The sequence below is a fragment of the Nonomuraea sp. NPDC049725 genome (assembly GCF_040674795.1).
Classification (GTDB): domain Bacteria; phylum Actinomycetota; class Actinomycetes; order Streptosporangiales; family Streptosporangiaceae; genus Nonomuraea; species Nonomuraea ceibae.
Genome location: NZ_JBFANJ010000025.1, coordinates 52,844 through 105,687 on the forward strand (window position 1 = coordinate 52,844; position 52,844 = coordinate 105,687).

The following is a 52,844-nucleotide window of genomic DNA, read 5'->3' on the forward strand; positions in this document are numbered from 1 at the left end:
GCGCATCCGGTAGAGGCCCCACAGCGCCTCCAGCGCGCCGATCACCATCATCACCACGCCGATCTTCGACGGGTTGAACACCACGATCTCGACATCGAGCCCGAACTGCCACAGCAGCAGCCCGCCGACGAAGACGGCGAGGCCGGTGAACAGGTTCTTGCGGCCGGGAGCCATGACGGAGCCTCATTTCGATCATGCCTGCTGAGGTCTCCTACGCTATTGACTCCCTGGTGGGCGGGCTTCCTGCGCGCTGACGAGATCGGCCTACATCTTTCGATGCAGGAACGCCAGCGCCCGCTCGGTGAGCAGCTTGGCCGCGCCCGCGTCGTAGGAGGGCAGGCTGCTGTCGGCGAACAGGTGACGCCCGCCCGGATAGAGGAACAGCTCCGCGCCGAGCGCCCTGGCGGCGTCGAGGTCGCCCTCGCCCGCGAAGAACGGGTCGGCGTCCATCCCGTGAACCTGGACCGGCACCTCGGCGGGCCAGTCGTCGGCGGGCAGGCAGGCCTCCAGCAGCAGCGCACCCTTCGCCCCGGCCCTGGTGCGCGCCAGCGTCTGCGCCGGGACCACGCCCAGCGAGAACCCGGCGTAGACCAGCTCCGGGGTCAGCCCTTCGGCGACGGCCCGCCCGCGCTCGACGAGCGTGCCGAAGCCGATCTCCTGCGCGTGCGCGGCCCCCGCCTCCAGGTCGTCGAAGACGCGGCCCTCGTAGAGGTCGGGCACGTGCACGGTGTGCCCGGCCCCGCGCAGCTCGTCGGCGAAGGCCAGCACCCCCGGGGTCAGCCCGAGCGCGTGGTGGAACAGCAGCACGTCAGTCATGCGGCCCAGCATGTCCTACGGCTACGACAATCCGCTGACGACGACCTTGCCCGTGACGCGTCCCTGCTCCTGGTAGCGGACCGCCTCGGGGATCTCCTCGAACCGGAAGCGCCGGTCGATCACCACCCTGACCTCGCCGCCCTCGACGAGCGCGGCCAGCGTCCGCAGGTTCGCGCCCATCTCCTTGCAGCCCACCACGTCCACCAGCGCCACCCGCTGCGACACGAACGGCGCCACCGCCAGGAGCGCGAACATGCGCCCGGCCGGCTGCAGCCACCGCCCGCCCGGCCCGCCGACGAGCACGTGGACGCCCTTGCGGGTGAGCGCCCTGCGGCACTCGGCGCCCGTACGGCCGCCCGCGTTGTCCACCAGCACGTCGTAGCGTCCCTCGTGGCCGGTGAAGTCCTGCTTGGCCCGGTCGAGGACCTCATCGGCGCCGAGCGACCGGACCAGGTCCAGGTTCCGCTCGCCGCACACGCCGGTGACGTGCGCCCCGTACGCCTTGGCGAGCTGCACCGCGAACGTGCCGACGCCGCCCGACGCGCCGTTGACCAGCACCCGCTGCCCCGGCCGCACCCGGCCCACGTCGCGCACCGCCAGCAGCGCGGTCCCGGCGGCCAGCGGCAGCGCCGCCGCCTCCTCGTACGACAGGCCCGCGGGCATCGGCGCGAGATCCTTCTCCGGTACGCACACGTACTCGCCGAAGCCGCCCTGCTGGGGCATGGCGAACACGTCGTCGCCCGGCCGGAAGCCGGTGACGCCGGGGCCGATGGCCTCGACCTGCCCGGCGACGTCGGCGCCGAGCACGGTGATCTTCGGCCCGCGCAGCCCCAGCGGGCCGGGCATCAGCCGGGACACGCGCGGCTCCCCGCGCATGAGGTGCCAGTCGTAGGGCTGGACGGACGTGGCGCGCACGCGGACCAGCACCTCTCCGTGCCCCGGCACCGGGGTGGGCAGCTCGGTGAGCTGCAGGACGTCGGGCGATCCGTACGAACGTAAGACGTATGCCTTCATGTCCCACAGTGTGGGCGCGGCCCCTTGAGGGGGGTAACGGCCGAAAGGACCAGCGCCTCGTCAGCCCATCGGCCGGTTCCCCGCCCGGTTCGTCTCGTACGCCCACATGGCGATCTCGACGCGGTTGCGGACGCCGAGCTTGGTCATCAGGTTCGCGACGTGGCTCTTCACCGTGCTGAGCGTGATGCGCAGCTCGTCGGCGATCTCGCTGTTGGTGCGCCCGCGCGCCACGGCGGCGAGGATCTGCTCCTCGCGGTCGGTCAGCGGCTCGACGGGCGGTGCGGGCGGCGCGGCTCCGGCGAAGGCGGCCAGCAGCCGCACGGTGACGCTCGGCGCGATGAGCGCGTCGCCGCCCGCCGCGGCCCGGACCGCCTGCGTGAGCAGCTCGGTCCCGGCGTCCTTGAGCAGGAAGCCGCGCGCGCCGGCCCGCAGCGCGGCGTGCACGTACTCGTCCAGGTCGAACGTGGTGATGACGACGACGGCGAGCGGGTCGGGGACGTCCGGCCCGGCGAGCGCGCGGGTTGCCTGGATGCCGTCCAGGTAGGGCATCCGGATGTCGAACAGGCACACGTCGGGCCGCAGCCGCCGCGCCAGCTCGACGGCCCGCCGCCCGTCGCCCGCCTCGCCGACGACCTCGATGCCGGGCTGGGCGTCGAGGATCATCCGGAGCCCGGTGCGGGTGATCTCCTGGTCGTCGGCGACCAGCACACGGATGCTCACGTGGCCGCCTCCGCCCGGGGCAGCACCGCCGACACCGTCCAGCCGCCGTCGCCGGGCCCGGCCTCGAAGCTGCCGCCGAGCAGCTCGGCGCGTTCGGCCATGCCGAGCAGCCCGTACCCGGGGGTGGCGGCGGGCCCCGGCTCGCCGTCGTCGCTGACCCGCAGCCGGACGGACGTGTCGTCGGCGGTGACCCGGATCGCGATCCGGGTGGCGTCGCGGGCGTGGCGCCTGGCGTTGGTGACCGATTCCTGGGCGATGCGGTAGATCGCGGCGGTCGTGGCCGGCTCCAGGCCGTCGAGGTCGCCCGCCAGCTCCACGTCGACGCGCGGTCCGCCGCGGGCTTCGGCGAGCTGTTCGAGGTCCGCGAGATGCCCGGTGGGCGGGGGTTCGCCGGGTTCGTTCCGGCGCAGGACGCGGACCATCGCCCGCATCTCCTTGAGCGTGCGCGACGCCTCCGCCTCGATCACCCGCAGCGACTCGGCCGCCGCGTCGGGCGTGCCGGTCGCCAGCCCCGCCTGCGCCCTGATCGCCATGGCCGAGACGTGGTGGGCGACGGTGTCGTGCAGGTCGCGGGCCAGCCGCTCGCGTTCGAGCAGCTTCACCCGGTCGAGCTCGCGCGCCCGCGCCCCGGCCCGGTAGCGGAACGCCACGCCGAGCGCCACCACCGCCACCATCAGCGAGAACGCCCCCACCGCGTCGGCGAGCGGGGTCCGCGCCGGCACCGTCGAGTAGCCGATCGACGCCAGCATGACGACCAGCCCCGCGACCGCCTCCCGCCCCGACCCCCACCGCACCAGCGCGTAGGGCAGGAGCAGCAGATAGGCCATCGTGTACGTGGACGTGTCGCCGCCGGCCACCAGCGGCGCCAGCCCGGTGACGCCGAACGCGATCACCAGCATCAGCAGCGGCCGGGTCCGCCGCCACAGCAGCGTCGGCACCAGCCCGACGGCCACGACGATCGACGCGGCCCGCCACGGCAGGTCCGGCCGCAGCAAGCCTTCGAGCAGCGCGACCGGCGCGAGCACCCCCACGAGCACCCAATCCCGCCACACCCGCCGGGGCGGGTCGACCGGACGCGGCTCGTCCCACATGGAACGACGCACCCCGCCATCGTACGGACGGCAGCCGGTTTCCGGCACCTCGGGATTTGTCAGAGTTTGCCGAGGGCGCGGGCCAGGGCGGTGGCCGTCCTCGCGATGGTCCGGTTGTCGGTGGGCAGGCCCGGCGTACGGTTCGTGTAGATCGCCATGATGATGGGCGCGGCCCCCTTGCCGGGCCAGACGACGGCGATGTCGTTGCCGCCGCCGAACCCGCTGGAGTTGGTCCCGGTCTTGTCGCCGACCTTCCAGCTCCGGGGCAGCCCGGCGCGGATGCGCTCGGCGCCGGTCTTGTTGGCCAGCAGCCAGGCGATGAGCTGCTCGCGGTCCTTGGCGTGCAGCGCGTTGCCCGTCGCGAGCCGGCGCAGGTCCCCCGCCATCGCCGCGGGCGTCGTGGTGTCGCGCTTCTCCTTGGGCGTCCAGTCGTTCAGCCCGGGGTGCGTGCGGTCCATCCGTGAGACCGGGTCCCGCAGCGTGCGGAAGTAGCGGGTCAGCCCGGCGGGGCCGCCGATCTGCCTGAGCAGCAGGTTGGAGGCGGTGCCGTCGCTGCGCGTCACCGCCGCCGCGCAGAGCCGGGAGACGGTCAGGCCGTGCTTGAGGTGCTTCTCGGTGACCGGCGAGTTCGGCGTCATGTCGGCGGCCGTCCACTTGACGACCTTGCCCATCAGCCCCGGCTGGTGGGTGCGCGCCTTCTGCAGCACGGCCGCGCACAGCGGCGCCTTGAACGTCGACAGCATCGCGAACCGCTCGTCCGCCCGGTACGCCACGGTCCTGCCGGTGCCCGTGTCGACCGCGTACGCGCCGATGCGCCCCTGGAACGACGCCTCCAGCTTGCGCAACTCCTTCGCGACCTGACCGGTGTCCGCCGACGCCGTGCCCGTGACGCCGCCGCTGACCAGAAGAACCGCCAGCGCGGCCCGGAGATATCGCATGCCTTCATCCTCTCGCGCCCGGCGCGGAACCGGACGACGGGTCGAACGGGGGGTCGGGCGCGGGTTGCCCGGGGGCCAGGCGGGGTGGGACGCGGGGTCAGACGCGTTCTTCGTGCGGCTGGTCGGCCACCTGCTGCGCGCCGGAGTACGCCGCCTCCCGCACCTCGCTCAGCCATCCGGCCTGCCGCATCCCCGGCACGGGACGGCGTACGGGATCGAAGCGGGTCGGCCGCTCGGCGTCGGTCCGCGCCGGACCGGCCACCTCCACCTGCCCGAACACCTCCCACGGCCCCGCCGGGGCCGCGACCAGCAGATCCAGCAGCAGCGGCCCGTCAGCCACCGCCCGGGCGAGCGCGTCGAATCTGGCCGGCAGCCGCCGTCCCGCCCTCGGCAGCGCGCCGATCAGCACCCGCCGCCCGCCCACCTCGTACGAGAACAGCGAGCTGTAGAGGCCGGGCGCCCACGCCCGGGCCGGCCTGAGCAGGCGCCGCCCGAGCACGGTGTGACCGGTGCTGGCCAGCAGCAGATCGGACTGCTCCCAGCGCAACGCGATCCCCAGAATGTCGGGCAGCGGCGGCGGCACCCCCGTGGACCGGGAGAACCGGGCGATCCCCTCCAGATCCATCCGCCGGTCGAGGAACTCCGCCCCCCACACCCGGCCCGTCCCGTGCACGCGCAGCCGCGCGTCGAGGACGAGCCCGGCCGGATGCAGCGGACGTCCCCGTCGCAGGCGCGCCGCGGCGCCGAACCCTGACCGCACGAGCGATGTCACCATGCACCCCCTGCTACCCCGCACTCCCCTCCGGAACTCCCCGCCTCCCGCTGACCACGGCACTCGGCGTGAAAGTATCGGCAGCGTGTCGCAAGAAGCCCGCCGGCTGCTGATCGTCCACCACACCGCCTCGCCCACGCTGCACGAGCTCTTCGAGGCCGTGCGGCGCGGCGCCACCACCGACGAGATCGAGGGCGTCGAGGTCGTCACCCGCGCCGCCCTGCACGCCACCGCCGTCGACGTGCTCCAGGCCGACGGGATCCTGCTCGGCACCCCGGTCAACATCGGCTACATGAGCGGAGCGCTCAAGCACTTCTTCGACACCGTCTACTACCCGTGCCTGGAGGAGACCCGCCGCCTGCCGTACGGCCTGTACGTGCACGGCAACAACGACCCGGCGGGCGCGGTCCGCGCGGTGGAGTCGATCGCCGCCGGGCTCGGCTGGGAACGCGCCCACCACCCGGTCACCGTCGTCGGCGCCCCGGCCAAGGCCGACCTCGAAGCCTGCTGGACCCTGGGCGCCACCCTCGCCGCCACCATCAGCTAACGCCCAACCCGCCACCCATAGCTCTCCAGCCGCCGGCTCGCCCGCTCCCGGTCCTCGTCGGAGAACAGGCTCTCGTAGCCCGCCTGCAGGACGTGGGCCTCGACCGTGAGATCGAGCCGTCCGTGGGTCCAGAGCGTGGTGAACCCGTCGGACGGGGCGTCGGCCCGCAGGAGCTGCCTCGCGGTCTCGACCCCGCCGCGCTCGCTGAGCATCTGCAGGAAGCGCGTCGCGTTGTAGCCGAGCTCGCGCTTGGCGGTCTCGTAAATGCCCACCATCGCCCGGTGGAACCGTCGTTCGAGCTCGTCCACGCCGTCTCCTCGGGTCTGCCGTCAGGAGTCGCCCCACGGTGGGGTGGATGGGGCGTCCATGAAGGTCTTGAGCTGCTTGACCTTGTCGACGCAGGCGGGGCAGACGTGGCGCGCCACCGCCCGGGCCGCGGCCTCCGGCGAGGGCTCGCGCAGGGCGCCGGAGATCGTCATGCCCAGCGGAAGGTTGGTGTCGGGGTCCATCATGACCGTCATGACGGTCGCGGGCGTGTAGCCGAAGGTGCGCTTGCACATGTGGCATCTGCCGATGGTCGTGATCTGCTCGTCAGCCATGGAGCGTCGCCCTCCTCCACCGCACCGTACAACGCCCGGCCCCGCAGCGGTCAGTCACCGGCTCCGGAACATGCGCGGATCTGCTCGGGAGTCAGCTCGGCGCCGGGCACGGCGTGCAGCACCTCGTGCAGGTCGGCCGAGGCTGCCAGCTCCCGCAGCGCCTCCGGGAGGTCGTCGCCGCCCGACCGGTCCATGAGCCGCGTGATGTCGTCGGGGTGCGCTTCGAGATGATCGGCCAGCTCCGGCCAGCGGATGCGGAGCAGGGTCCACAGGGCCAGGGTGTCCGTCGGCACCACGCTGCCTTCCAGCACGCGTACGGCCCGCAGCACGGTGTAGGTGTTGACGAACCGCTTCATCGCCCTCGGATTGCTGTGGAACAACCGGGCGAACCTGGACAGAGCATGATGCGACAGATCCTGGACGTCGGCGTCGAGGATGCGCTCGACCGCCTGCGACGCCACCGCCTGCCGCACTTCCGGGTCGGCCTTCTCCAGCACCTTCAGCACCTGGGTCTCGTCGCCGCTCCGGTCGAGCTCCGCCCTGACCCGCTCGGCCCCCGCCGGCGACGGCGCGGCGGCGGTGCCGAGCAGCCGGCCGAAATACTGGTCGCGGCTGGTCGCGCCCAGCCTCGGCATCGGGACGCTGAGCTGGAACAGCTTGTCCAGGAACAGGTAGCCGAGCGGACGCCCTGGCGCCGACACGGCGGGCTTGAACGTCTCGTACGCGTTCTCGTAGGCGCAGCGCAGCCAGGCGCCGTCCATCGCGACGACGAAGCTGGGCGCGTGGTGCTTGGAGTGCTTCCAGCGTTCCGGCACGTCCCGCAGCAGCGTCTGCACGGAGTCGAGGAAGTTGACCACGTAGTCCGCGTTGCACCGGTCGAGGTCCTCGATGAGCACGACGATCGGCCGCCCGGCGTGCCGGACCAGCCAGGCGAGGTGCTCGGCGACGTCGTTCATGGGATCGTGGTGCGACTCCTCGAAGGAACGGGCGCGTCGCGCCGACGCCCACATCGCGTACCTGCTGACCAGCACTCCGGCCGTCCACAGCCCGCCCAGGGTGCCCAGCAGCGTGGTGGCGGTCTTGAGCGTGGGCTCGATCCCGCCCACGGCGCCCGACCCGAACAGCGACACGAGAAGCAGCGCCGCGCCGACCAGCAGCAGGCCGGACACCACCTGCGGGGCGCCGTCGCGCCGCACCCGCGCGACCAGCTCCCGTACGAGGAACGCCGGACGCCGCCGGCGCGGCCGGGCGGCGACGACCGCCTTCCGTATCGCGGTCAGCAGCGCCCACCACGGCGGCTCGATGCGCACGTGCCGCCAGGTATCGAAGAACACCACGAGCGAGTCGCTCCGCAGATCGGCGGCGAGCAGCTTGAGCAGCGTGCTCTTGCCCGTGCCCCAGGACCCGTCCACGTGCACGAGGAACGACGAGCCCGGGGTGTCGGTCCTGGCCTGGCGTAACTGCCGGGCGAGCACCCCGGCCAGGGCGGCCCGTTTGAGCAGGTCGTGGTCCGCCGGGGCGTCGTTCACCCATTCCGTACGCTCCCGCCCCCGGACGCCCTCGTCCTCGGGCTCCCCCCGCGAGTCGCCCGCCGGTGGGGCTTCCTGGGCGCTGATGAGCAGATCGAGTTCCGGCGGCAGCATGCTCCTGAGCGAGTCGACCGAGCGCATCAGGCCGATCTGGCGCTTGGCATCCGACGCGACCATGATGCCGAGCACCGCCTGGCGTTCGTGGCTCCAGACCGGCGCCCCGGAGTATCCCGCCGTGAACCCCGAACCGGTGGACGCCTGCACCTGCACGAACCCGCTCGGCAGCGGCCCCACGACCTGCCCGAACGTCCAGACGCCTGCCTCGTGATCGTTGGGGAACCCGTACACCGCCACCTGCTGGTCCGGCAGCACCCCGGACGCGAGCGGCACCGGCCTGGCCCCCTGCACCGCGGCGGCCGCGTCCAGCCGCAGGACCGCGAGATCCCCCTCCTGGGACGACGACCAGAACACGACCTCCGCGCCCACCGGCCCGCTCCCCAGGAACGGAAAGTCCACCTCCACCGCCGTCGGCGGCCCCTCGTCCCACCCCCCGAACAGATGCGCGCACGTCACCACGAGGTCGGGCGCGACCAGCACACCCGCGCCCCTGCTCCGGCCGTTGCCGACCCGTACGACGGCCCGCTCCATCCCGGCCTCTCCAGGTGCGCTCACGCTCAGAATCGTCCCAGAACGCGGACTCCGGGGAAGGGATACGACCGCATGTCTACGGTGTTCCGTACGAGACACCCGTTCGCCCGTTCCGCAAGGGGCGGACCCAGGAGGAGACGCAGATGACCACCCCCCACTCTCCAGCGGCCGGCGAACACCTCGACCCCTTCGGCACCCTGCGCCGCGCCCTGTGGATCGGCGGCGGCCAGTGGGCCGGAAAATCGACGGTGGCCCGCCTCCTGGCCGAGCGCCACGGCGTCACCGCCTACCACTACGACTACCACGACGCGCGCGCCCACAACGACCGCCGGATCGCCCGCCGAGTCGCCCACGGCGACCCCGACCCCGGCCGTGCCCCCGATCCGGACCGGACATGGGTCCACCCCACCCCCGAGGAGATGGCCGCCGAGACCCTGGCCGGCTTCCCCGTCCGCTTCACATGGGCCCTGGACGACCTGCGCGCCCTCGTCTCCGGCCACCCGATCATCGCCGAAGGCTGGGGCCTGCGCCCCGAACTCGTCGCCCCCATCGTCGACTCACCGCGCCGGATGATCGTCATGGTGCCCACCCCCGAGTTCCGCCGGCACCAGGCCCGGACACTCCCCCGGGCCGCCTCACTCGGCGGCCTCGTCACCGACCCGGCCCGCGCCCAGGCCAACCGCCTCGCCCGCGACCGCCTCGTCGCCGAGGACGCCGTACGCACCGCCCGCGACCTGGGCATCCGCGTACTGGAAATCGACGGCTCCCACGACGCCGCCACCACCGCCCGGACGGTGGCCGACCACTTCGCCCCCTACCTGCCGAAGCCGCTGAACCCGTGAACATGGCTGAGCTGAGACAGGCCCTGGACGACACCTTCGATCACGCGCTGCTCCGCCACGGCTTCATGCACCACAACCGCGACTACCAGCTCGTGATCCAGCCGCTGGTGACGCCCCGAGCCGAGACCGTCAACCTGCGCTACGTGTTCCGGCACTGCGTCCAGGCCACCTGCGTGACCGCCCTGCCGCCCCACACCTGGGCGGTCTCCCTCGACGACCGGCTCACCACGGACGAGCCCGGCGAGCTCGACGGACACTACTGGGGCGTGAACTGGCAGATGCTCTATCCCGGCGCCACCCTCATCACCGACTCACCGGCCGCGCGACACTGGACGGAAGCCGTCGGCATCGACTTCCACGAGGTACGGATCGAGACCAACGTGCACGACCTCACCCTGATCTTCTCCGACCTCCAGATCAGCCACATCGCCCACCATGACAACTGACGCCGTGCAGGTGCCCGCGCGTAACCCCGTGCCCAGCCGGATCGAGGAGCTGGACGCGCTATTTACGGCTGCGCAGCAACACGACGGTCAGCCAAATAGCGGTAGGCAGAAGAAGCAGCACCACTGCTATGACGCCCACCGCGAAATCAAGGGCACCGTCGCCCAACGGCGAGGAGATGAAGGCGTCATCGTCTTCCACCCGGCGACGGTATCGAAGGAGGGACCCGGTGTCACGGCCCACACCAGCACCCGGATCTACCGCCGCGCAGCCCTATAGCGCTTGAGCAGAGCCGTCACCTTGTCAGGGTCACGGGCGCCGTTCAGCTCGTCGAGCAGGTCATCAGGGCACAGCTCATAGAGATCGCCCCACCACCGGCGCACCTTGTTGTCCCAGATCTGGTAGCCGCCAGGCACCCCCCTGGCCACGTAGCGCCTCCTCACCACCCGGCATCATCCTCGAACTCCCACTCTCCGATCCGGCCGATCTTCAAGGCCAGTTCACTCCACGTAGGCGCCTCCAGCACGGCAATCCGATCGCTCAGCCACTCGGTCACCTTGTCGGGATGAAGTTCGCCAACGAAGAGCCAGTGCCGGCCAATCAGAAACGGATGATCCTTGAGCTGCTCAGCCAAGGCCGACGGAGTGCAGACGGTGAGCTGGAATCGTTCCTCACCTCGTTCTCCCTGAGGGCCGACATACATTTCCAGAAGCATGCAGCCGTGAGCCGGATCGCCACCCGCCCCGAGATCGACCCAACGAAACTCTCCCACTCGCGCTCTCACAGCCCCATGATCCCTCAAGACAAGCCGTCGTCCGGGCACCACGGGACTGAACGCGGACCATTCCAGACCCAAGTACGCGCCGCCTTTCATCTCGACGAAGGACATCGCGCACTACCCCACCCTCCTAACCGGATAAACAAGAATGAGATCCACCCCCGGCCGCGTATACAACCGCAACCGATAGCGGCCGGCCCCATTACGCGCGAGATTGGGAAATCGCACGTTGCTGGCCGACAATCTCTGCATCACCAGGCGACCCGATTCGCTGACGATATCCGCCTCGACCACCTTGTCCCAGCCCTTGCGTCGAAGAGGCGGCGGGGCCGAACGCAATGCCTTCGCCGTGACGCAGACCGCCCAATCCTGGCTGGGCGTGAAGAACAGAGCCAGCTGCCCGCTGACCTCCATGGCGCCGGGCGAGTCCGCGTTCCAAATCACCTCCGCGTCGCTCCCGGTGTCCGCTTCCGCGTCGTAAATGCCGTAGGGCTGGCCGTCCCAGTCGTAGTAGGACGCGGTCGCCTGGAATCGAGTCCGCAGCGCGGGCCAAGGGTCGCGGCACAGGGCGTCCTCCTTACGCGCCTCGCGCTTCAACTGGTCGCGTACGGCCCTGTCCTTCTCCGCCTCCTGCTGGTTTATCTGAGCGGTGGACAGCAACAACTCCGGATGCTTCCGCCCGATGACGTCCGGACAGAGCAGCGCGAGCAACGCAGGCCGTGCCTTGACCGGCTCCCCTGCCGCGAACCTGATGCACGCCCCTCGGCCCCTGCTGAGCAGTTCCTGGTCCGAGACATCCCGATCAGGCTTTCTCACGTTGCACAGGTAAGCCCGTTCACGCTCATGAACAGGGAGGTCCGCAACTCGCGGCGGCCCCAGCCGCGCCAAGCACTCCGTGAAGTCGATGCTCTGCCAGGAATAGGTGAGCCGTGGCTCGGTCTCGGACCCGACGACCATCAGCAAGGGAACCATGGCCGCAGCCCCGACCCCCGTCGGCACCCGGAAAGGCGCCTCCCGCCCCACCTCACGGTTCAATTCATGCGCGGTACGCGCCAGCCAGACGACGTAAAGCACATTCATGGCCTCGGCGATCGACTCGATCGTGCTCCCGCGCGTAAGGGAATCCACCAGTTCGACGAGAAACGCACTCCCGAACGTGCCCCAGCCGATGTACTGCGTCGCCCGAGACCAACGCCCGTCACGCCTCTGAGCGAGCAGAAGCATCACCATCACGACGAACCCGGCCACCCCCGCAACCAAGAGAGTCACGCCGTAGGCCGGGCTCACGAACCGCTGAAGGACCGAATCATCCGCCAGCCGGGCCACCAGCGGCAACACCGACTCCGCCAGCCCGAACACAAGCAGAGCCAGCCGAAACAGCCGCCCCGACCCGGCGAACACCACCGCCAACAGCACGAGCGCCGGCACCCAGAGCACCAGCCCGATGATCACCTCGACCGTGTCAGGCAGAAACGAGGGAATCACCAGCCAAGCGACGTTGGCGTACAGCAGCGTCCGCAGCCACACACCCGCCCGCCCCAACGGCGCACCCGCCGGCCCAGGCCCCCGCAGAACCTGCCAGAACATCCACGCGTTCACCAGCCCGACCAGCAGCAGCCCGCCGAGCACCGGCACCAGAGGAGACGCCCCGACGCTCGAACTGGGCGGAGACCACATGGTGACCAGCCAGGCCGGCGTCGCAGTGCCGACCACCAAGCTGACGACGATCGCACCGAGCGTGACGACCAGGGAGACAGAAGCTGCCCAGCGGTATAAGCGCATAATAAGCGATGATCGTAGTGCAACTCATCAACCCGAAAGCTCGACCCCGCAGGCCGAACAGCCCGCCCTTGACGACCCATTCAAAAGCACAATGCCCGCCTCTTTTCCAGAGGCGGGCATTGGTGAAGGTCAGGGCAGGAACACAGGGGCCATCCCTACGCGTCCTGGCACCACATCCAGCCGTGGTCCGAGATCCAGCAGCGGTAGTACCCCTCATGCTGCATGGCCTGAGCGGGGGCGCTCGCCATTCCGATCGTAAGGACGGTGGTGACAGTCATCAGTGCGACAGCAACGAACTTTCTCATGAAGCTCATGCAACACGAGCATTCTTGAAAGCCTCTTGTATCCAACTGCAATGGCGTACGTCACAGCGCGCTCGCACAGGTGACCGCGCCCCTACCCGCCATCAAACGGTCAGCACGATCGTCCAGCAGTGCTCCCGGCTACCACTCGCCGCGAGGGGTCACAGCCGGATCGCAGGCTTGGTCTGCAGCACGACCGGCTCCTTGCGATCCTCCCGGAACCACAGCTTCAGCCCTTCGTAGCCGGACCGCAGGCGCTCAACCGACAGCCGCCCGAGAGGCCGCAGCCGGTTGACGTACGTGATTCTGATATACGCCTCACCCGCCGTGGGATCGATGGAGAAGAGCACCGATATCGCGCCTCGGGTGAGTTGAAAGGAGTGGAGGCCGACTGGCCACTGGACGTCCTCGTACGCGCCCTGCGGCTCATCCTCGAAAAGCCAGATCAGTTCCGCCAGCTCACGGATCTCCATGTCGGAACCATGCTCATGAACAACCCATGGGCACTGCCCTCCGGGAGGCTACGTGGAGGGTGCCGATTCCGCCGTCACTGGCCGGCGCTTCAGGCGGGTCACCAGTGATCCCACCCATGCCAGCCGTACCAGTTCCCCATGAGATGCCGGTAGGAGTCGTCGGCCGTCTCTTCAGGCTCCCCCACGGGCAGGAGGACGAAGCTGGTGTTGCTGTCGATGGCCCACTCCTCACCGATGAGGCAGGCACTGCCGGGGACGTATTTCGAATCCTCCAGCCTGAGATAGGGAAAGGCATCGCATATCTGATACAGCCCCACCCACTGGCAAGTGGAATCGCGTGACGTTTCGGCCGTCGCCGTTCGGGCGTACGCTTCCAAGCTCGGCTTCGAGATCGTGAACCGGAGCCATAACGAGGCATCCGTCACCAAGGCAACCGCGACACCCGCGACGATGAACACGGGTACCAGCCAGCGCATTAATCGAGGCTGTGCCGTACCGTTGCTCATCGCCATGCTGAACCGGATCACCCAGATCACCCACAGCGGGAGCCCGAAGAAGAGACCCACCAGGAACATTTCGAGGACGTACCAGTGGGGGACGCTCGCCCAGTACAGAATGACGCCGGCCACGGCGGAGAACGCAGTGAGATACAGCCATCCAGGAGGCTTGTTGAACATGCGCCACCTTAACGCCCTCAACATCATCGGCCAGATGCGTCGGTGGATTCCGGCGTAGTGGCTCCCGGCCCGAGAAGGCTGACGCCGCACGGCGATCGGCATGATCACTCCAGCGCTGCGACCGAGGCCATCTCCAGCACTCTCCAGAGGAAGCACTCCCCGGTGGTCCCGAAAACGCAGACAAGACTTGACGAGCACAGAAACCAAAGGCAGAGCCGACGAGGAGGCTCCCGAATCCAGATCGATGCCACTCCCTCCACCAGCGTGCTCGGTGGCGGTAGCCCGCTGGGGAACTCGCCTGCAACACGTAGCGAGCACGCTCAGGGATGGCGTTCGGCTACGACAATCATGTCTGGGTCGTCCCGATTCCTCAGGATCCCATCGATCCACTCGTCCCCGGTGCGGATCTGGTGGAATCGGAACACGACGCAGGTGTCGTTCGCGCTGATGACGCATCGGACGGGCACCAGCTCCGGCAATGCTCGGATGAGAGCGAACACGCCCTCGGCTACGGCAAGGCCGAGTCGGAGCAGCAGGGCCTGATCTTCCAGGCTGATCTGGGGCTGTCCATCGAAGCTCTCCACCTGTATCGGCGTAGTCCTCCAGGTGGAAGGCGTTGACGTTCCACTCGTAGCCGGACAGATCCGCCCAGCCCATCTTGGCAATCGCCGCCGAAGCAGAAGCCGGCGCGCCCACCCATTGGTCAACGTGCTCGGTGAATATCCAGGCGGCACATAGCCCCAGGATCTGCCGCAGTGCAGATCAGCGTGACAGCCACCCTGTCCGCGTCTCCCGCGGCTCTCCCTCGTTGACCGCCCTTACGGGCAACACATCGGGTACGCCTGCCAGGCGCCGATGGCTGCAGTTCGTGACCGTTCCTATCGACGCCATGCTCCTGACCTGCGGCTCCAACTTATCAGGCAGCCTCAACCAGCGAGATCATTGCACATATATTGCACGGTCCCCCGGACGCCACCATGAGACGCTGAACCCTGTGGATCAACCCGCTGAGGCAGTCTTCCCTACGGACAAGCTAAGCGCGCTTCGCCTTGGCAGATCCCTCGTCGCCGAAGTCGAGGCGAGCGAGCCGCAGTACCGGGCATGGATCGAGATCCGCCCCCTGCAAACTGATGCCGACGATGCCGCCCAGCGACAGGGCTGGACCCGTAATGACGAGAGACGCAGCTTCCAGCTCACACACTGCGAATACGTCACCGAGCACCTCGGCGGCTGGGACTACGACATCGGAAGCAACGAAATCAAGCGCACCCTCGCCACCGACGAGGCCGCCCTTCTCACCCTGCTCCAGGATTGGGGGGTAGCGCCCGATCGGTTCGCCTATCCCTGGAACACCGACTTCCCTGCCTAGCGGACCCTTCCAAAGTGGAGCCCACGGCCGTCGGATCAGAAGCGGATCGCCTTCATTGCGCACCGCTCGTTCGCTGACCCGCGAAACACCGCACCACCCGCACCCGTCCCGAACCCTCCGCCGTCCCGACGTCCTCGCCCCATCCCCGGTCTCCGAACTCGTCGCACGACGAGCCAGACGACAACGACCCTTAGGAGGGCACCTCGGCCCGGCCCCCGTCGACTACGCCCGCCGCGTCGCCGACGAGCACCACACCAAACAAGGAGGACCCATCACCCGCGACGCCCTATGCACCCACCTCGGCGTCTCCTAGGTGTTAGCAAGATCGCACGGTTGTCCTGACAAACGAAAAGCCCCTGAACCGGAATCACCAGTTCAGGGGCTTCTTCATTCAGAGCCGACGAGGGGAATCGAACCCCTGACCTTCTGCTTACAAGACCCCCAAACGATCTTCATGGGCGTTCGGACACGTTCGCCACGCTGGTCACCCACCCTCCGGCTGTTCAGCCCTGTTCACCTCAGTTCATAAGCGTCCGTTTGAGTGGCTCCCAAGGTGGCTCCCACAGAGACCTACTCGTACAGGTGGGCGACGTGGATCTGAAGAGCAAGCGACTGCCATGTCAGCGGGTCGACGTCGTCCTTGAACGGAGCCCCTTCGCGAAGACAGCCGTCCGCAAGCCAGGCCGCCCACGTTCTGAGAAAATCGCCGACGTACATACTGCTCCAACGCCCATCGACGAACTGCTTGCCCTCGCGGCGCTGCCGCTCCCAGTCGGCACGATCGGCGTCGACGTCGTCCGCCATGATTTCCAGGTAGGCGGCGAAGTCTCGCATGTCCTGCACGTGGGCGACGTCGGCAGGTAGCTCATGCGGTGATGTCATGAGGACGAGGGTAAGAGGGGACTGTCAGCTTGGGAACTCTTTCAGGATCATGGACCTTACGCAGAGGAAACGCTGACCTGGCCGTATGCCAGTCGAGCGACCGTGAGTCCCCGCGACCTCCTGATGGTCGCTACGAGAACGGGCACGCAACGGGCACGAGAGACTACAGTCGCCCAACTGGTGCCCACCTTCAGGGCCAGGCGGACGAAGCTGTGACACTATGCGATATATGCCCAAGATGATGTTGATGGCAGTTACCTGCGACGCTGATTCGGCCGCAAGATCGTCTGCTACGTAGTACGACCAGATGCAGAGATGTGACGGCCCCCCATCAATGCATCTGCGCTAGAGCCCTCATGGGAGGTATAGTCCACGTTCGTCCTATCGATCTACAGCAGGATTAGCAGTGGCGGCGATCAGTGTCTGAGCTACAAGAAGACGCACAGTCCAGCGACGAGCGCTTGAAGCTCATGCTGGTGCAATGGCTCCGAGCGAATGGGTATCGAAAGCTTTGCAAAGGAGAAGTGCGAAATTACGAGAAGAAGAGTAAGGCCATCAGTGTCAATATAGTCTTATCAATTCTGCTCGGCCTCACTATTTTCACCTTTTATCGCCTCGACTGGTCGCTATGGGCTTCCGCTGGCGTAATATTGGGAGCCTTTGGCGTTATTGTGATACTACATATAACGCTAAAAGTGCCAGCTAAACTGGGAACGTACGCTATCCTGTACCTCTGGCTCGCCTTGGGTGGTTGGCAGTTGTGGATCGGAGATTCCAAAGGCCTGCTCTTGAGTCACGCACTTCCCTTTCTAGTGATTATCGGAACAGGAATATCCTTCAGATCTCTTCGACTCTCTTTCCATGTGCCATTGTTCGTCCCCGTTGCACTGATCGTAGTGCTCCTGCCCCTCCTTACCGAGGACCCATGGAGGCTAGCTGCAACCGCAGGGGCTCGGTTGGCATGGTTGGCCGGAGTGTCAATCTTACCCTTGGCCGTTCTCTTGGTAATACGGCTAGCGAGATTGCAAGTGGTTCCGGTCTTCCAGTTCGCCGCAGAAAAGATTGACAACAACGCGAATCGGGTAGAGGAATTATTCAGGCAACTCAAGAAATATCAATCAGACACGCACGGCAAGTCGCAGCCGGAGGAACTTAAGGCGCGGCTTTCCGAATGCTACGCCTCACTATCTTCGGAAGATGCAGGCCGAGCAGTTATGGCGGCAGATCGAGCCTTCCGATGGCGGGCGGTCCGCAGATTTGTGTCGCTCATCGTCGGCGTGCTGCTAGCGGTATGGGCACTAATCTATATTCTTGCATGGGCGGCTGTTCCAGAGCCTCTCGCAGCCGAGTGGTCTAAAGAAGCTGTATCGATGGCAACGCTTGATCTTCTAGGTTTTCAATTGGCTTTACCAGTAGGACCTTATGTGCTGGTTGCTACAATGCTAGCTACTGTGGCCTGTGTTGGATTTCTAGGATTCGCACTCACCGACGACCAGTATTCGACTGCTCTTTGGGATGCACTTGTCAACGGTCCTGCAGAGGCTTATCTCCTTGCAGCCGTTGCCTACATCCGGCTGTCAGGCGCCACATCGATCGATGAGTCGGTCGACTCCTAGACCGCCTAATCTTGCAGCCCATCGACACCATATGAATATCGACGCTCTGAGCCCGGCGACGTTGATCAGCCACGTTGCTCGGTGAGCCGTGCTGAGGAACGAAGCACGGATCGTCGATCGCCCTCAGCGATCTACGGCGACCGGCCATGCAGTGGCGATCGTAGGGCTGCATCTGTGCGGCGGCGTGGCAACCGCGGTCGGAGCGTTCGGTCCGTACGGCGGGGCTGGCGTGCGGTGCCCGGCCCGGTGTCCCGCCGCCGTCCGGGACCGGCCCCCAGGCCGCACGCCCGGACGGCGGGCGGGCGGAGGGCCGGGGGTACGGCGGCGCGCCGCGCCGCCGCTTGATACCTACAAGGACAATTCGGCAATGCGACGCCTACGGAGCACAGCACGTCAGTCGAGTAGATCGGGACGGTGGCTGGTGAGGGCTCTGCGGGCGGTCACGAATCGCTCGTGGAACTGTTCGGCAAGGACTTCTCGCCGGTAGCGCTGCCGTAGCAGGCGGTCGAGATCTGCGGCGCGGTTGACGAGGTCGCTGAGGGACCGTCGGTCAAAGTCGAATGCGGCCATCCCTGCGTCAACGGCCGCGTCGAGGTCGCCGCGCCGGGCGTGGACGATGCCGAGGTCAATGTGGGCGTCGGCAACGCGCATGGGTGCGTTGGAAGTGCCGTCTGGTCGGGTGTGCATTTGGATGGTTTCGCGGGCGTGTTCCTCGGCGCGGTCGTCGTCGGCGAGCCAGGTGTAGCAGGTGGCAGCGTAGAAGACCCACTTGGCATGATCGAACACGAAGTGATGGTCCGGGTGCTCGGGCATGGGCAGGCTGCCGAGCACTTCGGCTCCGCGAGTCAGGGCGCGATCAGCTTCGCGACGGTCACCGATGCGGGCCAGGCCGCGAGCCTCCTGCAAGGTGAGTTGCACCATGGCGCTGCTGGTGCCGGCCACTGCCTGCCCCATCCGGGCAGCGGTCACGACATCTTCGTAACGGCCTTCGACCAGGGCGAACCACGCGGACATCTCATGCGCCCAGCCCACTAGCTCCCCGTGCCCGACCTGGCGGCCCATCTCGAACGCGGTCCGTCGCGCGGTCTCGGCCTCTTCCCTCTCCCCCAGGTCGTAGTGCACACAGCCAAGCAGGGCGGTCAACCATCCGGTGATCACCAGCAGTTCGCGATGTTGATCAAGGGTGAGGCGTCCGGCGAGTAGGTGGTTGATCTGGGCGAGGCGCTTCTGTGTACGGTCTCGGAGTGTGCCTGCGGGCACGACCGGATAGGCACGACACAGCAGATCGACGGCTTCGGCCAGGGCTTCCAAGGTTCCGGTCCCCACGTCGGACGCCTGAAGTTGCTGGGCGAGTTCCATGGTCCCGTACAACTCGGCCTCGGCCCGCAGCGCATCGACCGGCATAACCTGGGCCTCGATGAGGCGACTGCCTGTCTGCCTGTTCTGCGAGAACCCCAGTGCTTCCGGTTCCAGACCGGTCAGTTGGGTGAGGGCTAGCCGGTAGGGCGTGCGGGGCCATCGGACTTCACCGGCCTCCCAGCGCCGGACTCGTTCCTCGTCACACGCCAAGCGCTCAGCAACGCCGACTGGTGTGGCGTTGATTTTCTCGGCCATCTCCCAGCGGGAGAGACGCTGCTCATTCCTCCAGGCACGTAGCCGCACGTTCGGGACGTAGTCGGGCATCTGCTGGCCTTCCTCCCGGCTGGGGGCTCGAAAGGGGGAACGAGGGGGCCGTTCAGGGGGGCCTGCTGAAACTCGGTTGCCGGTGGACTTGTCATCAATCAACCACGGTACGTCACGCGGCTTCCCGCCACAGGGAGCGCCGGATGAACGAGGAGATGGCGACGGTGATCCGGCCTGATGAGAAGAGTGAGACATGGCCTTGCCCGGCTTGCCGGGGGCTTGGGGTCAAGCTGCGCTATTCGCGCCGTGCGCTTCTCATCAGTGACAGCGACAGAGATGAGTTCTCAAGCAGGGAGCGGGAGTGTCTCGACTGCCTCGGAAGCGGCCGGGCCGAAGGGAGCGCGAAATGAATTCGATCATGGCGGCAGTAGGCAAGCTTTCCTCCGAAAGGGAAGAGGCCAATGCGCTGATCCGGTTGCGGGATCGGCTCGTAAGCCTCGGGGTCAACGCCGAGCTACGCGACAGCAACACCGCGCTGATGGTGCATCGGCCCGACCCGGGTCTGCCGGTGTGGGTGTTCGTCGGCTACGGCGGGACCTACTACTCGTGGCAGAACGCCGAGAAGCGCCATCCGACCAGCGATCCGGAAGGCGCGGCGAACGTCCTGGCGGAGTACATCGCCAGGTGAAGACGGGCACGGCAAGGCGGAGTGATGGGGTCCAGCCGGGAGGGAACGGACCGCCACCCACGCCTTGCCGCGCCGCCCATCTCCGGCAGGCGACCTCAGCGGCGCCCCCGCAGCTACCTTCCCAGGCCGGTCGCTGCGCCGCCTGCCGGGTTGCCTGTACGGCTCCGTTCCGGCAACGGCGCGTCGCTCATGCTCGCGCAAGGCACACCGCTGCACGTCGTGTCCGAAGTGCTCGGCCACGCCAGCATCGCGATTACCAAGGACGTTTACGGACACCTGCTGGAAGGTGATCGGCGCGCAGCAACGGAAGCCATCTCCAGCGCCCTCCTGGGGAAACAGACCCCGGTGGCTCCCAAGGTGGCTCCCACAGATGCCGAAAGCACCGGTTGAAGATCAGAAAGCGCAAGGCCCCTGACAGCATTACGCCTGTTCAGGGGCCTTCGAGCTGCAGAGCCGACGAGGGGAATCGGACCCCTGACCTTCTGTTTACAAGGGCAGGGCAAGCGCCTGGTGGATCATCCTCAGAGGTGTCTGAACAGCAGGCTCAGCCCGTCTTCATGTGATCAGGTAGGTCGCCGTTGCTGTACGGGTTGCTGTACAGCAACGCATCATCCGTCGGCGTTCTCAGCAGGCGGGGCGGGCTGCTGTACGTACGTGCCCTTCCCATGAACGCTCCGGATAAGGCCGCGCTCGCGTAGCTCCTTCATCGCGCGGCGAACCGTCATCCTGGCTACGCCGTACTGCGCCGCGAGATCCAACTCCGAGGGGAGGCGCTGCCCAGGTCTGAGCTCACCCCTGTCGATCCTGCCAGCGATGTGGTTGGCCACGACCATGTAGACGAGTTCGGGCCCCTCGCTGTCGATCTCTGGATAGTCGCTGTCCTCCGCCACGCTGCACAACATAGATGCCCTCTGACCTGCAAAAACACCTAGATGCCTCTGCAGAGGTATAGAGAGGTCTATATTCGATGCGTGACCGACGAGCAGGACGCGCAGGTTGTCGACCTAGGCGATTTCCTCGATTGGGAGTGCCCGGCCCTGTCCCCCATCCGGCGCGTGCCCGCGCCAACCACATGGTCCTCGCTTGGACGCCGCTTGCGCCCGAGACGTACCGCGTCCATGAGTTCACCTGCGCTTGCACCGCTGTCTACTACGAGCTGATCTCGCACAGCGGCACCTATCTAATCCACAAGGTCGTACAACTCGCCATACCTGTGCACGCCTTCGCCGGCCCCTGGATCCACGTAGAGGCTCGTCGCTGCTGGTCCATGCTCATCGTCGGCGAGGCTCGATAGGAGGAAGTCACGACCGGCAGCAGCCGACAAGCCGGTGGCAAAGGATCGACGAAGTCGATCTGCGGCAGCGATCGCCCCAGCCCGAGAGGTCGGAACCGAAGTCAGCGATCGTCACGGCCTCGACCACTTCGATGCGAACCCTGGCGTAAGGTGTGCCCGCTCCTGATCACTGGATGCGGCTCGGCGATGCCAAGTGTCATGTGGATGCCGTCCGTTGCCCTCGGCCACGCTCCTGAACCAAAGAGTCCGCTGAGTTTCGCTGACTTCCTCGACCGACAACCTGCCAGCGAACCCTCCGCACACCTTCAGCAATCGCATACACGAGCAGTGCGTGGATACTGACGGCTATGGTCATTGTCGACGCCGTACTCGAGACCTATGACGCGGATGGCTTTACCGCCTGGCCGATCGCGGAGCCGTCGAGCGACCGCCTTCTCACCCTCTCCGGCCTACTGTCTCCCGCCGAGGTAGGGACGGCCATGGCCGTCATATTCAGCTACAACGGCATCCCCGTCACCCACGCCGCCAGGCTGACCGACGCGCATCTGGAACAGCATCTCGCCGAGGCGGAGGGCCTGATCGCTCCGGGCGGGCTGCGCTTCCACGACACCACCACGGGCGTCAGCATCGCGCCCGGCTGCTGCTTCGGCTTGGAGAACTGGCGGGATTGGTGGGACATGACTCGGGGACAAGAACCCTGGTTCGGCCACGACCCCGCGCCGCACATCACACAGCTGGGTCACGTCATCCAACTCCGGCAGCACGACGGGGACTCGTCGTCCGTCGAGATCACCCGCGATGAGCTCGCCGGCCTGCTCGCTACCGCCCAACAGCACCTGACTGGTTTCCTCAACCTCGCACGGCAATGGGCGACGACCACCACCCCAGCGCTGGCCGACAGGCTCATCACAGCTCTCGACCGATACTTGCTGATCACTATGACGAAGTAATCGCATGCCAAGGCCGTGACCCCTTCGATGCGAAGTCACTTGCTGCCGACCGCTATCCGCCCAGCCATGCCACACGCCATCAGCGTTCAGTCTTCAAAAGTCCGCGAACGTCCGCAGCGGTACAGCTCGATCGTCACTCACCTCATCAAGCAAGTCCTTGCGCGTGAGCGAGCAAACATACTGTAGTCCACCTGAGCACGCGGCATTTATCTAGTTAAGCGAGCCTGACGAGCTATAAATCAAGGCTCTTGATCGCATCGGCCAAGTTAGCGGCAGGATAATAGACAAACTTCTTGTCCACTCTGCGCTTCTCCAAGAATTGATACCGCTCCAATTCGACGAGGTCTTGCCGTGCGGTCTCGGCCGAGACCCGATGTGAATTCCGATGCGACTGCACAGTGTATTTCGCGCCAGGATTCTTCAAAGCATTATGCAACAGGGCTAGCTGTCGAGAGTTGAAGTGACTCGTATCACGCTGCAGCCTCACGCGAAGATCTCGAACCTCGGCCATCTTCCGGGCTAGATACTTATTGAGCCCCTCTATGGCTCGATGCAGAACCTTCAGATTGAAGAGAAGAAAGTACGTGAGATCATTCTCGTCGGTCTCCACATATAGAAATGCTCGCCCGTATTGAGCGTGCGATTTCTTGATGATACTGGAAATTGATATGAACTCAGTAAGCCAGTAGCCTTGATTCAGCATCGACCAATAGAACAACAGGCGGGCCGTTCTGCCATTACCGTCCTCAAACGGATGCTCATAAGCGAGCATAAAGTGTATAATAATTGCTCGTATGACGCCAGGGAGATACCCATCGCCGATCTTGCCGTTGGCAAAGTCGCATAGACGCGCCATCCGCTCAGGTATGAGTTCTGCTGACGGTGGCGCATGCAGCAACTGATTCTCATTGTCATACACGCCAACCCGTGGCTCGCCTGGCCCCTGAAACCTTCCTGCACCTGCAGGATCATCTAGTGTTCCCTCAGTGGCGATACGTTGTATTCGGCAGATAATTTCCGGCGTAAGAGGCTCGTCCCGAATCTCCCCGACAAACTCCATCGCATGGAAGTTGTTGAGGATCATCCGCTCGCTTCTATCTCGAGGTTCACGACCCGAACGAATCATCTCTGTCGCAACACGCTTTTCCGTCCGAGCACCCTCAAGCTGGCTCGAGGTGATGGCTTCCTCGATAAGCGAGTTTATAAGATATCTATCACGCGTCGCCGGATTGGTTACTTCTTCACTGAGGCTTATCCGGCCACCGGTGTGTATACTAACGAATTCAGTTTCGCGTAGGACCTCATCGGGGAGCGAGTAAGTAAAGGGGGCGCCCTTCTCGTCAGCCAACGGAATAGACCGCGCCGTGCTTCTACGGGCGAGCTTCATCGATGCCCACCACTCTTCGCGATTCAGGTCGCCAGGAGCGGAGCGATGCCTAATTTCATCCCAATGAAAGTATCTTTGACTATTAACAGCGCCCAAGGGGTAGGCTCCGACAACTTTCGAAAGAAAGCCAGAAGTAGCCATAGTCTCTATTATTTGGTTAAGGGGCGGCGGGGATTCCGGCTTCCGCATCGGACCTCCATAAGGATTAGATATGCCATTTGGACTGCTTGCCCAACCTAGACCATTATGCGCGCATATATGCCATTGGATGCACCCCAATCCACTAGCATGCTCCCAGCATAACCACTACGCACTGGAAACAAGGAGTACGGCTAATGGGCCCCCAGCTAACGCTCCACATCTCCCAACGTTGGGAGTTGTAGCAGGAGACCATCCGGACGGCCCCCCAACTCCCAGCCAACTCCCAACATCTCCCAACGTTGGGAGTTGTAGCAGGAGACCATCCGGACGGCCCCCCAACTCCCAGCCAACTCCCAACATCTCCCAACGTTGGGAGATGTAGCAGGAGACCATCCGGACGGCCCCCCAACTCCCAGCCAACTCCCAACGTTGGGAGATGTAGCAGGGAATCATATCCATAGTGCTAGGTTCTGCTATCGGCGCTAACGTTGCCTAGCTTCCGAAGCCTCTGCAGCCGAAGCGACGTGTTGGCTACAGTCGCGTCTCCGAAAGATTCACCATTCCACTCCCTGATCACCTCGTACGCCGTCGACTCACCGCGTAGCGGCAGCGGGCCGGGGACGGAGCGTCAAGCTCGGCTTCGCGTGTACGTTCGCCGGTCGCCGTTCCTCGATCATTTGTTGCCCTGCGGTCAGAGCCGGGCTTGATACGGAGGAGCCGGTCTGCTGGGCTTGCCTGAGTCGATGGTGCGCGAGGTGATCAGTCCCCAGCCACCCATCTACGTTCAGGCCGTGTGGTGATCACCTCGGTTTCGGAGTGCTCCCGCCGGAGGCATGTCTTGGCCTCATCGGCTCAGTCCGGAAGTCGGCATCGTCGTGCCGGTGAACGTTCTGTACGCGGCTCTGTCTGCGTCCGTTGGTGCGGCGGGGTGGCCGGGCGGGACCGGCCCGGAGAGGCCGCACGCCCGCCCGGACCGCCCGGCCGCCCGCCGCCCATCGGGCGGCGGCTTGATGACGTAGGGAAGGTATGAATCACGCACCGCCCCTCACTGCTACTGACGCGCCAGCTCGGCCATGCTGTCGGTGACCGCGTCGGCCCCCGCCTGGATGAGGCTGTCAGCCTTTCCCGGCTCGTTGGCATAGGCGATGCTGCGAGTTCCTGCGTTGCGCGCGGCCACCATGTTCTGGGCCTCTGTATCTCGGCGCTCAAGCAGCGTCGCGAAGTACAAGACGAGGCCCACGAAAAGGCTGGTACGAAGTGGAACGACTCGGCCCTGGTGTTCACCACAAAGTACGGCACACCCATCGAACCGCGAAATCTCAATCGCGCCTTCGAGGCTCACTGTAAGAACGCCGGTGTCCCGCGCATCCGCGTCCACGACACCCGGCACACCTGCGCTTCGCTTCTGGCCGCCCTCGACGTCCACCCGCGCGTGGCGATGCGCATCCTCAGGCACTCACAGATCAGCGTGACCATGAACGTCTACACCCAGATCCCAAGTCTGGAGACCCGCAAGGCTCTCGACAAGCTCAGCCAGAGCCTGCGCGGCTAATCCCTACTCCACGAGCAGGGCCTCATGAACCCAGGGGCCCTGCTCCGTGGCTGGTGAACGATGTTATGAACCAGCAACAGGGGCTTATCCGCAGGAATACACCGATATGTGACTTCTCGTAGCGATTGCCGGGAAGCAAGTTCAGGCATGCACAGTTGGGCAACCCTTTTGCCCTTGTCAGCACTGGAGATACAACTTCTCCCACGGGGCCACAACACCCTCCGAAGGATCAAGAACGGCGACTCTCCAGATGGTTGTCCAGTGCCCGAAGTGCGGCCACAAGATCTACCAGCGCCGCACCGTCCGGCGGCGTTCCATCGACCCGAGTGCGCTTGTCGAGCGCCCTCCTCTCCTCGAAGAAGGCGGATGGCTTACCACTGAGCAGGTCGCGGCTGAGCTGTCTATTAAGCCCACCAGTCTGGCGAGCATGATCTCCCGCAAGAGGTTTCCGAAGGCAGACTACAAGTGGAGGAGGCGCAATTACTGGAAGCCCTCCACCGTGCAGCGCTGGCGGCAGGAGTCTCGGCAGATCGTCTTCGAGCCGGCCGGCGGCTGGCCTCACGAAGTGTCGTCCGAAACGCCTCCGCGGGGAGAAGGGGGTAGGTTCATCAAGATCGAAGCGGTCGAAATCACCGTCCGTCCCTAATGGTTGCGTCCAAGACACTCGGACCGATAACTCAGTCACAGCGCGCTGACGATGCAGAGTTTGTGCAGGCGAATAGTCAACGGCGCGACCGTGATGGCAGAGCCTGCTAGCCGCAGGCAGTGACCGTTGCTGTATCCGGCTGCTGTATGAGATCCGAAAAGGCCCCCTCCACATGGTGGAAGGGGCCTTTGAGCTGCAGAGCCGACGAGGGGAATCGAACCCCTGACCTTCTGTTTACAAGACAGATGCTCTGCCGATTGAGCTACGTCGGCACGGCCTACCAGTGTAGACGCTCAACCACGTCGGTGACGAGCGACCTCGTACAACGTCACTCCCGCGGCCACTCCCGCGTTGAGCGACTCCGCCGCGGCGGCCATCGGGATGCGGGCCACCACGTCGCACTGTTCGCGTACGAGCCGGGACAGGCCCTTGCCTTCGGAGCCGACGACGACCACCAGCGGCTCGCCGAGCAGGTCGACGTCGCCGATGTCGACGCGGCCCTCGCCGTCGAGGCCGATGACGAAGAGGCCGGCCTCGCGGTATTCGCGCAGGGCGGCCGTCAGGTTGGAGGCGCGGGCGACGCGGAGGTTGGCGAGGGTGCCGGCGGAGGTCTTCCAGGCGCCGCCGGTGACGCCGGCCGAGCGGCGTGAGGGGACGAGCAGGCCGTGGGCGCCGAAGGCCGTCGCGGAGCGGGCGATGGCGCCCAGGTTGCGCGGGTCGGTGACGCCGTCGAGGGCCACGATGAGGGGCGTCTCCGCGGCGTCGTGGGCCAGCTCGACGAGCTCCGACGGGTGGGCGTAGTCGTAGGCGGGGATCTGGAGCGCCACGCCCTGGTGGACGGCGCCCTCGGTCAGCCTGTCGAGCTTGTCGCGGGTGACTTCGAGGAGGGCGATGCCGCGCTCGGCCGCGATCTTGATGGAGTCGCGTACGCGGTCGTCGTTGTCGATGCGCTGGGCGACGTAGAGGGCGTTGGCGGGCACGCCCGCCTGCAGCGCCTCAAGGACGGGGTTGCGCCCGCCGATGTGCTCGGGGGCGTCGTCGGAGCGCTTGGCGCGCGGGGCCGGGCGGCGTCCGCTGCCGCCGCGGTCCTCGCGGGCGATGCGCTCGGCCCTGGCCTTGTCCTTGTACCAGTGGCGCATTTCGGCGGGCGGGGTCGCGCCGCGTCCCTCCAGACCGCGCCGTACCTGCCCACCGGTGCCCTTCGAGGGGCCCTTCTTCTTCGCGGGCCTGCCCGACGCCCTGCCACCAGCTGCCATGCGTCCAAGGGTAACGGGTCACGCCTGGTGGCTGAGCTCCCAGCGCGGACCGTGGGGGGTGTCCTCGACGGTGATGCCGGCCGCGGCGAGCTGGTCGCGGATGGCGTCGGCCGCCGGGTAGTCCTTGCGGGCGCGGGCGGCCTTGCGCTGCTCCAGGGCCACCGCGACCAGGGCGTCGACCACCGGCTTGAGGTCGGAGCCGGCCGAGCGCCACTGCGGCGAACGGGGGTCGAGACCGAGGACGTCGAGCATGTTCTGGGTTTCGGCGAGCAGGCGGGCGACGGCCTCCTTGTCGCCCTTGGCCAGCGCGACGTTGCCCTCGCGGACCACCTCGTGCACGACGGCGAGCGCCTGCGGGGTGCCGAGGTCGTCGTCGAGCGCGTCGGCGAACGCCTGCGGGAGCGGCGCGTCGGCGTCGACATCGTGGATGACCTCGGCCGCGCGGGTGACGAAGCCCTCGATCCGCTGGTAGGCGGCAGCGGCCTCGCGCAGCGCCTCCTCGGAGTATTCGATGGAGGAGCGGTAGTGCGGCGCGGCCAGGTAGTAGCGCAGCTCGACGGGGCGCACCTTCTGCACCATGTCCGGGATGAGCAGCGAGTTGCCCAGCGACTTGCTCATCTTCTCGGCGCCGATCTTGAGCATGCCGTTGTGCATCCAGTAGCGGGCGAAGCCGTCGCCGGCCGCCTGGGACTGGGCGATCTCGTTCTCGTGGTGCGGGAAGATCAGGTCGATGCCGCCGCCGTGGATGTCGAACGTCGGCCCCAGGTATTTGGTGGCCATCGCGGAGCATTCGAGGTGCCAGCCGGGGCGGCCGGGGCCCCAGGGGGTGGGCCAGGTCGGCTCGCCCGGCTTCTCGCCCTTCCACAGGGCGAAGTCGCGCAGGTCGCCCTTGCACGATTCGTCCTCGGTGTCGGCGGCGGGGCGCATGTTCTCCAGCCGCTGGTTGGAGAGCTTGCCGTAGTCCTCCTCGTAGGAGCGGACGTTGAAGTAGACGTCGCCGCCGGAGGCGTAGGCGTGGCCGCGCTCGATGAGGCGCTCCATCAGCACGATCATCTCGGGCACGTGCCCGGTGGCGCGCGGCTCGACGGTGGGCGGCAGGCAGCCGAGCGTGTCGTAGGCCCAGGTGAAGGCCCGCTGGTTGCGCTCGGCGATGACGAACCAGGGCACGCCTTCCGCGGCCGCCACCCGAATGATCTTGTCGTCGATGTCGGTGACGTTGCGGCAGAAAGTCACGTCATAACCGGAACGTGTCATCCACCGGCGCAGCACGTCGAAGTTCACGCCAGACCGGATATGTCCGATATGCGGCGGAGCTTGCACGGTGGCACCACACAGGTAAATCGACGCCCGGCCGGCTTCGACCGGTACGAATTCGCGGATGGCGCGTGTGGCGGTGTCGTAAAGGTGCAAGCTCACGAAGGCAAGGCTAACGCCTCTTCACCCCCGTAGCGTGACCTTCTCCGGCTTGATACGCACGATCACCCGCTGGGCGCCCGGCTTGTCATGGAACGGCCCGCCCGTGTACTTCTGCGACAGCTCCTGAATGAGCGCGCCCTCCGGGTCGTCCTCCATGGTCACGCGCCCCCGGACCTCCACGTACCGGTACGGGTCGTCGGGGTCGATCACCAGCAGGCTGGTGCGCGGGTCGCGGTCGAAGTTGCGCGGCTTGCGGCGCCCCTTGACGGTCGAGAACAGCACGTCGTCGCCGTCCAGACGCACCCACACCACGGTCGACTGCGGTGAGCCGTCGGGGTTCACGCTGGTCACCGTGGCGAAGTTGGGCGCGTCGAGCAGCTTGCGCGCTTCCTCGGTGAGCTCGGTCATGTCGCTCCTCCAGATCGGTCCGGGCTGTCATTCTTCTGTAGGCTCGAGACCGCCATGGACGTGACTCCCCCCTCTACGCTCCGCCGGCTGGGCATCGCCCTGGCCGGGCTCGCCGTCGCCGCCCTCACCGGGGCCGCCTGCGCGCTCTCGTTCGACGACCTCAGGGCTCTCGCCGTGCGCGGCGAGGCCAGGCCGGATCTGGCCTACCTTTACCCGGCCGGGTTCGCGGCACTCCTGGTGGTCGCGCTGATCGGCGTGCTGCTGCTGCGTTCGGCGCGGACGCTGGTCCGCGTGCAGGCGGCGGTGGTGCTGGTGCTGCTCCTCGTGGCCGCGGCGGCGGCGGACGCCGCGGTGGCGCTGCGGGTGGAGTTCCAGGTAGCGCCGACGGCCGTCGGCGTGGCGATCGCGCCGTGGGTGATGCTGGCCGTCGCGCTGTGGCTGTGGCTGCTGCTGATCAAGCACGTACAGGATCGCCGGACGTCCGGCGGCGGCGAGCGGCCGGACGAGGACGACATCGTGCCCTTCCACCGGGCCCCGGAGAACGCCCCCGAGATCACGCCTGACACCGCCCCGGCCGCTCCGCAGCAGGCTGCCGCGCCGGCGGCCGAGGAGCCGCGAGGCCGGCTGGAGCCCACGCCGGTCGTCGGCCCCACCCCCGCCCCGGAGACCCCGCCCATCTCGGAGCGGGTGACCCACTGGCAGGCCCAGGAACCCAAGGCTCAGGGGCCCAAGGCCGAGGAACCCAAGGCCCCGGAGCCCGAAGCCCCGGAGCCCGAAGCCACGGAGCCCGAGGCCGACGAGCCCGAGCTCCAGGAGCCCGAGGTCCGGCGACCCGTGGAAGCCGCTCCTCCGGAGATCCTGCAGCCGCAGGAGGAGGAGCCGCGCCGTCCGGTGCGCTGGGGCGACCGGGTCAAGCCGACCGACGTGCTGGTCCACCCCAAGGCCACCGGCAAGGACGCCGACACGCAGCCCGTCCCGGTCGTCGCCGACGTCCCCGATCCCGCGCACGGCCCCGAGGCCGCCGACCCGCAGTCGAAGGACGACGAGCGAGACGAGCGAGACGCGCTGGAGGACACCGCCCCGCACCCCGTGGTCACCGAAGTCCAGGCCCAGGCCCCGTCGGGCCGCCTGCGCAGCACCCCGCTCCCGCCCGAGGAGTGAACGGAACGGGCCCGCCCGGCATGACCGGACGGGCCCGCGAGAAACCGTGGCGGCGTCAGATGCTTCGTCCGCTGCCGCTGCCGCGGCGTAGCCCGGCGACCAGGCCGACACCCACGATGGCGAGCACGACCTGCATCACGAGCTCGATCCAGTCGATGCCGGAGGTCGTCTCGACGCCGAGCACCTGAGCGATCAGCGTGCCGACGAGGGCTGCGACGATGCCGACGACGATGGTGAGGATCCACCCGATGGCCTGCCTGCCGGGAAGCAGGAGACGACCGATCGCGCCGATCACGGCGCCGATCACGATGGCGCCAAGGATGGATTGGATTGTCATGTCACAAACCTCCCCGTGAGGGTGAGCCGTTCATCCTCACGGGGTGGTGGCTACCCGTGACACGACGAATATGCGCGACGGTAAAGAATCGGCAGGTCAGACGGTTGTGCGGCCGGTTCCGGGGCCGCCACGCCGACCGCTGGTCGCCATGCGGGCCACGATGGCCACGCCTATCACCGCCAGCGCGAGCTGGAGCAGGTGTTCGATCCAGTCGATGCCTCTGGTGTCGGCCCAGCCGAACATCTGGGCGATCAGGGTGCCGAGCAGGGCCGCCACGATGCCGACGATCAGCGTCAGACCGATGGACATGTTCTGCCTGCCGGGCACCAGCAGCCGGGCCAGTGCTCCGACGATGGCCCCGATGACTACAGCGGAAACAATCGCGCCGATCATGTGTGACTCCCCCCGAGACGTTCACATGTCTCAAGGGGGCCTACCCGGCAAAAGTGAAGTTACCCCTGAAAGACGGCGGCCCGTACCGCGCCAGTGACGGGCCGCCGTCGCCCATGGACACCCCGGCAGAGAGGACGCGCGAGTCTCAGGAACGGTTGTCTCAGGAACGGTCGACGACGAGCGCCGTCGCGACGGCCGCGACGCCTTCGCCGCGCCCGGTGAGGCCGAGCCCGTCCGTAGTGGTCGCGCTGAGGCTCACAGGGGCCCCCAGAGCGGCGCTGAGGGCCTTCTCGGCCTCCTGACGCCGGGGGGCGAGTTTGGGGCGGTTACCGATCACCTGGACGGCCACGTTGCCGATCTCGAACCCGGCGGCGCGCACCTGGCGCGCGGTCTCCTCCAGGAGGGCGGCGCCGGACGCGCCGGCCCAGCGCGGGTCGGCGGTGCCGAACAGCCCGCCGAGGTCGCCGAGCCCGGCCGCCGACAGCAGGGCGTCGCAGGCCGCGTGGGCGGCGGCGTCGCCGTCGGAATGGCCGGACAGCCCCGTCTCGCCCGGCCAGTGGAGGCCGGCGAGATGGAGCTCTCGGCCGGATGCGAACGGGTGGACGTCGACACCGACGCCCACCCGTGGAATGTTCGTGTTCAGGAGTTGAGAACCTCGTCGAGCAGGGCTTCCGCCTTGTCCTCGTTGGTCTTCTCCGCGAGCGCGAGCTCACTGACCAGGATCTGGCGAGCCTTCGCGAGCATGCGCTTCTCCCCCGCGGACAGGCCGCGCTCGCGGTCCCTCCGCCACAGGTCGCGAACGACTTCGGCGACCTTGTTCACATCGCCGGAAGCGAGCTTCTCAAGATTGGCCTTGTAACGGCGAGACCAGTTGGTCGGCTCTTCCGTGTGCGGCATCCGCAGGACGTCGAAAACCCGCTCAAGGCCTTCCTGACCGACAACATCGCGCACACCGACGAGTTCTGCGTTTTCGGCTGGCACCTGGACGGTAAGGTCGCCCTTGTCGACCTTGAGCACCAGGTAGGTCTTTTCCTCACCCTTGATGGATCGCTTCGTGATTGCTTCGATCCGAGCAGCCCCATGGTGGGGGTAGACGACAGTGTCGCCGACCTGGAAAGTCATGTGACAAGTACCCCTTCCGCTGTACTCCAGGGTACCACGCATCCACAGGCTCCCGGAACAGTGAAATCATCATAACTGCAGGTCAAAGCCGCATATTGGGGGTTGACAAGCGGTCAAGCGTATGAATCGCATATCCGGACATGGCTAATGACCTGCGGGGGTGCGGATATGACCATGGAATCGGATCGATATGGTAGGCGCTGCCCATCCCGCACGCGCGAGACCCAAGGAGAACCCGCCCGTGACCAGCCGTCGCTGGATTGTCGCCGCCGCCGCGTTCCTGGCTGCCCCCGTACTCGCCGGCTGTTCGGTTGGATTCGACGCCAACACCAACAAGCCCTACGCGCCCGTCGAGGGAGCGGCCCTCATCGAGCAGGGCAGCTACGGAAAGCAGACCGTCCACATCCCTCAGGCGTTCATTCTCGGCCCCGACTCCGGCGGCCAGATTCCCTGGCGTGGTTCCGCCCCGGTCTACCTGCACATCCTCAACTCCTCGGGCACGCCCGACAGCCTCCAGGCCGTCAGCGCGGGCAACGCCGCCACGGCCAAGCTCGCCGCCCCCGTGCAGCTCCCGAGCAACCAGCTCGTCGACACGGGCAAGCCGAGCCCCCAGATCATGCTGGAAGGCCTCTCCAGGGCCCTCAGGGGCGGCGAGAGCATCCGCCTGGACCTCCAGTTCGCCAACGCCGGCGTCGTCTCCATGAACGTCCCCGTGGTCACGCGCAGCCGCGAGTTCGCCCAGTACCCGGCCGTCCCCGGCGCCGTCCCCCCGCCGACCCCCACTCCCACCCCGTCGGCGCCCGCGGAAGAGGCGCACTAGGACGCCCCAAGACACGGCAAAACCTCTGTTTCCCGTACGGGCTCCCGTACCGGAAACAGAGGTTTTCGTGTTGTATGCGGCTATTCCTCGACCGCGTCGAACTTGTAGCCGAGGCCGCGCACGGTCAGGATGCAGCGCGGGTTGGACGGGTCGGCCTCGATCTTCGCGCGCAGGCGCTTGACGTGCACGTCGAGGGTCTTGGTGTCGCCCACGTAGTCGGCGCCCCAGACGCGGTCGATCAGCTGGCCGCGGGTGAGCACCCGGCCGGCGTTGCGCAGCAGCACCTCCAGCAGCTCGAACTCCTTGAGCGGAAGCTGCACCTGCTCGCCGCGCACGGCCACGACGTGGCGGTCGACGTCCATCCGGACCGGGCCGACGGCCAGCACCGCGGTCTCCAGCTCCTCCACGACGTCGCCCTGCCGGCGCAGCACCGCCCGGATGCGGGCGACGAGCTCACGCGAGGAGAACGGCTTCGTCACGTAGTCGTCGGCGCCCAGCTCCAGGCCCACGACCTTGTCGATCTCGCTGTCCTTGGCCGTCAGCATGATGACCGGGACCTTCGAGCGCTGCCGCAGCGAGCGGCACACCTCGGTGCCGGGCAGGCCGGGCAGCATGAGGTCGAGCAGCACCAGGTCGGCGCCGCTGCGGTCGAAGGTGTCGAGCGCCTCGGGCCCGGTCGCCGCGACAGAGACCTCGAACCCCTCCTTGCGCAGCATGTAGGACAGGGCGTCGGAGAAGGACTCCTCGTCCTCCACGACCAAAACTCTGGTCATCTGACCGTCTCCAGGGGAATCGAGGGTGGTGCGGGCAGCGCCGTACCGCCGAAGGCGGGCAGGCGCAGCGTGAAGGTCGAGCCGGAGCCTTCCTTGCTCCAGACGGAGACCTCGCCGGCGTGCGCGGCGGCTATGTGTTTGACGATGGCCAGGCCCAGGCCGGTGCCGCCGGTGGCCCGGGAGCGGGCGGCGTCGACGCGGAAGAAGCGCTCGAAGATGCGTTCCTGCAGCTCCTCGGAGATGCCGATCCCCTGGTCGCTGACGCTGATCTCGACGCTGTCGCCGGCGGGCCGCGCGCTGATGACCACGCGGGTGTGCTCGGGGCTGTAGACGATCGCGTTGTCGATGAGATTGCGCAACGCGGTGACCAGCAGTTCGTCGTCGCCCCAGATGCGCAGCCCCTCGGTGCCGCCGGAGACGAGCGTGATGTCCTTGGCCCCGGCCCTGGTGTTGCAGTAGTCGATGGCGTCCTGGACGGCCTCGTCGATGGAGACCTGGCCGGGCGTGGGGATGGCCTCGGCGCCCTGGATCCTGCTCAGCGTGATGAGGTCCTGGACCAGGTAGGTGAGCCTGGCGGCCTCGTGCTGCATGCGCCCGGCGAAGCGGGTGACGGCCTGGGGGTCGTCGGCGGCGTCCTGGATCGTCTCGGCGAGCAGGCTCAGCGCGCCCACGGGGGTCTTCAGCTCGTGGCTGACGTTGGCCACGAAGTCGCGCCGCACGGCCTCGACCCGGCGGGACTCGGTCTGGTCCTCGGCGAGGACGAGCACCTGCCCGTAGGAGCCGAGCGGGGCGACGCGCACCGCGAAGCTGGTGGTCTCCTGCCCGAACTTGTGCCCGGCGACGTCGATCTCGGTCTCCCGGATCTCGCCGTCGCGGCGCACCTGGCGCGCCAGCGCGAGCAGCTCGGCCGCCATCAGCCGATCGCCCTTGACCAGCCCGAACGCGCGAGCGGCCGAGCTGGCGCGCAGCACCCGGTCCTGGCCGTCGAGCACCACGGCGGACGAGGGCAGCACGGCCAGCACGGAGGCGACGCCCTGCGGCAGCGCACCGGGGTCGTTGTCGGTGGCCGCACCGGCCCGGCTGGGCGCCTCGATCTGATTGCGGTAGAACAGCACCGCGAGAGCCCCCACGACGAAGCCGGCCAGGGCCGCGAAGCTCATGGCCATCTCACTCATGTCTTCGATGGTAGGCGGCGCCACGCCGAGGACACCCCTCTCACCTGCGGATGAACCCGGCTTTCCCGGAAAGTTCATCTCGGCGTAGGAGTTCGTTCATCGACGCCCACATACGGTGACGACATGCGCGACGCGTACCATGAAGAACTTGATTCCCTGACCGACAAGCTGGTCGAGATGACCAGGCTTGTCCGCTCGGCCATTTCCCGGGCCACGACCGCCCTGCTCGACTCCGACCTCCAGCTCGCGGAGAGCGTGATCTCCCGCGACGAGGAGGTGAACGCGATCTTCGCGGACATCGAGGCGTCCATCTTCGACCTGATGGCCAGGCAGCAGCCGGTCGCGGTCGACCTGCGGATGGTCGTCACGGCGCTGCGCATGGGCACCGACCTGGAGCGGATGGGCGACCTCGCGGTGCACGTCGCCAAGGTGGCCCGGCTGCGCCACCCCGACTCGGCCATCCCCGCGGAGATCCGCTCCACGATCGTGGAGATGGGCCAGATCGCCGAGAACCTGGTCACCAAGGCCGGCAGCTGCGTCGCCTCCCGCGACGTCGAGTCGGCCCTGGAGCTGGAGCAGGACGACGACGCGATGGACCGGCTGCACCGGCGGCTGTTCAAGAACATCCTGGGCAAGGACTGGGCCCACGGCGTCGAGCCCGCCATCGACATCACGCTCATCGGCCGCTACTACGAGCGTTACGCCGACCACGCGGTCCGCGTCGCCCGTGACGTCGTCTACCTGGTGACGGGCTCCCGTCCCGGCTGAGCCCCGGCGATCAGCTCCGTGGCGCGGCGCATCGCCGCCCGCACCTCGGCGGGCGCGTCGCCGCGCTCCAGCGCGGCGAGCGTCGCCGCGCTCACCGCCCCCACCGCCGCGCCCACGAGCGCGGCCGCCCCGATCGGGTCGAGTTCGTCCGGGTACGCCTGCCGCAGGGCCTGGGTCAGCTCGTGCTGCGCGGTGACGTAGCGGTGCAGCAGCCGGGCCTGCAACGCCGGGGCGGTCGCCGCCAGCCGGACCCGTAGCTGCGCCAGCCCGCTCGTCAGGTCGGCGTCCCAGGCGTTGCCGATCATCTCCTCCATGGCCCGCGCGACCACGTCGGCGGGCCTTTCGCCTTCCCCGCGCTCGGCGACCACGCGCAGCCCCAGGTCCACCCGCACGTCCGCGTTGGCGAACAGCACGTCCTCCTTGGCCTGGAAGTGCAGGAAGAACGTCCGCGTCGACACCTCGGCCGCCTCGGCGATCTCCGCGACCGTGACCTGCTCGAAGCCCCGCTCCTCGAAGAGCCGGACGGCCGCCTCGACCAGCGCCTGCCGTGTGCGCTGCTTCTTGAGTTCCCGCAATCCCGTCATGCGCGCAAGTTTAGTACATCTGATGTAGTAATACATTGAATGTAGTCACTTGGAGAGAGGCAGGACCCCATGGGCAGTCTTGACGGGCGCGTCGCCCTCATCACCGGAGCGGGCCGCGGCATCGGCCGCGAAGAGGCGCTGTTCTTCGCCGCGGAAGGCGCCAAGGTCGTCGTCAACGACCCCGGCGTCGAGATCGACGGCAGCGGCGGCGACACCGGCGTCGCCGCCAAGGTGGTCGAGGAGATCGTCGCGAGCGGCGGCCAGGCCGTCGCCAGCACCGACAGCGTCGCCGACTGGGAAGGCGCCCGCCGCATGGTCGCCACCGCCGTCGACACCTTCGGCGACCTGCACGTCGTCGTCAACAACGCCGCCGTCGAACGCAACCTCGGCCTGGCCGACCTGGGCGAGGACGAGTTCGACGACGTCGTGGCGGTGAAGCTCAAGGGCACGTTCGCCGTCACCCGCTGGGCGGCCCGCCACTGGCGCGAACGGTACGAGGCCGGCGACCGCGCCGACCGCGCCGTGATCAACACCTCGTCCGGCTCCGGGCTGCTCAACCCGCTGCCCACCCAGGCCTCCTACGCCTCCGCGAACGCCGGCGTGGCCGCCCTCACCACCGTCGCCGCCCTCGAACTCGGCAGGTACGGTGTGCGGGTCAACTGCGTCTCGCCGTCCATGGCCCGTACCAGGCTCACCCTGGAGGTCCCGGGGATGGGCGGCCAGCCGCCCGCCGAGGGCTTCGACCCGCTGCACCCCGCCGCGGTCGCCCCCATCGCCGCCTACCTGGCCTCCGCCGCGTGCCCCCGGACCGGGCAGGTGCTGTCCGTCAGAGGCGGCACGGTCACCGTGAACCAGGGGTGGACGGCCGGACCGGCGGTGCACAGGGACGGCCCGTGGACCGTCGCCGAGCTGGCCGAGGAGCTGCGGGCGGTGCCCATGGAGGACCCGTACGACCGGCTCGCCGAGGCGCTCGGCGGAGCGCTGGGGGTTTCGGGGCGGGAGCAGTTGCAGGGGATGATCAACGCGCTGCTCGACCGGCGCTGACCGCCCTACGGCGGTGCCCGCACCGCCGGCGGTCCTTCACCTGCGAGGGGCCTACCGGCCCCTCGCACCGTTCACCGTACGGCTCGGCCCATCCTGAACGGCGCCACGTTCAGAAGCGGAAGCCGAACAGGCCACCTGTGACCTGGTCGGTCAGGTGGGGCTCGATGACGTACGGGGCCGCGTCAAGGCCCGCCGAGCCGGCCTTCCGCAGATCGTCGGAGTTGATCGTGACGACGTACTGCATTCCTTCGGCCGCGGTCACCTCCGCGGCGAGCTGCAACGCCCGGACGATCTGCCTCTCATCCACGCCGTCGTACAGATGACTGTCGTGAACCAGGAAGTCAGGACCACGCCCGGCCCTGTGAGCTATCACCGAAGCGGTCAGGTCGAAGCAGAAGATGACCATGTTGTGGATGCCACGGCTGCCGTCATCCTCGATACGGGGCTCGATACGCATGCGCTGCTTCGTGGGGCTGAACGTCAGGTACGGATTCTTGCCGTCGCCGTACAGACGCCTCGCATACTGGTTGAACAGCGCATTGGCCTCCCGGGTCGCCGCGTCCCGGTCTTCGAGGTCGGTGACCATCTCCTGTTCCAGCTCCAGTCGCTTGGCGTCGATCTCGCGCCGGCTGGCCTCCAGGGCCTGCGCCGCCTGGAACCTGTGCCTGAGCGATTCGAGATGTGCCTGCTCGCGTGCGAGGGCGTACTGAAGCGAGGTGAGCGCGTCGAGCGCCCCGCCCGAGTTGAGAGTGCGCAGCAGGGCCGCCTGCCTCTCACCGAGGCGCTGCCGGGCCAGGTTGCGCTCCGACAGACGCTCGCGGAGGCGGGAGGCCTCCTCGCTCAGGTGCTTCTCGCGATTTCTCACCACGGTCTCGTGAAACACTCGGACATCGTCAAACCGGCGTCGCACCTCCTGGCCGAGGATGACTCCGAGCTGGCGGTAGGCGGTCTCGAGGTAGCGGTCGTCGGGCTCCACGACGTCGGCCATCGCCCGCTCCATGTCCTGAAGATTGCGGCGTTCGATGGCCTCTTCAGCCCGGAGGTCCCTGATCTGCTGATCGACCTCATCGGCTTCCCGGCGGATGTTCTCGTACTCCGGGACCACCTGAAAATCGGCGATCTGCCTTTCGAGCTCGGCGAGACGCTGCTCGACGGCTCCGATCTCACCGCGGAGCTCTGCGGAACGACCGACGATCTTTCCCCACACCGGATCCTTGGCCGCCTCGACCAGCTTCTTTCTGGTGGCTTCCTGATTGGAGAGCAGCCGGTATCTCGCCGCCAGGCCCACGTCCAGCCCGAACAGGTGGCACAAATTGAGCATGGAATCATGCGGCGACTGCTGGCCGAAGGTTTTCGTGGGCTCCAGGAAGCCGCCGACGTCGACTCTTCTGATGGCGAAGGACAGGAGCGTTCTACCGCTGATGTCGACGTTCTGGGATGTGGCCCCGTAGAGATCCCGCTCGATCACCCACTGCCAGTCCTTGAGCGATATCTCTGCGGGCCGATCGAAAAGACCCGTCGGCGTCCCTCCGGTGACGTCCGGGTCGACCACTATCTTGTTCGGCCTGCCGACGGCGCGCGTGACCACCAGCAGCTCCGACCTGCCCGGCCAGTCCAGCTCCAGCGTGAACACGTGATCACGCAGGCTCGGACTGGTCCACAGCGCCTTGTTCGCGTTCTGCGCGCCCAGGACGAAATGCAGCAGCTCTATCATGCTCGACTTGCCGGAGCCATTACGGCTGTCCGTGTCGGTGGAGGCATCGGTGCGCTCGGCCACGACAATGTTGAGACCGGAGCGGAATTCGACGGTCTTGAATCTCGAGTCGTTCGATCTCAGGCTACGGAGCATCGCTGCGCGCCCGGAAGATCAGGACATCCCGCTCCAGCTCGACGAGCCCCATCGCGAAAAGCAGATCAAGCGACAGCGCGAACCACCAGAACGTCAGTGGGGCGCGATGGTCGTTGGCCTCCCGCCACGCCAGGAGGCGGCGCCATGCCTGATTGATGGTCACCGGCTGCCGCTCAGTGGCGATCACGATCTGCGCGCCGACAGCCAGCAACGCACGCTGGGGAGCGACGCCCTTGGTCGGCACGATCACGCGAGCACCTCCACCCCTGTCTCAGGAGCCCACCCCGCGGGCGGCACCTTGAAGATCTCACACTCCTCGAAGTAGTACATCAGGACGACGAGCGCGTTGAGCTCCATGGGCGACCGTTGCGAGGCGTTGCCGAGGATGTGACGTTCGAGCTGCCAGAGGATTTCGTCCGCGTCAGCACTCGTCCGGGCGATCGTCTCGTAGTGCGCCCGGAATCCCGCCGCCACCTCGTCGCGCTCGTTCGGATCCAGGCGTCCTCGGTAGTACTCCTCCACGTGTTTCACGTACGGCAGCGCAAGACAGAGACGATGCCTGACGTCCCAGGAAAATCCGTTGTAGTCCATCTTGGTCAGAGGGGGCCTGGGAATCGCGGGCAGGTCTTCGAACGGACGGCGAAAGGCCGCCAGATGGTCCAGCAACGGGATGAGCTCGTCGAGAACGACGCTGACGGCCACCGGAGCAGCGGGGAAAGGGCCCAGGAAGTCTTCCACCTGCCACCTCTCCATCCGGCAGAGCCGGGTGTAGAAGTGGGTTCTGCCGAAGTTCTCGAAGGTGAGCTCCGGATAGTTCGTGCGCGCCCCTGCCAGCAAGGACGCCACCTCGGGATGGATGCCCCGCCGGTCGCTGTGGACGAAGACGAAGGTGTGAAACTCGTTCTTGCGCTGCTCCAGCGCTTTGAAGAGATCGCTTCCGAACTTGTCCGCGATCTTCGCTGGTGTCACCGTCTGTGGTGCGTAGCAGGCATAAAGCTTGCGGTCGGAGAGCAGCAGTCCATCCGCTCCCTGGTCACCCCTTCGTCCCGCGGTCCGGACATTGAGAAAGCCGGGCTCCGAAACACACATGACCCTGTGGAAGAACTCTTCGAACGCCTCGCCGTGCAGGTCGTCGAGCTTCGCGTGGAGCATGAACCTGACCGACGAGCGCTCCCAGAGCTCCACAACTCCCCCACATAAATCACCGGGCGCGATCGCGCGATCATGTCAAGGGTACGAAGGATAGCCCGACAGGATTTGAATCGTTGTCGATTTCCACTTGCCCATCCCTTGGGTCGAGTATCAAGGTGCTATTTGTGCGCAGGCGCGGAGTTTGCTCTTGAAATCGGCCGCGCTGGAGAGCTGTCATCGGCCTCGGTGAAGGTGGTGAAATGGCGCCCGGCGCCATCCACGACCCGACGGCGGACCTACGCCAGCCCAGGCATCAAGGCTTGGACGGCACCCGCGCCATCGCCACGTCGAAGACCTGGAAGGCTCCTGACCCGGCTGTGCCGGCTACTCACGATGACGGCGTCACGGTTGATCTATTCTTGGCTTCCCACTGTGCGAGTAGGTGGAGGCCATATGAGTTACGCAGCACTGATCCGGCCCGTGGTCGACCGGGTGTACGCGGGGTTCCGGGGCACAGGGCATGAGCGCGTCCAGGCTGTCTACGACGCGTACAAGATCCGGCCGGGCTTCGAAAGGAGCTTCTATTTCGGCCTGCTGGCCCGGCCTATGCCTGCCGAAGCTTTCGCGGCGGTGACCACGTACTCCGGCTCGGACATGACCGATGAGCTGGCGCAGGGTGTGGCGGAGGTCGATGGTGACGGAACGTGGCGGCTGACCGCGCTCGGCCGGGAGTTGGCGCTGGAGGTGCAGCGCACGTACGCCGATTGGGCTGAGGTGTACTGGGACCAGAAGCTGGTCGAGACGATGCCGGGCCTCACCGTGGTGCCACGGCTCGCCGAACTGGTCGGCCGCCTCCTGGAGGCGGGTCAGGCCACCGGTGGTCCGGCGTTCCGGGCGGTGGCTCCGGTGTACGAGCCGGCAGACGCCTCCCCGACGCTCCGCCTGACCAGCCGCCTCGGGGCACTGCGCCACCACCGGGGCGACGCGCACCGGGCCGCCTGGTCCGCCGCCGGGCTCACGCTCGCTCAGCTGAGGGCACTGCCCGCGGACAGCCCTCAGCGGCGGGAGATCGAGGACGAGACGAACCGGCTGGACGAGCCCATCTACCAGGCACTGTCACAGGGGGAGCGCGACGAACTGCTGGCCGGCCTGGGAGCCCTGCCGGGCTGACCAGCTAGGAGTTGGGCTCGTGTGGCGGCACCGAGCCCAACCGGCCACAGGACTTGGGGGTAGTTGGCCTGCGGTCCGGCTGCCGGTCGAGCTGGTGCGCGAGATCGTGCGTATTCGGAACCGACCAAAGTGCGAAGCAGCCCTTCTTGAACTGCCCGGCCGTCGACGCATGCTTCCTGGCTGCGGCCGGGGGCGAGGGCATCATGATGAATGGCCATCAGGTCGTCGCCGATCGGGCCGCAGGCAGGGTTGATGTAAGCATTTTCGGGCCATGCTCTCCAGGAGCTCATGGATCATGCCTTTTCGCTGGCCATGTCCGATTGAGAGTGAGGGTCACGCACAACAGCTGCGGGCAGTGCAGTGTTCTGTTCCGTCGGCCGCGCTCGCTTCCCTTCGGGCGCAGACCCAAGAATGCCTATGACCGGCCGAGCTCGACACCGATGCGCTATAACAGCGTCGAACGATCCTCCGTGCTGGTTGTTGCGACGCTCCGCAATGCTTGTTCCCCCGTCAAATGGAGCACAAGTGCCGGTTGAGCCGGGTCCATCTCCCGAGATTGTCTTTGGCCTGGAGCTGCGTAAGCTGCGCACGGCTCAGGAGTGGTCACTGGACGCCCTGGGTTCCAGGGTTGGCTATTCGGGAACGATGGTCGGATACTTCGAGCGGGCAAAACGCCCGGTTCCGGAAGCGTTCGTCACGATGGCGGAGGAGGTGTTCGGGCTCAACGGCGAACTGGTAGCGCTGTGGAAGGCGATCGATCCGAATGCTGCGCCGAAGTGGTTCCGGACCTGGCCGAAGATCGAGGCGGCGGCACGCATGATCCGGAGCTGGGAGCCGCTCCTTGTCCCTGGCCTGTTCCAGACGGCCGACTATGCGCGGGCCGTGTTGCGCGGGATTCCCGGCGTCACAGACGCGGAGACGGAGGAGCTGCTGGCAGCCCGACTTCAGCGTCAAGACATCTTCTCCCGGCCGCATCCGCCGATGATCGCCGCGGTGATCGATGAAGGCGTCCTGCACCGGCCGATCGGCGGCAAGCAGGTGATGCGCGAACAGCTTCGACAGCTGACCGAGCTCATGGACAATCCCAGGATCACGATCCAGGTTGTTCCGTTGGAAGCAGGAATGACTACCGGGCTTCTTGGCGGCTTCGCGATAGCTCAGCTCCCCCACGCGCGTGACTGGGCATACCTGGAGTCTGCATCGAATGGCCGGGTAACCGATCGCATTGACCAGATTCAAGATATCAACCTGACATACGACACGATCCGGGCGTGGGCGCATCCCCTCCACGTCACGAAGAACGTGATACGCGAGATGATGGCGAGGTATGAGGCATGAGTGGCGAGCTGGCGAACGCCGCCTGGCGTAGAGCCACGAAGACCCGGCGTGTCGGAATTCGTGATTCCGAAGCACCTGAAAAGCCTCCGTCCGTGGTACGTGCCGCCATTTGGGACGCGTTCATCGACGGTGCAAGAAAAGGTGAATTTAACTTCTGAGGGAGAAGCCTCCGACGCTGACCGGGGGCTTCTCTATTACCGCCTCCGCAGTTGCGTTGTTTGTTGCGCCGCAAACCATAGAAGCTCATGACCTCAGCAGCGGCTCGCATCTAGCGTCGAGCGAGCAACACAGCCATTCCCGTCCAGGAGGCGCGCATGACTCTTACGCATGAACAGTCCGTAGGCCCATGGGGCCTGGGTCGGGCAACCCCGCTCCACGAGCCGGCCCCCGCACCGTACGCCACGGTTCACCTCGATCCCGCCACCCAGATCACGCAGTTCTTCGACGACACACACCGGGTGGTCGACATGGCAACGTCCCAGACAGTGACCAAGTCCCGGCCGCATGACGGCTCGAAGAGCGCACCCCAGACGTCGGACGACAGCAACACCGACCAGAAGTAGCAGCAGGATGCAGTCCCCACGGAGCACCGTCCTAGTGATCACATCGGTGGAGGACGTAACCGCCAACCTGGTGATCACTGCGCTAACCGCGCACCGAGGCGTGCAGGTTGCGCGCGTAGATCCTGCCGACATCGGCGATGCGCTGTCATTCGGCGCGCACATGGGCGCAGGGCTTGGCCAGTGGTCAGGCCGGCTCCGAACGCCGAGCCGTGATATCGCCCTCGACGAAGTCGGAGCGGTGTACTACCGCCGCCCCACTCCGTTCTCGGCCCGCTTCGCCCATCTACCGGAGAGGGACCGCGAGTTCGCAGCGACAGAGGCGTGGCACGGACTCGGTGGCGTGCTCTACAACCTGCATGGTGTCGCGTATGTCAACCATCCCTCCGCGATCAACCGGGCGGATTTCAAGCCTGCCCAACTTCAGCGGGCAGCGCAGCTCGGGATGACCATACCGAGCACCCTGATCACCAACGACGTCGCACGGGCGCGGAGGTTCGCCGCTGAGCAAGGCTCGATCATCTACAAGTCGTTTCGGGGAGTTCCATATGCCCCGGATGGGCAGGTGGCTGCGATATGGACTCAGCCCGTCGCTGCGCACGAGCTCGACGACTCGCTCAAGATGACAGCGCACATGTTTCAGGCGGAGGTGCATAAGGAGGCAGACGCCAGGGTGACCGTGATCGGTCACCGCCTGTTCGCGCATCGGATCACCTCGCCGGACGGCGCGCTGGACTGGCGCCGTGACGACTGGGACGAGCTGGCTCATGAGCTGATCGACGTACCTGAACCGATCGAGGCGGCAACGCGGACTTACCTCGACAGTTTTGGCCTGGTCTTCGGCTGCTTCGACTTCGCGATAGAGGCCGGGACCGGGCGCTGGGTCTTCATCGAATGCAACCCCAACGGACAGTGGGCCTGGCTGCCCGAGGCCAGGACGATGGCCCAAGCCTTCGCACACGAAATATTGGAAGGATGGTGGCCGTGACCACAACGGCCGCGGAGCTGCGGCGCGCACTGGCGGCGGGCGTCGGGTCACCTGGCTGGCGCGAGGCCCTGGAGGCTGTGCCCCGCGAGAACTTCCTGGGCGACTCCGTCTATCGCCTTGATCCCGATCTCGGCTGGGTGCCGACGCATCGCTCGCAGATGGGCCCGGACGAGTGGCTCACCCTCGCGTACACGGATGAGACATGGGTCACCCAGGTCGACGGGGTGATGGCGGAGGACGCGGCCGAACCCGTCACGATCCTGCGGCCCACGTCCTCGTCCACGCTCCCCAGCCTGGTGGTACGGATGCTCGAAGCGGCAGGCATCCGGGAGGGCGACAGGGTCCTGGAGATCGGCACGGGCACCGGCTACTCCACTGCGTTGATGTGCCATCGCCTGGGCGAGGATGCCGTCACGTCGATCGAGTGCGACCCCGTGATAGCCGCCCGCGCGAGGCGGGCCGTCAACGAAGCCGGCTACTGGCCCACCCTCGTCGAGGGCGATGGGCTGCTGGGTCATGAAGCCGGCGCTCCGTACGATCGGCTGATTGCCACGTGCGCGGTCAGAGGCATCCCGGCGGCCTGGCCTCGGCAGATCAGGCCGGAAGGAACCATCACCACCCCCATGCTGGGCTGGCTCGGCGGGGTCGCGTTCGCGCATCTTCAGGTCAGCGAGCGTGGCGATGCGAGCGGCCGGTTCCTCGACGACGACGTGTACTTCATGCCGGCACGGACGCATGCCGCGCCGGGGCGGCCGGCCATCCGGATGGGCCTCGGCGAAGTCCGCTATAGCGAACTCGACCCGGCGATCCTCAAGGACGACACGGCGCTCTTCGTGGCGCAGCTCGCCATCCCGCAGGGCCATCATGGGTGGGCGGAAGGCACTTTGGTCCTGTACGACACCACGGGTTCACAGGCCGATGTCAGCCCGGCGGACGGCGGCGGCTGGAAAGTCCACCAGCACGGTCCACGCCGTTTGTGGGACGAGGTCGAGAAGGCCATCGCGGTGTGGCAGGAGGCCGGACAGCCCCATCAGTCGGGCTTCGGGCTCACCGTGACGGGCGAGGAGCAGTGGGTGTGGCTCGACGAGCCTCAGGGGCCCAGGTGGCGGATTCCCACCTGAAGCACCCGCAAGCGACCGTTGGGCGGCGCGTCCGCGCCCACGGGCTGAATGGGCCTGGTGCCGAGCGTGATCGGCAACCCCACCCGAGCCGCCGGAGCTCCCACGCGATCTTCAGCAGGCGGAGGGCAACTCCTGGATTCCTGATGCGACAGACGTTCTGATGGACGGTGATCCCGGAACTCGTCTGGAAGGCTCGCTGATGATCAGTGTGATATCAGCCGTGATTGCGGTTCTCGGCGCGACCATGACCGCCGTGCTCGGCTACAAACTGCAGTCCCAGGTACGGGTCCGCGAACGCATCGACTACATGGGCCGCTACCGGGACGCTCTGCTGTGGGCCGCTTTCGATCTTCAGAGCAGGCTCTACAACATCTTGCACGGATACGAGGTCGACCGCAGACCGGGACGCAGGGGCTTCCTCCGGTCGTTTCTCGTTGAGGGCACACAGCAACAGGCCGAATACGTCAGGACCAGCACGGCCTTTCTCTTCGCCGAGTACCTGGGATGGGTGGAGATTTTCCGTGACGATCTCCGCTTCCTCGATCTGGGCAACCGGAGGAAGAACCGGCGCGTCATGTCGCTGCTCGCCCGGATCGGCAGCACCCTCAACGCCGCGCACACATCCGAGGTGGAGGGCTTTCGCATCTTCCGCGTGCACCAACGGGCGATCGGTGAGCTGATGATCGAAGCGGAGAGCGAACCCGGACAACGGCGCTGCATCGGCTACGCCGCGTTCTGCGCCAAGCTCGCAAGCGAAGAGCGTTTCAGCACGTGGATGCAGGAGCTGCTCGACCATGTCGACTTGGCAGCGGAGGAACCGGACGCCGTGCATGAACGCCTCACCACGCTCCAGCACCAGCTCATCGACCTGATCGACTTCCTGGACCCCAGACGACAGCGTTTCCCCGCAGAGCAGCGTTCACGCTTCGCCGCGCAACCAGATTCCTCGCAGACGAGCGCTTCGGCGCCCCAGACCCAGGAAGCGTAGAGACCTCGGTCACCTGAGTGGACCGCGTGGGTCGTCCGACAGCGAATGCTGTCTGTGCGGAACCAAGAGCCTTTGAGGGCCCCGGGCTTCGAGACACATGACCCTGCGCGCAACCGGCCGGGGAGCGCGAGGGGCCGGCAGGCCCCTCGCCGGGGGTGCGGGGGCTTGCCCCCGCTGAACACAGCCCGAGTGCCGGAGGCGCGAAGCGCCTGACAACGAGGACCACGCCGTTGGGCGCGGGACGCGCCCCGCAAACAGCACAGCCCAAAACCGACAACGAGGGCCGAACGCGCGTCAGCGTCCCTGGTTGGCCACGGCCTCGATGGCCGCCTTGGCCGCGTCCGGGTCCAGGTACTCGCCCCCACGCCGCACCGGCCGGAACTCGGCGTCGAGCTCGTACCGGAGCGGAATCCCCGTGGGGATGTTCAGCCCCGCGATCTCCTCGTCCCCGACGCCGTCGAGGTGCTTGACCAGGGCGCGGAGCGAGTTGCCGTGGGCGGCCACGAGGACGGTCCGCCCGGCGGACAGGTCGGGCACGATCGCGTCGTACCAGTAGGGCAGCATCCGGTCCACGACGTCCTTGAGGCACTCGGTGCGCGGCATCAGCTCGGGCGGGAGCAGGGCGTAGCGCCGGTCGCCGGCCTGGGAGTACTCGTCGTCGTCGGCGATGGGCGGCGGGGGCGTGTCGTAGGAGCGGCGCCACAGCATGAACTGCTCGTCGCCGAACTCCTCGCGCGTCTGGGCCTTGTTCTTGCCCTGGAGGGCGCCGTAGTGGCGTTCGTTGAGCCGCCAGGAGCGCTTGACGGGGAGCCAGAGCAGGTCGGCCTCGCCGAGGGCGTACTGGGCCGTCTGGATGGCCCTGGTCAGCAGGCTCGTGTGGACGACGTCGGGGTAGACGCCGGCTTCGGTGAGGAGTTTGCCGCCGCGGCGGGCCTCGTCCTCGCCCTTCGCCGACAGGGAGACGTCCACCCAGCCGGTGAACAGGCCCTTCGCGTTCCAGTCGCTTTCGCCATGCCGTAGCAGCACCAATGTCGCCATGCGGCCAATCCTATGGTTTGCGGGCGACCCCGCAGAGAAAGTGGGGGGTGGGCGGCCGGACGAGGTCTTCGGGGCGCCATTCGGGCACGGTGACGACGCCGGGTGGCAGCAGGTCGAGGCCGGCGAAGAGGGGGCGCGGGTCGGTGGTGCCGTCGGAGACGTGGGAGAGGACGAGGTGGCTGCCGGGGGCGAGGGGGGCCATGAGCTCGGCGATGAGCGGCTGGGGGTCGTCGGCGACGTAGTGGGCGATGGCGAGCAGGAGGACGGCGACGGGCCGGTCGAGGTCGAGGTGCTGGCCGACGGCCGGGTTGTTCAGGATGTCGGTGGGTTTGCGCAGGTCGCCGCGGACGGCGAGGGCTTCGGGGACGCCGTCGAGGAGGGTTCGGGCGTGGCTGACGACCTGGGCGTCGGAGTCGACGTACACGGTGGTGCGGCCGGGGACGACCTCGTGGACGCTGCGGCAGGTGGGCAGGCCGGAGCCGATGTCGAGGAACTGGCCGATGCCGTCGTCGGCGAGTGCCCGTACGGCGCGGCCGAGAAAGGCGCGGTTGGCCCGGGCGTCCTCGCGAATGCCGGGCACGATCTCGAGGACGTGGGCGGCGGCCTCGCGGTCGACGCGGTAGTTGTCGTGGCCGCCGAGGAAGTAGTCGTACATGCGCGCGACGTGCGGAACGTGCGGCTCCATACCTCCTGTGTCACTCACGCCCCAGGATCTCACGCCCCAGGATCTTACGCGCGTTCCGGGTCGGCGAACCGGGCGAACGCCTGCAGGTTGGCCAGCGATTCGCCGCGTTTGGCGCGCCATTCCCATTCGCGCCTGATGGAGGAGGCGAAGCCGAGTTCCAGGGCGCGGTCGAACCAGTCGTCGGCGTAGGTGAGCACGCAGCCGAGCAGGCGGTCGATCTCGTCGGCGGTGACGGCGGCGAGGGGGATGCGGCCGACGAGGTAGACGTCGCCGACGGGGTCGACGGAGAAGTGGACGCCGTACATGGCGCCGTTCTTGCCGAGCAGCCATTTGTAGAACTCGGCGTGGTTCTCGTCGGGCTGGCGGCAGAAGAACGCTTCCACGTGGAGGACCCGGTCACCGACGATGAGCCAGGTCATGGTGGCGAGCTTGTGCTGTCCGGGCAGTTTGACCAGGAACGCTCCGGGCCGCGGTTCGTCGTAGGTGACGTCCGCGGCCTTGAGCGCGGCTTCGACAACGTCGCGCATCAGTACACCCTAGGAGACGGTCTACGAGTTGACCGCCACCGGCACCCGGTGCAGGTTGGCGATGGCGGCGGCGTAGACCTCGGTGAGGCGGGAGGCGGTGGCCTGCCAGCCGAAGGCGGCGGCGTGCTCGCGGGCGCCGGCCGACAGCATCTCGCGCCATCGGGGTTCGGTGACGAGGCGGCGCAGGGCGGCGGCCCACTGGTGCGGGTCGTGGCCGTCGACGAGCAGGCCGGAGACGCCGTCGCGGACGGCGGTGCGCAGCCCGCCGACGGCGGCGGCGACGACGGGGGTGCCGCACGCCTGCGATTCGAGGGCGACCAGGCCGAACGACTCGCTGTGCGAGGGCACCACGGTGACGTCGGCGGCGCGGTACCAGTCGGCGAGCTCGTGCTGCGGCGCGGGCGGCACGAGGCGGACGACGTCGGCGATGCCGAGTTCGGCGGCCAGGTCGGTGAGCAGGGACGGGCGGGCCAGGCCGTTGCCGGAGGGGCCGCCGACACAGGCGACGACGAGCCGGCCGCGCAGGGAGGGGTCGTCGATGAGCATCCGGGAGGCGGCGCGCAGCAGCACGTCGGGGGCCTTCAGCGGCTGGATGCGGCCCACGAACAGCAGCACGTGGGCGTCCTGCGGCAGGCCGAGCCGCTGCCGGGCGGCGCCCTGTGAGGCGGGCTGGAAGACGGTCAGGTTGACGCCGGGGTTCACCACGGCGACGCGTTCGCGGGGCGCCCCGTACAGCTCCATGAGCTCGCCGGCCTCGTCGGCGGTGTTGGCGACGAGGCGGTCGGCGATGCCCACGACCTGTTCCTCGCCGACCTCGCGGGCGGGCGGCTCCGGCTTGTCGTCGGCGGCCAGGAAGCGGTTCTTGACCTTGGCCATGGTGTGCATGGTGTGCACGAGCGGCACGCCCCAGCGTTCCTTGGCGAGCCAGCCGACCTGGCCGGACAGCCAGTAGTGCGAGTGGATGACGTCGTAGCGGCCGGGTTCGTACATGGCCTCGGTGCGCAGCACCTCCGACAGGAACGCGCAGAGCTGGCCGGGCAGGTCGGCCCGGTCCATCTCCTCGTACGGCCCGGCGGTCAGGTGGCGGACCAGGATGCCGGGTTCTAGCTCGGCGACCGGTGGCAGGTCTCGCGCCGTGGCGCGGGTGAAGATCTCCACCTCGACGCCCAGACGCGCCAGTTTCCTGGCCGACTCCACGATGTACACGTTCATCCCCCCGGCGTCGCCCGTTCCGGGCTGGTCCAGCGGGGACGTGTGCATGCTGATGGTCGCGACCCGGTTGACCCGTCGTCGCCTCACCCGACACCACCTCCAAGCGGATTACAACTGCTCAGATCATCCCGACATTCCCGGCAGAAGGTCACAACCGGGGGGCCTGGCAGGATGTGGGCCATGAAGAGAACGGCTGTGGTGACCGGCGCGAGCAGCGGGATCGGCGAGGCGACCGCCCGCCGGCTGGCCGCCGAGGGGTACGACGTGGTGGCCGGCGCGCGCAGGCGGGACCGGCTCGACAAGCTGGCCGCCGAGACGCCGGGAATCAGGGCTGTCACGCTCGACGTCACCTCCCAGGAGTCGGTGGACGCGCTGGCGGCCTCCCTCGACCGCTGCGACGTGCTCGTCAACAACGCCGGAGGCGCGCTCGGGCTGGAGCCGGTGGCCGGCGGCCGGCTGGACGACTGGCAGCGGATGTACGACACCAACGTGCTCGGCTCCCTTCGCCTGACCCAGGCGCTGCTGCCCAAACTCGTCGACTCCGGCGACGGCGTGCTGGTCATGCTCACCTCGACGGCCGGACTGGTGTCGTACGAGGGCGGCGGCGGCTACTGCGCGGCCAAGCACGCGCAGACGTCGATGACCGAGACGCTCCGGCTGGAGCTGGTCGGGCAGCCGGTGCGGGTGGTCGAGATCGCGCCGGGCATGGTGAAGAGCGAGGGCTTCGCGGTGACCAGGTTCCGCGGCGACGAGGCGGCGGCGGCCAAGGTGTACGAGGGCGTGCCCGACCCGCTGAGCGCCGACGACGTGGCCGACGCGATCGCCTGGTGCGTCACCCGGCCGGCGCACGTCAACGTGGACCGCCTGGTCATCCGGCCGCGCGCCCAGGCCGCCCAGCACAAGGTGCACCGCGTCAGTGGCTAGGCCGGTCGGCGCGATCACCCGGGGCACGACCGGGCACAACCGGCTGCGCCGCGCCGACCGCTGGACCGCCGCCGTGCACGGCCCGCTGCTGCGCCGCGCGTCCCGCCCGCTCGTGGTGGACCTCGGCTACGGCGCGTCGCACACGACGACGCTGGAGCTGTTCACCCGGCTGCGGCGGGTCGCGCCGGACGTGGAGGTCGTCGGCGTCGAGATCGACCCGGCCCGGGTCGCGCTGGCCAGGCCGTACGAGTGCGAGGGGCTGAGCTTCCGGCTCGGCGGCTTCGAGCTGCCGGTCGGGCGCCCGCCGACGCTCGTGCGGGCCTTCAACGTGCTGCGGCAGTACGGCGAGGCCGACGCCTGGCACTACTGGGAGCTGCTGCGCGGCAAGCTGGCGCCGGGCGGCGTCCTGGTGGAGGGCACCTGCTCGGAGACCGGCCATCGGGCCGTGTGGGTGGGGCTGGACCGCGACGGGCCGCGCACGCTCACGTTCTCGGCCCGGTTCGACGCCTTCGAGCGGCCCTCCGACCTGGCCGACCGGCTGCCGAAGACGCTGATCCACCGCAACGTGCCGGGTGAGCGCATCCACGCGTTCCTGCGGGACTTCGACCACGCCTGGGCGGTGAGCGCGCCGTACGGGGCGCACGGGCTGAGGCAGCGCTGGCTGGCCGCCGTCGGCGTGCTGGCGGGCTCGTGGCCGATCCCCCGGCACCCGCCGCTGGGCGGCCGGGCGCGCTGGCGGCTCGGCGAGGTGACGCTGCCGTGGTCGGCCGTCGGCTGAGCCGGGACTACCGCCCGAGCTCCCGCTCGAAGGCCGCGTACGCTCCGGCGTCGAACAGGACGAACCGCACGTCCTTCACCGGCGCGTCGCTCCCCCGCACGGCCGCGACCGCGATGCGGGCGCCGTCGTCGAGCGGCCAGCCGTAGATGCCGGTCGAGATCGCCGGGAACGCCACCGAGGCCGCGCCGAGCTCGCCGGCCACCCGCAGCGACTCGCGGTAGCAGGACGCCAGCAGCTCCGAGCGGTCCTCCGTACGCGAGTGGACCGGGCCGACGGTGTGGATCACCCAGCGCGCGGCCAGGTCGCCGGCCGTGGTCGCGACCGCCTGGCCGGTGGGCAGGCCCCTGCCGTAGCGGGAGGCGCGCAGCTCGCGGCACTCCCGCAGGATCGCCGGGCCGCCCCTGCGGTGGACGGCCCCGTCGACGCCGCCGCCGCCCATCAGGGAGGAGTTGGCCGCGTTCACGATCGCGTCGACCACCTGCTCGGTGATGTCCCCCTGGACCAGGGTGATGTCCATCTCACCATCATCCCGAATTCCAGCTCGACACGTCGTAGAGCTAGTCTGGAGGACGTGAAGGGTCTTGGCGAGCTTGAACGCAGCATCATGGACATCCTCTGGGCGCAGAGCAGCCCGCTGACCGCACGCGAGGTCGGCAGGCTCATCGCCGACCGCGACCTGGCGCCGACCACGGTGATGACCGTGCTCGACCGCCTCACCCGTAAAGGCTTCCTCCAGCGCACCCGTGACGGCCGCGCCTGGCGGTACGAACCGGCCGAAAGCCGTGACGGCTACATCGCTGACCTTATGCTGGAAGCACTCGGCATGACCGGCGACCGTTCGGCCGCCCTGACCCGATTCGCCCAGGCTGTCTCCGGGCCCGAGGCGGAGATCCTGCGCAAAGCCCTTACGGAGCTGGAGGAAGAGTGACCACGGCAGCGGTGCTGGCCGCGCTCGCCACGGCGTGCGCGATCGGCTCCTGGCGTTTCACCACCGCCCGGTGGACCTCGCGCGCGCCGCGGGTCGCCATCATTCTCTGGCAGTCTCTCGGCCTGGCCTGGGGTCTGGCCACGACCGGCGCCATGCTGGCCTACGCCGTCGACCCGTACGGGATCGGCGTGCTTCCCGGCCTGCTGGCCTTCGCCCGCGGGCGGGCGCCG

Annotated in this window: 65 protein-coding genes and 1 tRNA gene (3 of these 66 only partly in view); 25 read left to right on the forward strand and 41 right to left on the reverse strand. The window is 67.5% G+C overall.

The window, feature by feature from the left end; translation table 11 throughout:
• Positions 1-77, forward strand: the 3' portion of a protein-coding gene (locus AB0J53_RS41295; protein WP_364182825.1) for a hypothetical protein. It extends 283 nt beyond the left edge of the window; only the last 77 of its 360 coding nucleotides appear in the window; the start codon falls outside the window, past its left edge; the stop codon is at positions 75-77.
• Here AB0J53_RS41295 and AB0J53_RS41300 read toward each other — a convergent pair.
• The 7 genes from AB0J53_RS41300 to AB0J53_RS41330 all read right to left on the reverse strand — a co-directional run.
• Positions 1-174, reverse strand: partial view of a DUF5708 family protein gene (locus tag AB0J53_RS41300; RefSeq protein ID WP_219508832.1) — the 5' portion only. The gene continues 12 nt to the left of window position 1, outside the view; 174 of the gene's 186 nt are visible here — the first part of the coding sequence; its start codon is at positions 172-174; its stop codon lies off the left edge, out of view. The genes AB0J53_RS41295 and AB0J53_RS41300 overlap by 89 nt on opposite strands.
• A gap of 90 nt (positions 175-264) precedes the next feature.
• Positions 265-816 (reverse strand): dienelactone hydrolase family protein, encoded by a 552-nt coding sequence (locus AB0J53_RS41305; protein ID WP_364182827.1) that lies wholly within the window; start codon positions 814-816, stop codon positions 265-267.
• Between the two features lie 21 nt (positions 817-837).
• Positions 838-1,830, reverse strand: a complete 993-nt coding sequence (locus tag AB0J53_RS41310) for an NAD(P)-dependent alcohol dehydrogenase (protein WP_219508834.1) — start codon at positions 1,828-1,830, stop codon at positions 838-840.
• A gap of 60 nt (positions 1,831-1,890) precedes the next feature.
• Positions 1,891-2,550 carry a response regulator transcription factor gene (locus AB0J53_RS41315; protein WP_219508835.1) on the reverse strand — a complete coding sequence of 220 codons (660 nt, stop codon included), beginning with the start codon at positions 2,548-2,550 and terminating at the stop codon, positions 1,891-1,893.
• Positions 2,547-3,653 (reverse strand): sensor histidine kinase, encoded by a 1,107-nt coding sequence (locus tag AB0J53_RS41320; RefSeq protein ID WP_364182830.1) that lies wholly within the window; start codon positions 3,651-3,653, stop codon positions 2,547-2,549. Before AB0J53_RS41320 ends, AB0J53_RS41315 begins: the two co-directional genes overlap by 4 nt.
• Before the next feature lie 47 nt (positions 3,654-3,700).
• The gene (gene bla, locus AB0J53_RS41325; RefSeq protein ID WP_364182833.1) at positions 3,701-4,579 is read right to left on the reverse strand and encodes a class A beta-lactamase; all 879 of its coding nucleotides are present in this window, start codon (positions 4,577-4,579) and stop codon (positions 3,701-3,703) included.
• Positions 4,580-4,676: 97 nt separating this feature from the next.
• A complete protein-coding gene (locus AB0J53_RS41330) occupies positions 4,677-5,354 on the reverse strand; it encodes a hypothetical protein (protein ID WP_364182836.1) in 678 nt (225 codons plus the stop codon).
• 82 nt (positions 5,355-5,436) lie between these two features.
• Between AB0J53_RS41330 and AB0J53_RS41335 the strand changes: the two genes are divergently transcribed.
• Positions 5,437-5,898, forward strand: coding sequence for an NAD(P)H-dependent oxidoreductase (locus tag AB0J53_RS41335; RefSeq protein WP_364182838.1), 462 nt, complete (start codon positions 5,437-5,439; stop codon positions 5,896-5,898).
• On the opposite strand, the gene AB0J53_RS41340 is transcribed toward AB0J53_RS41335, so the two are convergent.
• From AB0J53_RS41340 to AB0J53_RS41350, 3 genes are read right to left on the reverse strand one after another with little or no spacing between them, the layout of a single operon-like run.
• Positions 5,895-6,206: a hypothetical protein gene (locus tag AB0J53_RS41340; RefSeq protein ID WP_364182841.1), complete on the reverse strand. Its 312-nt coding sequence runs from the start codon at positions 6,204-6,206 to the stop codon at positions 5,895-5,897. The two genes, AB0J53_RS41335 and AB0J53_RS41340, sit on opposite strands and share 4 nt — an antisense overlap.
• 21 nt (positions 6,207-6,227) lie before the next feature.
• Entirely contained in the window at positions 6,228-6,497 is a 270-nt protein-coding gene (locus AB0J53_RS41345; RefSeq protein WP_364182844.1) for a hypothetical protein, read from the reverse strand.
• 50 nt (positions 6,498-6,547) lie between these two features.
• A complete protein-coding gene (locus AB0J53_RS41350; protein ID WP_364182846.1) occupies positions 6,548-8,698 on the reverse strand; it encodes a P-loop NTPase fold protein in 2,151 nt (716 codons plus the stop codon).
• Positions 8,699-8,817: 119 nt separating this feature from the next.
• On the opposite strand from AB0J53_RS41350, the gene AB0J53_RS41355 reads away from it, so the two are divergent.
• The gene (locus AB0J53_RS41355) at positions 8,818-9,516 is read left to right on the forward strand and encodes a hypothetical protein (protein ID WP_364182849.1); all 699 of its coding nucleotides are present in this window, start codon (positions 8,818-8,820) and stop codon (positions 9,514-9,516) included.
• Between the two features lie 2 nt (positions 9,517-9,518).
• Complete coding sequence (locus AB0J53_RS41360) at positions 9,519-9,962, forward strand: hypothetical protein (protein ID WP_364182852.1); 444 nt, start codon at positions 9,519-9,521, stop codon at positions 9,960-9,962.
• Between the two features lie 58 nt (positions 9,963-10,020).
• Here AB0J53_RS41360 and AB0J53_RS41365 read toward each other — a convergent pair whose 3' ends face one another.
• From AB0J53_RS41365 to AB0J53_RS41395, 7 genes are all read right to left on the reverse strand, one after another.
• On the reverse strand, positions 10,021-10,161 hold the full coding sequence (locus AB0J53_RS41365; RefSeq protein WP_364182855.1) for a hypothetical protein: 141 nt from the start codon (positions 10,159-10,161) through the stop codon (positions 10,021-10,023).
• A gap of 56 nt (positions 10,162-10,217) precedes the next feature.
• Positions 10,218-10,403 carry a hypothetical protein gene (locus AB0J53_RS41370; protein ID WP_364182858.1) on the reverse strand — a complete coding sequence of 62 codons (186 nt, stop codon included), beginning with the start codon at positions 10,401-10,403 and terminating at the stop codon, positions 10,218-10,220.
• Positions 10,400-10,849 carry an Imm8 family immunity protein gene (locus tag AB0J53_RS41375; RefSeq protein ID WP_364182861.1) on the reverse strand — a complete coding sequence of 150 codons (450 nt, stop codon included), beginning with the start codon at positions 10,847-10,849 and terminating at the stop codon, positions 10,400-10,402. Before AB0J53_RS41375 ends, AB0J53_RS41370 begins: the two co-directional genes overlap by 4 nt.
• A gap of 6 nt (positions 10,850-10,855) precedes the next feature.
• Positions 10,856-12,520 (reverse strand): hypothetical protein, encoded by a 1,665-nt coding sequence (locus AB0J53_RS41380; RefSeq protein WP_364182864.1) that lies wholly within the window; start codon positions 12,518-12,520, stop codon positions 10,856-10,858.
• 463 nt (positions 12,521-12,983) lie between these two features.
• Positions 12,984-13,295, reverse strand: a complete 312-nt coding sequence (locus tag AB0J53_RS41385) for a hypothetical protein (protein WP_364182866.1) — start codon at positions 13,293-13,295, stop codon at positions 12,984-12,986.
• A 98-nt stretch (positions 13,296-13,393) separates the two neighbouring features.
• Positions 13,394-14,074 (reverse strand): hypothetical protein, encoded by a 681-nt coding sequence (locus tag AB0J53_RS41390; RefSeq protein ID WP_364182869.1) that lies wholly within the window; start codon positions 14,072-14,074, stop codon positions 13,394-13,396.
• Positions 14,075-14,292: 218 nt separating this feature from the next.
• Positions 14,293-14,556: a hypothetical protein gene (locus AB0J53_RS41395; protein ID WP_364182871.1), complete on the reverse strand. Its 264-nt coding sequence runs from the start codon at positions 14,554-14,556 to the stop codon at positions 14,293-14,295.
• A gap of 284 nt (positions 14,557-14,840) precedes the next feature.
• Between AB0J53_RS41395 and AB0J53_RS41400 the strand changes: the two genes are divergently transcribed.
• A complete protein-coding gene (locus tag AB0J53_RS41400) occupies positions 14,841-15,341 on the forward strand; it encodes a hypothetical protein (RefSeq protein WP_364182874.1) in 501 nt (166 codons plus the stop codon).
• A 570-nt stretch (positions 15,342-15,911) separates the two neighbouring features.
• On the opposite strand, the gene AB0J53_RS41405 is transcribed toward AB0J53_RS41400, so the two are convergent.
• The gene (locus tag AB0J53_RS41405; protein ID WP_364182877.1) at positions 15,912-16,223 is read right to left on the reverse strand and encodes a hypothetical protein; all 312 of its coding nucleotides are present in this window, start codon (positions 16,221-16,223) and stop codon (positions 15,912-15,914) included.
• A 461-nt stretch (positions 16,224-16,684) separates the two neighbouring features.
• Here AB0J53_RS41405 and AB0J53_RS41410 point away from each other — a divergent pair, with 461 nt between their 5' ends.
• On the forward strand, positions 16,685-17,839 hold the full coding sequence (locus tag AB0J53_RS41410; RefSeq protein WP_364182880.1) for a hypothetical protein: 1,155 nt from the start codon (positions 16,685-16,687) through the stop codon (positions 17,837-17,839).
• 393 nt (positions 17,840-18,232) lie between these two features.
• On the opposite strand, the gene AB0J53_RS41415 is transcribed toward AB0J53_RS41410, so the two are convergent.
• Entirely contained in the window at positions 18,233-19,522 is a 1,290-nt protein-coding gene (locus AB0J53_RS41415) for a hypothetical protein (protein ID WP_364182883.1), read from the reverse strand.
• A gap of 346 nt (positions 19,523-19,868) precedes the next feature.
• Here AB0J53_RS41415 and AB0J53_RS41420 point away from each other — a divergent pair, with 346 nt between their 5' ends.
• A complete protein-coding gene (locus AB0J53_RS41420; protein WP_364182886.1) occupies positions 19,869-20,150 on the forward strand; it encodes a hypothetical protein in 282 nt (93 codons plus the stop codon).
• A 189-nt stretch (positions 20,151-20,339) separates the two neighbouring features.
• Complete coding sequence (locus AB0J53_RS41425; protein WP_357592743.1) at positions 20,340-20,540, forward strand: hypothetical protein; 201 nt, start codon at positions 20,340-20,342, stop codon at positions 20,538-20,540.
• A 218-nt stretch (positions 20,541-20,758) separates the two neighbouring features.
• Here the strand turns inward: AB0J53_RS41425 and AB0J53_RS41430 are convergent, their stop codons facing one another.
• The gene (locus AB0J53_RS41430) at positions 20,759-21,040 is read right to left on the reverse strand and encodes a winged helix-turn-helix domain-containing protein (RefSeq protein WP_364182890.1); all 282 of its coding nucleotides are present in this window, start codon (positions 21,038-21,040) and stop codon (positions 20,759-20,761) included.
• A gap of 751 nt (positions 21,041-21,791) precedes the next feature.
• On the opposite strand from AB0J53_RS41430, the gene AB0J53_RS41435 reads away from it, so the two are divergent.
• Complete coding sequence (locus tag AB0J53_RS41435) at positions 21,792-22,394, forward strand: hypothetical protein (RefSeq protein ID WP_364182893.1); 603 nt, start codon at positions 21,792-21,794, stop codon at positions 22,392-22,394.
• A gap of 232 nt (positions 22,395-22,626) precedes the next feature.
• Here the strand turns inward: AB0J53_RS41435 and AB0J53_RS41440 are convergent, their stop codons facing one another.
• Both AB0J53_RS41440 and AB0J53_RS41445 read right to left on the reverse strand, forming a co-directional pair.
• Entirely contained in the window at positions 22,627-23,922 is a 1,296-nt protein-coding gene (locus AB0J53_RS41440) for a Fic family protein (protein WP_364182896.1), read from the reverse strand.
• Between the two features lie 1,051 nt (positions 23,923-24,973).
• Positions 24,974-25,162, reverse strand: coding sequence for a hypothetical protein (locus tag AB0J53_RS41445; protein ID WP_364182899.1), 189 nt, complete (start codon positions 25,160-25,162; stop codon positions 24,974-24,976).
• On the opposite strand from AB0J53_RS41445, the gene AB0J53_RS41450 reads away from it, so the two are divergent.
• Positions 25,118-25,474, forward strand: a complete 357-nt coding sequence (locus AB0J53_RS41450) for a tyrosine-type recombinase/integrase (protein WP_364182971.1) — start codon at positions 25,118-25,120, stop codon at positions 25,472-25,474. The genes AB0J53_RS41445 and AB0J53_RS41450 overlap by 45 nt on opposite strands.
• A gap of 845 nt (positions 25,475-26,319) precedes the next feature.
• On the opposite strand, the gene AB0J53_RS41455 is transcribed toward AB0J53_RS41450, so the two are convergent.
• The 4 genes from AB0J53_RS41455 to AB0J53_RS41470 form a co-directional block, all read right to left on the reverse strand.
• Positions 26,320-26,392 (reverse strand) — tRNA-Thr (locus tag AB0J53_RS41455).
• Between the two features lie 21 nt (positions 26,393-26,413).
• A complete protein-coding gene (rlmB, locus tag AB0J53_RS41460; RefSeq protein WP_364182902.1) occupies positions 26,414-27,376 on the reverse strand; it encodes a 23S rRNA (guanosine(2251)-2'-O)-methyltransferase RlmB in 963 nt (320 codons plus the stop codon).
• An 18-nt stretch (positions 27,377-27,394) separates the two neighbouring features.
• Positions 27,395-28,792 (reverse strand): cysteine--tRNA ligase, encoded by a 1,398-nt coding sequence (cysS, locus tag AB0J53_RS41465; RefSeq protein WP_357592760.1) that lies wholly within the window; start codon positions 28,790-28,792, stop codon positions 27,395-27,397.
• Positions 28,793-28,813: 21 nt separating this feature from the next.
• Entirely contained in the window at positions 28,814-29,200 is a 387-nt protein-coding gene (locus AB0J53_RS41470; RefSeq protein ID WP_219515679.1) for a PPOX class F420-dependent oxidoreductase, read from the reverse strand.
• Positions 29,201-29,260: 60 nt separating this feature from the next.
• On the opposite strand from AB0J53_RS41470, the gene AB0J53_RS41475 reads away from it, so the two are divergent.
• Entirely contained in the window at positions 29,261-30,361 is a 1,101-nt protein-coding gene (locus AB0J53_RS41475) for a hypothetical protein (protein ID WP_364182906.1), read from the forward strand.
• A gap of 55 nt (positions 30,362-30,416) precedes the next feature.
• On the opposite strand, the gene AB0J53_RS41480 is transcribed toward AB0J53_RS41475, so the two are convergent.
• The 4 genes from AB0J53_RS41480 to AB0J53_RS41495 form a co-directional block, all read right to left on the reverse strand.
• On the reverse strand, positions 30,417-30,698 hold the full coding sequence (locus AB0J53_RS41480; protein ID WP_219515705.1) for a GlsB/YeaQ/YmgE family stress response membrane protein: 282 nt from the start codon (positions 30,696-30,698) through the stop codon (positions 30,417-30,419).
• Positions 30,699-30,794: 96 nt separating this feature from the next.
• Positions 30,795-31,091, reverse strand: a complete 297-nt coding sequence (locus AB0J53_RS41485; RefSeq protein WP_364182909.1) for a GlsB/YeaQ/YmgE family stress response membrane protein — start codon at positions 31,089-31,091, stop codon at positions 30,795-30,797.
• Positions 31,092-31,251: 160 nt separating this feature from the next.
• A complete protein-coding gene (ispF, locus tag AB0J53_RS41490) occupies positions 31,252-31,713 on the reverse strand; it encodes a 2-C-methyl-D-erythritol 2,4-cyclodiphosphate synthase (RefSeq protein WP_219515735.1) in 462 nt (153 codons plus the stop codon).
• A 17-nt stretch (positions 31,714-31,730) separates the two neighbouring features.
• Entirely contained in the window at positions 31,731-32,213 is a 483-nt protein-coding gene (locus AB0J53_RS41495) for a CarD family transcriptional regulator (RefSeq protein WP_043624891.1), read from the reverse strand.
• A 241-nt stretch (positions 32,214-32,454) separates the two neighbouring features.
• Between AB0J53_RS41495 and AB0J53_RS41500 the strand changes: the two genes are divergently transcribed.
• Positions 32,455-33,033: a copper chaperone PCu(A)C gene (locus tag AB0J53_RS41500; protein WP_308126136.1), complete on the forward strand. Its 579-nt coding sequence runs from the start codon at positions 32,455-32,457 to the stop codon at positions 33,031-33,033.
• A gap of 80 nt (positions 33,034-33,113) precedes the next feature.
• Here AB0J53_RS41500 and AB0J53_RS41505 read toward each other — a convergent pair whose 3' ends face one another.
• Entirely contained in the window at positions 33,114-33,806 is a 693-nt protein-coding gene (locus AB0J53_RS41505; RefSeq protein ID WP_357592766.1) for a response regulator transcription factor, read from the reverse strand.
• Complete coding sequence (locus AB0J53_RS41510) at positions 33,803-34,981, reverse strand: ATP-binding protein (protein ID WP_246646578.1); 1,179 nt, start codon at positions 34,979-34,981, stop codon at positions 33,803-33,805. The genes AB0J53_RS41505 and AB0J53_RS41510 overlap by 4 nt, the downstream gene beginning before the upstream one ends.
• Before the next feature lie 123 nt (positions 34,982-35,104).
• Here AB0J53_RS41510 and phoU point away from each other — a divergent pair, with 123 nt between their 5' ends.
• Positions 35,105-35,749, forward strand: coding sequence for a phosphate signaling complex protein PhoU (gene phoU / locus AB0J53_RS41515; RefSeq protein WP_219515778.1), 645 nt, complete (start codon positions 35,105-35,107; stop codon positions 35,747-35,749).
• Here the strand turns inward: phoU and AB0J53_RS41520 are convergent.
• Positions 35,719-36,333: a TetR family transcriptional regulator gene (locus AB0J53_RS41520; RefSeq protein WP_219515781.1), complete on the reverse strand. Its 615-nt coding sequence runs from the start codon at positions 36,331-36,333 to the stop codon at positions 35,719-35,721. The genes phoU and AB0J53_RS41520 overlap by 31 nt on opposite strands.
• 69 nt (positions 36,334-36,402) lie before the next feature.
• Between AB0J53_RS41520 and AB0J53_RS41525 the strand changes: the two genes are divergently transcribed.
• Positions 36,403-37,377, forward strand: a complete 975-nt coding sequence (locus tag AB0J53_RS41525; protein WP_364182915.1) for an SDR family NAD(P)-dependent oxidoreductase — start codon at positions 36,403-36,405, stop codon at positions 37,375-37,377.
• Between the two features lie 109 nt (positions 37,378-37,486).
• Here AB0J53_RS41525 and AB0J53_RS41530 read toward each other — a convergent pair whose 3' ends face one another.
• From AB0J53_RS41530 to AB0J53_RS41540, 3 genes are all read right to left on the reverse strand, one after another.
• Positions 37,487-39,154, reverse strand: coding sequence for an ABC-three component system protein (locus AB0J53_RS41530; RefSeq protein WP_364182918.1), 1,668 nt, complete (start codon positions 39,152-39,154; stop codon positions 37,487-37,489).
• 61 nt (positions 39,155-39,215) lie between these two features.
• Positions 39,216-39,476: an ABC-three component system middle component 6 gene (locus tag AB0J53_RS41535; RefSeq protein WP_219515861.1), complete on the reverse strand. Its 261-nt coding sequence runs from the start codon at positions 39,474-39,476 to the stop codon at positions 39,216-39,218.
• On the reverse strand, positions 39,473-40,411 hold the full coding sequence (locus tag AB0J53_RS41540) for an ABC-three component system protein (RefSeq protein ID WP_364182922.1): 939 nt from the start codon (positions 40,409-40,411) through the stop codon (positions 39,473-39,475). The genes AB0J53_RS41535 and AB0J53_RS41540 overlap by 4 nt, the downstream gene beginning before the upstream one ends.
• A gap of 399 nt (positions 40,412-40,810) precedes the next feature.
• Here AB0J53_RS41540 and AB0J53_RS41545 point away from each other — a divergent pair, with 399 nt between their 5' ends.
• From AB0J53_RS41545 to AB0J53_RS41575, 7 genes are all read left to right on the forward strand, one after another.
• Positions 40,811-41,527 carry a hypothetical protein gene (locus AB0J53_RS41545; protein WP_364182925.1) on the forward strand — a complete coding sequence of 239 codons (717 nt, stop codon included), beginning with the start codon at positions 40,811-40,813 and terminating at the stop codon, positions 41,525-41,527.
• A gap of 525 nt (positions 41,528-42,052) precedes the next feature.
• Complete coding sequence (locus AB0J53_RS41550) at positions 42,053-42,865, forward strand: helix-turn-helix transcriptional regulator (RefSeq protein ID WP_364182928.1); 813 nt, start codon at positions 42,053-42,055, stop codon at positions 42,863-42,865.
• Positions 42,862-43,023 carry a DUF397 domain-containing protein gene (locus AB0J53_RS41555; RefSeq protein WP_364182931.1) on the forward strand — a complete coding sequence of 54 codons (162 nt, stop codon included), beginning with the start codon at positions 42,862-42,864 and terminating at the stop codon, positions 43,021-43,023. Before AB0J53_RS41550 ends, AB0J53_RS41555 begins: the two co-directional genes overlap by 4 nt.
• Positions 43,024-43,179: 156 nt before the next feature.
• Entirely contained in the window at positions 43,180-43,428 is a 249-nt protein-coding gene (gene tgmA, locus AB0J53_RS41560) for a putative ATP-grasp-modified RiPP (RefSeq protein WP_364182934.1), read from the forward strand.
• A gap of 7 nt (positions 43,429-43,435) precedes the next feature.
• On the forward strand, positions 43,436-44,413 hold the full coding sequence (tgmB, locus tag AB0J53_RS41565) for an ATP-grasp ribosomal peptide maturase (RefSeq protein WP_364182937.1): 978 nt from the start codon (positions 43,436-43,438) through the stop codon (positions 44,411-44,413).
• A complete protein-coding gene (gene tgmC, locus AB0J53_RS41570; RefSeq protein ID WP_364182940.1) occupies positions 44,410-45,534 on the forward strand; it encodes an ATP-grasp peptide maturase system methyltransferase in 1,125 nt (374 codons plus the stop codon). Before tgmB ends, tgmC begins: the two co-directional genes overlap by 4 nt.
• 160 nt (positions 45,535-45,694) lie before the next feature.
• Entirely contained in the window at positions 45,695-46,522 is an 828-nt protein-coding gene (locus tag AB0J53_RS41575) for a hypothetical protein (protein WP_364182943.1), read from the forward strand.
• Between the two features lie 294 nt (positions 46,523-46,816).
• On the opposite strand, the gene AB0J53_RS41580 is transcribed toward AB0J53_RS41575, so the two are convergent.
• The 4 genes from AB0J53_RS41580 to mshA are packed head-to-tail and all read right to left on the reverse strand — an operon-like array spanning position 46,817 to position 50,071.
• Positions 46,817-47,560: a phosphoglyceromutase gene (locus AB0J53_RS41580; RefSeq protein ID WP_364182946.1), complete on the reverse strand. Its 744-nt coding sequence runs from the start codon at positions 47,558-47,560 to the stop codon at positions 46,817-46,819.
• A gap of 10 nt (positions 47,561-47,570) precedes the next feature.
• Positions 47,571-48,245 carry an SAM-dependent methyltransferase gene (locus AB0J53_RS41585; protein ID WP_219517857.1) on the reverse strand — a complete coding sequence of 225 codons (675 nt, stop codon included), beginning with the start codon at positions 48,243-48,245 and terminating at the stop codon, positions 47,571-47,573.
• A gap of 44 nt (positions 48,246-48,289) precedes the next feature.
• Entirely contained in the window at positions 48,290-48,772 is a 483-nt protein-coding gene (locus tag AB0J53_RS41590) for a YbjN domain-containing protein (RefSeq protein WP_219517856.1), read from the reverse strand.
• A gap of 21 nt (positions 48,773-48,793) precedes the next feature.
• Positions 48,794-50,071 (reverse strand): D-inositol-3-phosphate glycosyltransferase, encoded by a 1,278-nt coding sequence (gene mshA / locus AB0J53_RS41595; protein ID WP_308126190.1) that lies wholly within the window; start codon positions 50,069-50,071, stop codon positions 48,794-48,796.
• 93 nt (positions 50,072-50,164) lie between these two features.
• Between mshA and AB0J53_RS41600 the strand changes: the two genes are divergently transcribed.
• Both AB0J53_RS41600 and AB0J53_RS41605 read left to right on the forward strand, forming a co-directional pair.
• Positions 50,165-50,908 (forward strand): SDR family NAD(P)-dependent oxidoreductase, encoded by a 744-nt coding sequence (locus AB0J53_RS41600; protein ID WP_357584335.1) that lies wholly within the window; start codon positions 50,165-50,167, stop codon positions 50,906-50,908.
• A complete protein-coding gene (locus tag AB0J53_RS41605; protein WP_364182951.1) occupies positions 50,901-51,686 on the forward strand; it encodes a class I SAM-dependent methyltransferase in 786 nt (261 codons plus the stop codon). Before AB0J53_RS41600 ends, AB0J53_RS41605 begins: the two co-directional genes overlap by 8 nt.
• Before the next feature lie 7 nt (positions 51,687-51,693).
• Here AB0J53_RS41605 and AB0J53_RS41610 read toward each other — a convergent pair whose 3' ends face one another.
• Positions 51,694-52,203, reverse strand: coding sequence for an O-acetyl-ADP-ribose deacetylase (locus tag AB0J53_RS41610; protein WP_364182953.1), 510 nt, complete (start codon positions 52,201-52,203; stop codon positions 51,694-51,696).
• 54 nt (positions 52,204-52,257) lie between these two features.
• Here AB0J53_RS41610 and AB0J53_RS41615 point away from each other — a divergent pair, with 54 nt between their 5' ends.
• Together AB0J53_RS41615 and AB0J53_RS41620 are read left to right on the forward strand one after the other, a co-directional pair.
• Complete coding sequence (locus AB0J53_RS41615; protein ID WP_219517847.1) at positions 52,258-52,614, forward strand: BlaI/MecI/CopY family transcriptional regulator; 357 nt, start codon at positions 52,258-52,260, stop codon at positions 52,612-52,614.
• Positions 52,611-52,844, forward strand: partial view of a M56 family metallopeptidase gene (locus tag AB0J53_RS41620; RefSeq protein ID WP_219517845.1) — the start only. The gene runs 672 nt beyond the window's last position; only the first 234 of its 906 coding nucleotides appear in the window; it begins with the start codon at positions 52,611-52,613; its stop codon lies off the right edge, out of view. The genes AB0J53_RS41615 and AB0J53_RS41620 overlap by 4 nt, the downstream gene beginning before the upstream one ends.

Excerpts from the sequence above, each read along its gene's own strand:
- AB0J53_RS41585 (WP_219517857.1), bottom strand. The coding sequence starts at position 48,245 with ATGGAGCCGCACGTTCCGCACGTCGCGCGCATGTACGACTACTTCCTC.
- tgmA (WP_364182934.1), top strand. The coding sequence starts at position 43,180 with ATGACTCTTACGCATGAACAGTCCGTAGGCCCATGGGGCCTGGGTCGG.
- AB0J53_RS41385 (WP_364182866.1), bottom strand. The coding sequence starts at position 13,295 with ATGGAGATCCGTGAGCTGGCGGAACTGATCTGGCTTTTCGAGGATGAG.
- AB0J53_RS41310 (WP_219508834.1), bottom strand. The coding sequence starts at position 1,830 with ATGAAGGCATACGTCTTACGTTCGTACGGATCGCCCGACGTCCTGCAG.
- AB0J53_RS41360 (WP_364182852.1), top strand. The coding sequence starts at position 9,519 with ATGGCTGAGCTGAGACAGGCCCTGGACGACACCTTCGATCACGCGCTG.
- AB0J53_RS41405 (WP_364182877.1), bottom strand. The coding sequence starts at position 16,223 with ATGACATCACCGCATGAGCTACCTGCCGACGTCGCCCACGTGCAGGAC.
- AB0J53_RS41480 (WP_219515705.1), bottom strand. The coding sequence starts at position 30,698 with ATGACAATCCAATCCATCCTTGGCGCCATCGTGATCGGCGCCGTGATC.
- AB0J53_RS41580 (WP_364182946.1), bottom strand. The coding sequence starts at position 47,560 with ATGGCGACATTGGTGCTGCTACGGCATGGCGAAAGCGACTGGAACGCG.
- phoU (WP_219515778.1), top strand. The coding sequence starts at position 35,105 with ATGCGCGACGCGTACCATGAAGAACTTGATTCCCTGACCGACAAGCTG.
- AB0J53_RS41545 (WP_364182925.1), top strand. The coding sequence starts at position 40,811 with ATGAGTTACGCAGCACTGATCCGGCCCGTGGTCGACCGGGTGTACGCG.
- AB0J53_RS41355 (WP_364182849.1), top strand. The coding sequence starts at position 8,818 with ATGACCACCCCCCACTCTCCAGCGGCCGGCGAACACCTCGACCCCTTC.
- AB0J53_RS41520 (WP_219515781.1), bottom strand. The coding sequence starts at position 36,333 with ATGACGGGATTGCGGGAACTCAAGAAGCAGCGCACACGGCAGGCGCTG.
- AB0J53_RS41470 (WP_219515679.1), bottom strand. The coding sequence starts at position 29,200 with ATGACCGAGCTCACCGAGGAAGCGCGCAAGCTGCTCGACGCGCCCAAC.
- AB0J53_RS41440 (WP_364182896.1), bottom strand. The coding sequence starts at position 23,922 with ATGGCTACTTCTGGCTTTCTTTCGAAAGTTGTCGGAGCCTACCCCTTG.
- AB0J53_RS41610 (WP_364182953.1), bottom strand. The coding sequence starts at position 52,203 with ATGGACATCACCCTGGTCCAGGGGGACATCACCGAGCAGGTGGTCGAC.
- AB0J53_RS41575 (WP_364182943.1), top strand. The coding sequence starts at position 45,695 with ATGGACGGTGATCCCGGAACTCGTCTGGAAGGCTCGCTGATGATCAGT.
- AB0J53_RS41345 (WP_364182844.1), bottom strand. The coding sequence starts at position 6,497 with ATGGCTGACGAGCAGATCACGACCATCGGCAGATGCCACATGTGCAAG.
- AB0J53_RS41330 (WP_364182836.1), bottom strand. The coding sequence starts at position 5,354 with ATGGTGACATCGCTCGTGCGGTCAGGGTTCGGCGCCGCGGCGCGCCTG.
- AB0J53_RS41600 (WP_357584335.1), top strand. The coding sequence starts at position 50,165 with ATGAAGAGAACGGCTGTGGTGACCGGCGCGAGCAGCGGGATCGGCGAG.
- AB0J53_RS41420 (WP_364182886.1), top strand. The coding sequence starts at position 19,869 with ATGAATTCGATCATGGCGGCAGTAGGCAAGCTTTCCTCCGAAAGGGAA.
- AB0J53_RS41505 (WP_357592766.1), bottom strand. The coding sequence starts at position 33,806 with ATGACCAGAGTTTTGGTCGTGGAGGACGAGGAGTCCTTCTCCGACGCC.
- AB0J53_RS41525 (WP_364182915.1), top strand. The coding sequence starts at position 36,403 with ATGGGCAGTCTTGACGGGCGCGTCGCCCTCATCACCGGAGCGGGCCGC.
- rlmB (WP_364182902.1), bottom strand. The coding sequence starts at position 27,376 with ATGGCAGCTGGTGGCAGGGCGTCGGGCAGGCCCGCGAAGAAGAAGGGC.
- AB0J53_RS41555 (WP_364182931.1), top strand. The coding sequence starts at position 42,862 with ATGAGTGGCGAGCTGGCGAACGCCGCCTGGCGTAGAGCCACGAAGACC.
- AB0J53_RS41485 (WP_364182909.1), bottom strand. The coding sequence starts at position 31,091 with ATGATCGGCGCGATTGTTTCCGCTGTAGTCATCGGGGCCATCGTCGGA.
- AB0J53_RS41380 (WP_364182864.1), bottom strand. The coding sequence starts at position 12,520 with ATGCGCTTATACCGCTGGGCAGCTTCTGTCTCCCTGGTCGTCACGCTC.
- bla (WP_364182833.1), bottom strand. The coding sequence starts at position 4,579 with ATGCGATATCTCCGGGCCGCGCTGGCGGTTCTTCTGGTCAGCGGCGGC.
- tgmB (WP_364182937.1), top strand. The coding sequence starts at position 43,436 with ATGCAGTCCCCACGGAGCACCGTCCTAGTGATCACATCGGTGGAGGAC.
- AB0J53_RS41425 (WP_357592743.1), top strand. The coding sequence starts at position 20,340 with ATGCTCGCGCAAGGCACACCGCTGCACGTCGTGTCCGAAGTGCTCGGC.
- AB0J53_RS41415 (WP_364182883.1), bottom strand. The coding sequence starts at position 19,522 with ATGCCCGACTACGTCCCGAACGTGCGGCTACGTGCCTGGAGGAATGAG.
- AB0J53_RS41590 (WP_219517856.1), bottom strand. The coding sequence starts at position 48,772 with ATGCGCGACGTTGTCGAAGCCGCGCTCAAGGCCGCGGACGTCACCTAC.
- AB0J53_RS41390 (WP_364182869.1), bottom strand. The coding sequence starts at position 14,074 with ATGCCGATCGCCGTGCGGCGTCAGCCTTCTCGGGCCGGGAGCCACTAC.
- AB0J53_RS41495 (WP_043624891.1), bottom strand. The coding sequence starts at position 32,213 with ATGACTTTCCAGGTCGGCGACACTGTCGTCTACCCCCACCATGGGGCT.
- AB0J53_RS41510 (WP_246646578.1), bottom strand. The coding sequence starts at position 34,981 with ATGAGTGAGATGGCCATGAGCTTCGCGGCCCTGGCCGGCTTCGTCGTG.
- AB0J53_RS41375 (WP_364182861.1), bottom strand. The coding sequence starts at position 10,849 with ATGTCCTTCGTCGAGATGAAAGGCGGCGCGTACTTGGGTCTGGAATGG.
- AB0J53_RS41305 (WP_364182827.1), bottom strand. The coding sequence starts at position 816 with ATGACTGACGTGCTGCTGTTCCACCACGCGCTCGGGCTGACCCCGGGG.
- AB0J53_RS41435 (WP_364182893.1), top strand. The coding sequence starts at position 21,792 with ATGGTCATTGTCGACGCCGTACTCGAGACCTATGACGCGGATGGCTTT.